This is a genomic window from Actinophytocola glycyrrhizae (assembly GCF_042653545.1).
GTDB lineage: Bacteria > Actinomycetota > Actinomycetes > Mycobacteriales > Pseudonocardiaceae > Actinophytocola > Actinophytocola glycyrrhizae.
In genome coordinates this window covers 1-54892 of record NZ_JBHSIS010000028.1, presented here as the reverse complement: position 1 = coordinate 54892, position 54892 = coordinate 1, and the positions used below count along the sequence as shown (strand labels likewise).

Genomic DNA, 54892 nt, shown 5'->3' with positions numbered 1-54892 from the left:
CCCTGGCCATCGAGTCCACGAGGAACACCAGGATCCCGCAGCCGACGGCGGGCACCGCGAGCACCAGGAACGCCACCATCTCCCACGTCACTGTCACTGTCACTGTCACTGCCCCTGTCCGCGGGCCACGACGACGACGCCCGCCACGAGAACCTGCAACAACACCAACGGAAGCAGCACGAGCCAGCCCCAGGTGACCAGTCGTTCCGGCCGCACCGCGGGCCACCGCCGCAGCCACACCAGCAACCCGATGACCGCGAGGGTCTTCACCAGCCACCACGCCCACGCGGGCAGGAACGGACCGTGACCACCGCCGAGGAACATCGGCACCGCGAACGCGGCGCCCGCGGCCAGCATCAGGTAGCGGCCGGCACGCAGCAGCAGCTCGTCCACTCCGGATAGTTCGGCGAAGACACCACCCGCGAGGTCGGCACCGGCCGGAGTGGACAGTGGGCCCCAGAACGTCACGCCGGCGATGCCAACGACGTAGGCCACGAACGCGACCGGAAGCCACACCACGAACCACAGCGGCTCCTGGGCCTGCTCGATCGCGCCGACCCGCAACGTCCCGGCGGCCAGCGGCGGCGCGGTGAGGGCGAACATCAGCGGGAGCTCGTAGGCCAGGGCCTGCGCCAGGTAGCGGTAGCCGCCGACGAGCGCGTACGCGGAGTTGCTCCCCCAGCCGACCAGCCACACCAACACCCATGCCAGCACCTCGACGGCGTTGAACCAGACCACTCCGACGGCGAGGTCGGCGACCACGTGCCCACCGACGGGGACGACCGTCGCGGCGAGCAGCGCAGCGACCGGCACGCCACAGATGCCCAGCCGCAGCAACACCGTGTCAGCGCGCGGAACGCGGTGGCGCTGCCGGAGCAGCAGGCGCACGGTGTCCCGCAGCGGTGCGGAGACGGCGGCGACCCCCGGCTCGGCACGCGTGACCACCGCGCTGAGGCTCGCGGCGAACAACGCCAGCCCGCCGAGCACGAGCGGCAGCAGCCACACACTCCACATCGGGGCCTGCTCAACCATCCCGGGCCGCCGTCGTCGGGACCGCCAGCTCCGCGAGGTCGAGGTCCATGCTCGCCACTGCCAGACGGGCCACCGCGATCTCGGTGCCGGTCACCAGGCCGGGAAGCCGCTCGACCGCCTCCTCGGCGCCGGGACCGGGTGGGGTGGGACCGGCCGGGTTGGCGGCCTGGGCCAGCCACCGCCGGAGCCGGCCCGCGGCGTCCACTCCGGCCACCTCCCCGACGCCTCGCAAACCCGCACGAAGAAGCCTGCTCCGCTCGATCCGCGCCCCGGCACGGGCGATGTCGTGCGCCAACGCGAAGCCCCACTGCCCGGTGAGCACCCGGTCCCGCAACAACCGGCACCGCGCCGCCATCGCATGCCAGCCGGCGACGTCGATGAGGTGCGCGGCCGCGTCGAGCCTGCGGGCCGCCACGCGTTCGCCCGGGAGCCAGAACGACGTGACGCCCTGGGCCAGCCCCAGCACGTCGGCCCCGGCCCGCTGGATCACGTCCCCCTGGAGGGTGACGTCGAGCCGCAGTCCGGCGGGCCAGTGCGGCAGCGCCGGTCCCAGCGGAACCCGCAGCACGTCCAGTTTCAGACCGTCGCGGTCCTCGGCACGGTCGGCCATGGGCAGTTCGAGTTCGCGGCCAGAGTGGTCGCGGTCGCCGTGGTCGCGGTCGCCGTGGTCGGCTTCGAGGAGCCCGGGCACCGCCGCCAGCCGTGCCGTCACCTCACCGTCGTCGGCCACCGCCACCCGGGTGGAGGGCGCGGGCAGTTGCCCGCCGAGCACGTCGGCGACGTGGGACAGGTCGGCGGTCCGCACCCCGATCTCGACGAGCACGTCCGCGGCGGCGGCCGAACCGGCGATCGTCCAGTGCCGGTCCCGTACGAAACGCTCGACGGCGATGCGTGCGGCGGTGGCGCCCGGCGCGGCCAGCGGGAGCAGGCGCGGGCGGGCGAACGCCGGCCCGCGCACGTGCCGGATCAGGTCCACCGCAGGCCGCCCTCCCGCCACACGTACAGCACACCGGTCAGCAGGAGCAGCAGGAACACGAACATCTCCACCACGGCGGCCGTGCCGATCTCGGCGACCACGACCGCCCACGGGTACATGAAGACCATTTCCATGTCGAAGAGGAGGAACAGCAGGGTGACCGGGTACCACCGGACGTGGAACCGGGAAACGGCGTGTTCGGCGGGACGTCCACCCGACAGGAACGACGCCGCCACGAGCGGCTCCCGGCGGGCCGCGAGCAGCACCCCGAGCCCGTGCACCGCGGCGACCAGCCCCACGGCCAACCCCAGGACGGCCAGCACGGGAACGAAGGAACCCATCAGCACTCCCCTCACATCGCCGGGCGACCACCGTTCACCGGCCGCGCCCGCTGGACGAGGTGGCCCGTCCCGTGCCACGACACTGCCTTCATCGGTCCTCCTCGGTTGCCGTCCTCCGGGACGTTCCCGACCCGGATACCGGCAAACGCACAGGTCGGATATCCGGGGAGGGACGTGACGCCGGGCTCGTGTACCGGGCCGGCGCCCGGGTACACGGGGGCATGCCACTCGACGACACCCCCGGCGGCTCGGGGTCCCTGTTCACAGCGCCTGTTCCGAACTTCCGCACCGAGGCAGGGTGACGACGATGCCGAGCGTCGAGGACATCCGGCGCGTCGCCGAGGAGAGATTCGGCTGGGCGCTCCTGCGCGAAGAACAGGTCGAGGCGATGGAGCACGTCCTGGCCGGACAGGACGTCCTGGCCGTGCTGCCGACCGGAGCGGGCAAGTCCGCGATCTACCAGGTGCCCGCGGTGCTCCTCGCCGGGCCGACGCTCGTGGTCTCCCCACTGATCGCCCTGCAGCACGACCAGATCGACGGCATCGAGGACAGCCGCGCGCCCGACGCGGTCGCGCTGAACTCGACGCAGAACGCCGCGGAGCGCCGCGAAGCCTGGGACACCGTGCGTGACGGCCGCGCCGAGTACGTCTTCCTGTCGCCCGAGCAGCTCGCCAACGACGACCTCGTGGCCGAACTGGCCGATCTGGGCGTGTCCCTGTTCGTCGTGGACGAGGCGCACTGCGTGTCCGCGTGGGGCCACGACTTCCGGCCCGACTACCTGCGGCTCGCCCCGGTGGTCGAACGGCTCGGGCACCCGCCCGTCGTCGCACTCACCGCCACCGCCTCCCTTCCGGTGCGCCGCGACATCGCCGGGCGCCTCGGTCTCCGCGACCACCGGGAGGTCGTCACGAGCTTCGACCGGCCCAACCTCCACCTCGGTGTCGAACGGTTCACCGACGACGCCGAGAAGCGCGCCGCAGTCGTTGCCCGCGTCACGGCGCTGACCGCCGAACCGGGAACCGGTTGCGGCCTCGTCTACACGGCCAGCCGTCGTGACGCGGAGCGATACGCCGAGAAGCTCACCGGGGCCGGGCCGCGGGTGGCGAGCTACCACGCTGGTCTCGCCGCGGGCGAACGCGAACGCGTGCACCAGGAGTTCCTCGCAGGCGACCTCGACGTGGTGGTGGCGACCTCGGCGTTCGGCATGGGCATCGACAAGCCGGACGTGCGGTTCGTCGTGCACGCGTCGGTGCAGGACTCGATCGACTCCTACTACCAGCAGATCGGCAGGGCGGGCCGGGACGGCGACCCAGCGGCGGCCACGCTGTTCTACCGGCCGGAAGACCTGGCCCTGCAGAACTTCCTCACCACGGGCAAACCACCCCGGGACACCGTGGAAGCCGTGGCGCGGGCCCTTCGGGAGCTCGGCGAGCCGACCCGGCCCGCCGAGCTCGCCGACCGGGTGGACGCCGCCCCGGCACGACGTACCAGGGCGATCAACCTCCTGGAACAGGCGGACGTCCTCACCGTCGACACCGAAGGCCGGCTCACCTACGCCGATCCCCGGCGGACACCGGAGCAGGCCGCCGACGCGGCCATGGAGTCGGCGGAGCAACACCAGCGGCTCGCCCGCTCGCGCCTGGACATGGTGCGCGGCTACGCCGAAACGACCGGCTGCCGCCGCCAGTACCTGCTCGGCTACTTCGGCGAGGAGCTCGACGGCCCCTGCGGCAACTGCGACACCTGCGCGGCCGGGACCGCAAGGCCCCAGCCGCCCGGCAGCGACGAGTTCCCCAGGGACAGCTCCGTGCACCACGCGGAATGGGGTCACGGCGTGGTGATCTCCGTCGAGCCCGACCGGTTGACCGTGCTCTTCGACGAGAACGGCTACCGGACGCTGTCCGTCGACGCGGTGCACAGGAACAACCTCCTCACCGCGGCGGACGAGAGCTGACCCCGGCCGCGGCCGAACGTGTCCGGCCGGGAACACGGCGATGCGCTCGGCTGGAGTGTCCCAGCCGAGCGCATCGCGTGCACGTTCGGTTCGACGGCGAGCCGGGTTACGGCAGCAGCGACCCTCGTCTACCTCGAGCGGTCGCGTCCGGTCAGCGCGTCCCGCATGCGGTCGATCAGCCCCACTCCCGGCCCGAGGACCTTGTTGGCCGGCGGCCGGTCGGGCGCGGACGGGTGCGGCCTGGTCGGCGCCATCTTCTTGGCGTTCTCGAACTTCTCCCCCAGCCTGCGCAGCTCATCCGCGTCACACGCGTTGCGCAGCTTGGGCAGGAGATCGTTCTCCTCGTCCTTCAGGTGGTGCCGGATGTCCTCGATCAGCTTGCCGACCAGCTCGTCGAACTTCGGGTCGGTCACGTCGGTGTTCTCGATCGCCTTCATGACCTTCTCGGCCTCGGCGTGCTCCTCGAGTTCGTGGTCGGCGAGCTCGTCGCCGTTCGGCAGCACCTTGCGCGCCGTGGGGTACAGGTACTGCTCCTCGGCGACCGAGTGCCGTACCAGCTCGACGATCACGTGCTCGACCAGCTCACGCCGGTTGCGCGGGTCACCGCTGCTCTCGATCTCGGCGAACACGGCCTCGGCCTCGCGATGATCGGTCACGATCGCGTCGATGAGGTCCTGTTGCTGTGTGGTGGTCACCAGTCCTCCTCGTTCGGGTGTGCCCAACGACTACCCGGCTCGGTGCCGGCTATGCATCGCCGCGTAGGTCGCGGTGGTGACGCAGCCGTAGGCCAGGTGGGGCACCAGGTCGGCGACCCAGTCCGACAGTGACCAGTCCCTCGGGTCGGACACCCCGAGCGCGGCCATCGGCGCTGCCGACACGGCGGTGGCGCCGATGGTGGCGACCGCGCTCGCCGTCAGGCCGGCCGGCCGCCAACCCGCCCCACGGGCCGCGCCGTAGGCGGCACCGACCACCAGACCGGACACGATCCCGAGCAACGCGCCGGCACCGGAGACGCGGTTCTCCCTGCCCTCGGCGGGAATGTGCACGTCGGTCAGGTCGGCCAGCCGGTTCACGCTCTGCTCGGGGGTCTGGCTCGCCGGCCTGCCCCGGAGCACCATGTCCACATAGGTGGCGACGTTCAACGCCGTGGTGCCCGCCGCACCCGCCGCCACGCCGCGAAGGATCGATCGCATCATGTCGGCGGGGTGCCCGCGGCCGAACCGGCGAAACCGGGAACTCGCGGTACCACCACCCCGGGTGACCGGAGCCCGTCAGGGATCAGCTGTTGCCTTTCTCCACGCTGATGTCGGCCAGCGCGGACCGGGAGTCGCGCTGGATGGCGGCGTCGCCGATGGACAGCACTCCGACGGGCGTGTCGCCGTCGACCACGGGGATGCGGCGCACGGCGCCCTCGCGCATGCGGACGATCACCGACTCGACCTCGTCGTCGGGGGAAGCGGTGAGCAGCTGGTCGCTGCACACGTCGCCGAGCGAGCAGGTGGACAGGTCGTCGAAGCCGGCGACCCCCCGGACCACGATGTCGCGATCGGTGACGATGCCGCGCAGCCTGCCGTCGTCGACGACGAGCACGTCGCCGATGTCCTGCTCGCGCATCGCCGTCGCGGCGTTGCGCACGGGAGTGTCGGCCGGCAGCGCGACCGGGTTCCTGGTCATGAGGTCTCGCACCAGTTCAGCCATCGGTATTCTCCTTCGGGTCGTGATCTGTTCGGTCGTCGGTTCCACGGACCCGCACTCAGCCGCGGCGGCCACTGCCCACGTCGCCGTCCTCGACGGGGACGGCAAGCTGTTCCGCGCCCACCGTGCTCGGAGCGGGTCTGTTGGAAGTCATGTCCCAGGACTACCCCGGTGCGGCATGACAACACCGCCATTCGGGTGCGGAACTTTCCCGCCTGCTCCGCGCCCAGCGCGACAACCTGGGCGCCAGCGCCGAGTAGAACTCCGGCTGCAGCAGCATTCCCGTGTGGCCGCTGCGGACCTCCACGCATTCGGCGGACCGGTCCTGGCACAGCTGCCACGGCACGACCCGGTCCAGCCGCGAGTAGACCGCCAGCGCCGGCATCCCGTCGGGAAGCGGTCCCCGCAGCGCGGACATGTTGTCGCGGAAGCATTCCCCGGTGAAGCAGTCGTCGTCGAGGAGTCCCGGCAGCCCGAACGCGGACAGCCTCGTCAGGAACCGGGCGTTCCGCATGACCTTCGGGTTCACCCCGAGGGGGTCCAGTACCGGGCTCCCCGCCGTCACCAGCGCCCGCACGAGATCCGGCCTGCGCACCGCGACCAGGCGGCTCAACCAGCCACCTCGGCTCTGGCCCACCAGGACCACCGGGTCCCCGGTCGCCTCCGCGTGTTCCTCCGCCCGCCGCTCGATGCGCGCCACCAACTCGGTGGTGCACCCGACGTTCAGCCCGATCCGGGCCGCAGCGGGGCGGTGGCCGCGATGCCGCAACCAGGCCGCCGCGGGCAGCAGGGACCAGTCGCCACAACCGAACCCCGGCACGAGCAGCACACCGAGGCCGGTGTCGCGAGGCGCGGACTGCTTGCGCGTCCCCGAAACAAGACCGGCCACGAACAACGCGCCGCCGACCGTCCGGCTGACGGACGCGAAGGCGGACGGACCACCGGCAGGCGGCTTCACCTCACACCTTTCATCAGGCACGAATGTCTCATACCCGCTGCGAGGCGGTTCAATCCCGAGTCCTGTTCGGACAGTGCCGCCGCGGCGGGGAGGAAGATCGACGGAACAATGCGCGCGACATGGAATGCGACCGGTTGGTCGTTTGCCACAACCGCTGGTTGAAATAAACCGCCGGACGGCATACTTTTGGCGGGAACGGGTATCCGACGGCGCACCGGACCGCATAGTGGCCATAACAAGGACATGACAGCGCGTTCGCTGCGCAAAGCCTGATGCCGCACCTGATCCGTACCTGACCGATGTCCTGTCGTTCTAGGCTATCCGAGTGACATGATCGCCGTTGTCGTCGCGGCGGTAGTAGGTTACGCATGATTACCCCAGACCCCGGTGATGAACTTCGTGAAGATCGCGAACAGACGAGAAACCGAGGTATTTCGTGGATGTACCGGACGCAGACCGCCAGGCAGCCCCGTCCCGACGGGACGGGCAGAGATGACCGTCGGCACCTTCCCGGCGAACCTGGTTCCGCGCCCGCCAGGAGACCTGCCCCGCGGGTCGATCACGGTCCTGCTCGCCACGGACCTCGGTCTGTTGCGCGGCGCCCTGGTCAGCATGCTGTCCAGGCACGGGGACATCGAGGTGGTCGCCGCCCTGGAGTGTGGTGACGAGGTGGTGCCGACGGCACTGCGGAAGCGACCGGACGTGGTCGTCATCGAGGTCGGCGTCTCCTCGAGCGGCAGCCTGGCCGCGATCGGGGAACTGCGCGAACGACTGCCGACGTGTCAGGTCGTGGCACTGGCCGCGGCAAAACCCGCTGGTCTGGTGCGGCGCCTGCTCGCCACCGACGTGCTGGGCGCGATCGACAAGAACGCCCCGAGCGCGCGGCTTCTCGACGCGATCCGCGGCGCAGCCGCGGGACAGCTGGTGGTCGACTCCAGCCTCGCCGTCGCCGCGCTCACCGCGGAAGCCAACCCGCTGACCCCGCGAGAGGTGGACGTGGTGCGCCTCGCGGCCGAGGGCCGCTCCGGGCCCGAGATCGCCAAGCGCCTGTACCTGTCGCCGGGTACCGTCCGCAACTACCTGTCCAACGTGATCGGCAAGACCCGCGGCCGGACCAGAACCGACGCGATCCGCATCGCCCGCGAATCCGGCTGGGCCTGACCACCCGGTGTCGGGCCGACCCGGCGCGGTCAGACCGAGCCGGGTCGGCGGTGGCGCGGGGTCGCCACGAGGAAGACCGGGACCGTGTCGTCACCGCGGTCGCCATCCGGGCGGGCCGTGACCTGGCGGATCACCCGATCCGCACCGCTGTGCGGCACACGTCGACTCCCGGTTGCCGCAGGCGCTCGGTCATCGCGGTACCAGGCGTTCCTGGCGCGGTGGGCCGCCCTGGCGCCACCTGGCCGGGCTCATGCCGTGCACCTTGCCGAAGGTGCGGGCGAAGTAGCCGGCGTCCGGAAAACCCACCTGCCTGCCCACCTCGCCCACCGGCAGCCCGGTCGCCGCGAGCAGGCGCCTGGCCTGCACCATGCGCCGTTCGGTGATCCACTCCTGCACGGTGCGGCCGGTCCGCCTGCGCACCGTCGAGGTCAGGTGCCCCGGCGACAGGCGCACGGCGGCGGCCACGTCGCGCAGCGACAGCGGCTGCGGGTAGCGGCGTTCGATGACCTCGAAGACCTCGGCGAGCAACGGTTCCTGGTTCTCCCGCAGGTCGCCGACCACGTCCGCGGCCAGCCGGGACACCCCGACCAGCAGCAGCACGAGGTGCGCCAGGGCGGCCTCCCGGAAACCGTCGTGCCGCCGGGCCAGTTCGTCGTCGAGGGCCTGGATCCTCGTCACCCACTCCGCCCGGTCCGGTTCCGGCACCCGCAGCCGCAGTGCGTCGATGGCGCCGCCACGCATGAACGGGAACAGCAGCGGGTGGGTGCGCCAGGCCAGGTGGGCGCCGGGTACGTCGGGGCCGAGCGCGTCGGCGGTGAAGAACACGCCCCACCCGTCGACGTCGGCGAAGTCGCCGTGCTGGACGTGCCCCATCACGTCGCCCGGGGCGATCACGAACAGGTCCCCCGCCTGGATGTGCCACGCCCGCCTGCCGGTGCGCAGGACGCCGCCTGCCGCCGGGAAGTACGCCAGGCCGGGGAAGTCGTGGGCGTGTTCCTCGAAGGACAGGCAGTTCCCGCCGGTGTGGCGCAACCGCCAGGTCGCCAGCGGCAGCTCGCCCGGTGCCGGCAGCATCGAGTAGGTCGCCAGCCGGTCGCGGCCCGGCGCCGTTCGCACGGTCTTCACCGTCGAATCGTCCCACTGATGCCGTGGATCAGCACAGGACCGCAGCTCCGGATGGGGGCAGAATGTCGGTATGGCCGACAAAAAGTCACAGCCGGATGCCGAACGGGAGTACCTCCCGAGCATGGGCAAGCACTTCCTGCTTCCGCTCTACGACCTGATGCACCGCCTGTCCGGGCTGCGGCGGATCCACCGCGAGATGGGCACGCTGGCCGGGCTGCTGGCCGGGCACGAGGTGCTGGACGTCGGGTGTGGCACCGGGAACCTGCTGCGGACGGTCGGCAGGCAGTACCCGGGAGCCGAGCTCACGGGGCTGGACCCGGACCGCAAGGCGCTGGCCCGCGCCAGGCGCAAGGCCCGGCGCGCCGGGATCGACGTGCGACTGGACCGCGGGTTCGCCCAGGAGCTGCCCTACCCCGACGGCTCGTTCGACCGGGTCTTCTCCAGCCTGATGCTCCACCACCTGGACACCGCGTCGAAGGACGAGCTGCTCGCCGAGGTGCGCAGGGTGCTGCGACCCGACGGGCTGCTCGTACTGGCCGACGTCGTGGTCGACGAGCACGGGCACGGGCACGGGCACCGGCCCGGCGGCCACGGCCGGATGAGCGAGCACGTGCGCGACAACGTCGGCGACGCCGTGGCGCGGCGGATCGCGGCCGCCGGTTTCACGGTGGAGCCGACTCGCACCATGGCCTTGCGGGTCGGTGGCCGGATCGCGATCGAGGTGGCTCGGCCCGGCTCCGGCGCAGTGCCCTGAGAGACGCTTTCGGGGCGTCAACTGTCCCGAAAGCGTCTCCCACGGCGCACCACACGCGTCAGCTCCCGGTCGCGCAGGGGTTGTCGTTCACGGTGAAGGCGGCCGGGGGCGCGTTGGCCCCGCTCCACGAGCCGTTGAACCCGATCCGCACCGACCCGCCCGGCTCGATCCTGGCGTTGTACGCGAGGTTGGCCGCGGTGACGTCCGCGCCGTCCTGGGACCACGTCGCGCCCCACCCGCTGGTGACGCGCTGCCCCGCCGGGAAGGTGAACGCCAGCCGCCAGCGCTCGAGTGGCGCGGTGCTCGTGTTGGCGATCGATACCGCCGCGGTGAACCCGCCCGGCCACTGGTCGACGCTGTAGGTGACCTCGCAGGTGCCGACGGGTTCCGGATCGGGGTCGGGGTCGGTCGTGCCCACCGGGTCGGCGTAGACGATGCCGCGGCCGTTGGTGCCGAGGTAGACGCGGCCGTAGATCCTCGGGTCGCCGGTGATGGCCTCGCCCGCGTTGCCGTACTGGTGCCGGTCGTCGTTGATGCGGACCCACGTGACACCGTTGTCGTCGGAGCGGTGGACACCGGTGACGCCGCCGATCGTCGCCATCGTGTACAGCGCCGGGTTGGTGCGGCCGGGCGCGGCCCTGCCGAAACCGATGTTCACCGCATCGGCCACAGTGGACAGCCTGGTGAAGCTCGCACCCGAGTCCGTCGAGTGGAACAGGCCGGTGTCACCCGCGAGCCAGATGTCGCCTTCCTTGCCAGGCAACGCCTTGAACTTCGCCGTGGTGGGCAGGCCGGTCGCCGCGGTCTGGGTGAACGTGGCGCCGCCGTTCGTGCTGACGTGGAAGCGGCCACCGGAGAACCCGTAGAACTTGCTCGCGTCGACCCGGTCGGACTCCACGACGGCGTCGACCGGCAGGCCCTGCGACTGGGTCCACGTGTTGCCGAAGCCGACCGAGTGGTGCACCGGCAGGCCCTTCGGCGCCCACACGAACCGGCTGCCGTCCGCGGCCGCCGCGACCGTGCCGCCCTCGTCGACGCCGCCCGGTTCGGTGCCCTGGAACCAGTTCGCGCCGCCGTCGGTGGAGAACGCGACATGGCTGTCGTTCGGGCGGTCCGCGTCGGCGAAGTTGCCGGCCCGCACCATCACGCTCGGGTTGTTCTCCGCGTAGTCGAGGCTCGTGGTGGAGGTGAACACCGGCTGGGTGAACATCCTCGACGGCACCGTGGTGAGGCGCTCGTGCCGGAAGCCGCCGATGTCACCGAGTCCCGAGATCAACGGCGCACCGGACGGCGGGCTGATCAGGTCGAGTACCGCGGTCTCCTCGAGGCCCGCCGCCATCGGCCTGATCGTGAACCGGGTGCCGTTGTCCCAGCCGGTCAGGTTCGTGGTGCCGTAGATCGTCGCGCCGGTGCCGTACATCATCCGGTCGGAGTCGAACGGGTCGATCTCCAGCGACTCGGTCATCCAGCCCAGTTTCGGCGCCGTCTCCGGTGGTTGCGGGTTCGCGCCGAAGTCCAGCCACGGCGACGACGAGATGTCCATCGTGTACCGGAAGCCGCGCTCCGGGTACGACGTCCAGTCCCAGATCCGGGTCCACGTCGCGCCTCCGTCGGTGCTGCGGAAGAAGATGACGTCCGGCCACCACGAGATCTGGGTGGCGACCATGATCGTGCCCGGGTTCTGCCGGTCGATCGTGAGGCCCGAGTAGCCGAAGTAGTCGTCGCCGCTGCTGGACGGGACCGGGCTGATCCGCGTCCACGCACCGGAGACCGTGTCGTACTTCCACACGTCGCCCTTCGCGCCGTCGTACGGGCCGCCGGTGTCGCTCGTCGCGATGTACAGCTTGTCGTTCACCGGGTCCAGCACGCCCTTGTGCGCGAGGTACCCGGTCGGCTGCCCCGCGATCCGCTCCCAGCTCGCGCCGCCGTCCACGGACCGGTAGACGGTGTTGTCCTTGTCCGCCACGCCGACGTAGATGCCCTGCGTGGTGCTGCCCGCCGTGCCGGTCGACTTGTCGAACGTCACCCACACGACACCCGGCCGGTGGGACAGGTAACCGTTGGGGTCGCCGGGATCCTGCGCGTAGTTGCCCACGTTCGGGAAGTTCGCGACCTTCGCCCACGTCGCGCCGTGGTCGGTGCTGCGCCACAGCCCGTTGCCCTCCGGGGCTCCGAAGTAGACGATGCTGTTGCGGTTCGGGTCGACCGCGAGCCGCTCCCCCATGCCGCGGCCCGGCATGTTCCCGCCGAGCTTGAACGGCAGCGCCGTCGCCTGCCAGGTGGCGCCCCGGTCGGCCGACCGCAGGATCGCGCCGTTGTTCGGATCCCAGCTGTTGGTGTACATCCCGGCCGCCACGTACACGCGGTCGGTCTGGACGGGGTCGGTGGCGAGGCTGTGCACGCCGTTCCAGCCCCACTTGTCCCAGCCGACCCAGTCCAGCAGCGGGACCCACCGCCCCGTGGACTGGTTCCACCGGTACGCGCCACCGATGTCGGTGCGCGCGTAGATCAGGTTGCGTTCGGTCTGGTTGAAGATGATCGAGGGCACGAACCCGCCGCCCGCGATCTCCACGTTGCGCCAGTTGTGGGCCTCGGCCGGTGCGGCCTCGGCGGTGTGCGACGCGGCGGCACCGATGACCGCCCCTGTCGTCGCCCCTGTGACCGACACGGAGGCGGCCACCAGTACGCCGGTCAGGAGATGGACAAGTTTCACCCGCATTGTCTTCGTCCTTACGCGATCGTGCACGCCGCGCCGTTGACCGTGAAGGCTGACGGCGCGGCGTTGCTGCCGCTGTAGGTCGCGTTGAACCCGATCCCGGTGACCGACTGCCCTGCCGCGATCACCCGGTTGTGGTCGGAGTTCGTCGCCGTGACCGTCGCGCTGCCCGTGGCCTGGGACCAGGTCGCGCTCCAGCCGTTGGTGATGCGCTGGTTGCCGGGGAACGTGAACGACAGGGACCAGCCGCTGATGGCCGTACTGCCGGTGTTCGCGACCGACACCGAAGCGGTGAACCCGGTGCCCCAGTCGTTCACGCCGTACGTGACCCGGCAGGACGTGCCCGGTTCCGGGTTTGGGTTGCCCGTGCCGCCGTCCGGCGCGATGAGGTACGGGTCCAGGTAGGCCTGTTTGGTGGTGTTGACCGTGGTCCAGTCGTCGTTGAGGATCCCGCCGGTGTCCCCGGAGTTCGGGTTCCACGACCAGAAGGTGAAACTGGGCGCGTCGGTGCCGGTGCCGAGGTAGGCCATCAGCGTCCGCAGCCACGCCTGGTCACGCGGATCGGCGAGGGTGGTGCCGAACTCGCCGAGCAGCACCGGCGCCACGTCGTTCCTGAACAGGTAACCCCAGTTCTTGTCCCAGATCGCCGCCATGTTGTCCGGGAAGGCGGGGTCGGCGAACCAGTCCTGCGCGAACACCGAGGTCGCGTAGTCGTGTGCGGAGTAGACGAGCCGGTTCGCGACGTTCAGCCGCACCGGTGCGGTCGCCGCGCCCTGCAGGTTGCCGCCCCACCAGTAGCCGTCGCCGTCGTACTCGCTTACGCCCTCGACGACGATCAGCCAGTTCGGGTTCACCGCGAGGATCGCGTTGCCGGCCCGCTCGGCCGCGAGCCGCCAATCGGTGGCCGTGTCACCGCTCCCCCAGTCCGCGCCGCCACCGCCCTGGATCGCGTGCGGCTCGTTGTGCAGGTCGGCGCCGATCACCGTGGTGTTGCCGAGGTAGCGTTGCGCGAGCATGCGCCAGTCGCTGATCCAGCGGCTCTCCGGGTAGGCGCTCGTGTACCAGAGCGCGGACTGCCCGCCTGAGTCCGGCCGGTGCCGGTCCAGCAGCACCTTCATGCCGATCTGCCCGGCGTAGCCGATGATCCGGTCCATGATCTGGATGCCGGACAGGCCGGCCAGATCGGGGTTCAGGTCGTAGCGGACGCTGTTCGGGGTGGAGCCGGTGTCGAAGAGCTGGCTGGAGAACGGGAGCCGCAGCGTGTTGTACTTCAGGCTCTTCATCTGGTCCAGCATGTCCTTGTAGCCGCGGGACCACAGCCCGTGCGGTGCGTAGTTCGCCGTCTCCAGGCCGAACCAGTTGATCCCGGTCATGCGCACGGGCTGGTTGTTCGCGTCGAGGAGCTGCCTGCCGTCGGTGTGCCAGTAGCCGGCGCCCGCCGCCGAGGCTGGTGCGGTGTGGACGAACGGCACGAGCAAAGCCAGTAACAGTGCGGGAACGAGGGCGAACGCGACGTTGCGTCGTTTCATCACAGGGTGTCCTGTTCGTGCGGGGACCGGGTGCCGCCTTCGCGTGCTGGGGACGCGAGGGCGGCACCCGGAGCGGGTCAACCCGTCACAGCGGCGGGTAGGCGTTCCGCATCAGTTCCTGGAACTGCGCGGAGAACCAGTGCCCGGAGATCGGCGCGTTGCCCAGTGCACCGGACATGTTGTCGTTGTTGCGGGGGTTGCCGGTGTACGTCGGGTCGCACATCCGGTCGAAGCCCTTGCCCTCGTCGTTGTCGATCGCCGAGCTGGAACCGTCGGACTCACCCGGCGGCTTGATCCAGACGTAGGCGTCGATGCCCGGCTCCGGCGCCGCCTTCGGCCGCTCGCCCAGCCCGGCACCGGACTGGTTGCACCAGTTGCCGAGGTGGATGCGACGGTCGATGCGCGACTCTTCCATGAAGGTCGCCGGGTCGGTCGACGTGCTCGCCGCGGTGGGCCGGTCCGGGCCGCCCCAGCCGTTGCGCGAGGTGTCGATCAGCATGCCGATGTTCGAGTCGAAGCACTGCGAGTCGGCCTGCTGCCGGAACGCCTGCGCGAAGCCCAACTCGTCGACGTACCGGTTCCAGTCGACCCAGCCGCCTGCGACCTCACGCAGTGGTTTGCCGCCCACCACCGTGTCGGCGGTGAAGAACGCCTCCTTGAGCGCCGAGTAGTTGGCGGTGTTGGCGATGAAACCCTGCACGTTGCCCGGGGCCGCACCGGACGCGTTCGCGGCCTGGCACATCAGCTGCACCGAGGCGTTGAAGTTGTCGTCCCACCCGATCCAGCCGTGGTGGCCGGCGTCGACGTAGTTGTAGACGTTGGGCACCGCGCCGAGCTTGGCCAGCGCGTAGCCGACCCCGTTGACGTAGTTGCCGTTGGCCTTCATCGTGTCGCACTGCGGCGTCGCCGTCTCCCGCGGCGACACGTTGGTGACCAGGTTCGGCAGCGAGTCGATCTCGATGACCGTGACGATCCGCAGGTTCGCGTACGCGGGCCGGGCGAGAATGCTCGCGATCGGGTCGATGTACTCGGTCTTGTAGCGGTTCAGCTCGGTCGGCCCCAGCTCACCGTTGGACGCGAGCGCCGCGCAGTCGCGGCCAGGCAGGTTGTAGATGACCACCTGGAACACCAGGGGCTGTCCCGCGGCCTGCCGGACGGCCTCGTCGAGGTGCGCGGCCAGTCCACGTGCGCCGGTCGTGCCGGTGATGGCCGCGATGCGGTCCATCCACACACCGGTCGGCTGGTTCGCGATCCGGCTGCCGCCGGTTTCCGCGCGGGCCTTGGCCGACCAGTCCGGGTTCACGTACACACCGGCGCCGACGTACGGGTTGTCGACGCGGTTGCCCGGGTCGGGGTCCGGATCCGGGTCTGGATCGGGGTCCGTCGTGCCGGTGCACGTGGTGTTGTTGAGCGAGAAGCTCGCCGGGGCGGCGTTGCTGCCCGAGTACGTGCCGTTGAAGCCGATTTCGGTCGAGCCGCCGGTGGCGAGGGTGCCGTTCCAGCCGAGGTTGGTCGCGGTGACCTGCTGCCCCGACTGCGTCCAGTTCGCATTCCAGCCAGGCGTGTTGACCTGCTGGTTGCCCGCGAACGAGAACCGCAGCGACCAGCCGGTCACCGGGTCGCCCAGGTTGTTGATCCGGACTGTCGCGGTGAAGCCCCCGCCCCAGTCGTTCACGGTGTAGTCGATCCGACAGCCGACCGCCGCACCGGCGGGCTGGGCACTCAGTGTTATGAGGGACGTCAGTAGCGCCGACACGACCGCCAAGTAGGCGGCCGCACGCCTCCGCGTCCTGATCAAGGGTCTTGGTCTCATTCGGATCCTCCGCTCAACGCCGAGCGATTTCTGGGAGCGCTCCCAGTTTTGTGGAGTCTAGCTGCGTTAACTGCGCGTGTACAGACTCTCACTCTTGATGAACAGTTAAGTTCGGTGTTCAGTGGCTGACCACGGGATCCCTTGCGAGACTTGTCATCCGCGATCCGGCGGAAGTTGCGGGGCGCCGGACCTCATCGAACTCGGACCCGCGTCTCGAACCCGCCGACTGGGAGCGCTCCCAAGATCGTTGCCGACAGGACTTGCGGTGTGATCGGGCTTCGCCAGGTCGACGGGATGGCAGGGAGCCCCTATGGCGTGGCAATGCCCTGAAAGGCGCGTTCAGGGCACCCAGCGCCCTGAACGGCCCATTCACGGCGCTCGGCCGTCCCAGCTTGCCGGGGCCGTGCGCTGGATCCGGGGCGGCGGCCGCCCATCCGCGGGGGGCGCGGTTCCGAAGTACCGTCGTGATGGTGACTCGGGAAGTTCTCGGCCGGTGGCTCGACACCGGGCTCGACCGGTCGGTCATCGGTGGGTACCCGCGGTTCGGGCTCGCCGCGCGGCGGCGGTTGCCCGGCTGGCCCCCGGACGCACCGCCGGGGGCGCTCACCGGGCGCACGGCGATCGTGACCGGTGCCAGTTCCGGACTGGGAGCGGCCACCGCGGCCGCGTTCGCGCGGCTGGGCGCGGCCGTGCGCCTCGTGGTCCGGGACACCGCGAAGGGCGAGCGGATCGCGGCCTCGATCGACGGCGACGTGCTGGTGTCGCGGTGCGACGTGTCCGATCTGGCCGACGTGCGGCGGTTCGCAGGCACGGTCGGCGCCGCGGATGTGCTGGTGCACAACGCGGGCGTGCTGCCTGCCGAGCGGACCACCACACCACAGGGGCACGAAACGGCCCTCGCCACCCACGTGCTCGGCCCCCTGCTCATGACCGAGTTGCTCGGACCCGTGCTCGCGGGCGGGCGCGTGGTCTTCGTGTCGTCCGGTGGGATGTACACCCAGAAGCTGCCGCTCGACGACCCCGAGTACACCCGGGGCGGGTACCGCGGCGCCGCCGCCTACGCACGTAGCAAACGGATCCAGGTCGCGCTCGTCCCGCTGCTGGCCCAGCGCTGGCCCGGGATCACCGTCGCGGCGACGCATCCCGGGTGGGCCGACACCCCCGGTGTCGCCGGTTCACTGCCCGGCTTCCACCGGCTCACCCGGCCGTTCCTGCGCGACAGCGACGAGGGCGCCGACACCACCGTGTGGCTCGGTGCGACCGAGCCCGCACCGCCGTCCGGGTTGTTCTGGCACGACCGCAGAGCACGGAACCCGCACCTCGTGCCGTGGACGCGGCACGGTGCCGCCGCGAGCAGAACCATGTTCGAGTGGTGCGCCGAAGCGGTCGGACTTATGCACTAGTGTCTGTGCGTCGCGGCGCTGCGGTAGTCGGTGTAGGTGTACGGGTTGTCCAGCACCTTGGTTTCCGGCACGTCCGGGTTCATGCCCCGCTGCCACGCGTCCTCGCCCATCGTGCCGCGCAGGTGCTCCACTGTGGACTCCACGGCCCGGCGGGCCGACTTCAGGTCGATGTCGACCAGTTTGTGGTTGTGCTTCACCACTCTGCCGTTGACCAGCACGGTGTGCACGTCGCCGCGCTGGGCCTGGAAAGCCACGTGGCCGTAGGGGTTCAGCAGTGGAAACGACACCGGGGAGTCGTCGTTCTTGATCAGGACCACGTCCGCCTTCCCGCCTGTCGCCAGGCTGCCGAGGTCGGGCCTGCCCAGTGCCGCCGCGCCACCCCGGGTCGCCCATTCGACGACCTGGTCGGCGCGGAGCGAGCAGTGGGTGACCGTCTCGTCCTGGGCGTGGGCCGACAGGTGTTCGCGCGAACGGTCCGCACCCAGGGTCGTGCGCATCGCCGAGAACAGGTCGCCGCTCCACCACACGCTGGTGTCCATCGACAGGGAGACCGGGATGCCGTGTGCGCGGATCGCCCACGTGGGCGGGTAGCCCTGGCCCGCGCTCTGCTCGCTTTCCGTCGACACCGAGATCGAGCCGCCCGTCGCGGCGATCCGGTGATAGGAGTCGGCGGTCAGGGACGCGGCGTGTACGTAGATCGTCTGCTCTGTCATGAAGCCGTGTTCGTGCATCAGGCGGATGCCGTCGTCGCTTGTCGCGCCCCACACGCCCGCGTGCGTGGTGACCGGGACACCCAGGTCGCGTGCCACTTCGAACGCCGGCTTCTCCGGGAACGCCGGGTCGCCGGTCACGTCGAACGCCAACTGGAAGCCCAGCAGGTCGTCACCGGTGATGCGGCGGTTCACGAAGTCGCGGAACTCCGGTGCGCCCGTCCACTGTGCCGGGGGCTGCTGGATGTTGCCGTACGCCAGGACGTGCCTGCCCGGGATCGCCTCGAGTGCGTCCACCGCGGCGTCCGCGTGGTCGACCGTCCGCAGGCCGTGCGACCAGTCGACGACCGTCGTCACGCCCGCGTCCAGCGCCTCGATCGCGGCCAGGGTGTTGCCCGCGTGGATGTCCTCGGGGCGGAACAGCGTGCCGTGGTCGAGGTAGTACCAGACGAAGTACTGCGTCAGCGTCCAGTCCGCGCCGTAGCCGCGCATCGCGGTCTGCCACATGTGCCGGTGGGTGTCGATCATGCCCGGCATCACGATGCCGTCGGTCGCGTCCACCACCAGTGCGCCTTCCGGGGCGGCCAGGCCGCTGCCGACCGCCGCCACCCGGTCGTCGATCACCAGCACGTCCGTGTCCGTCAGCACCGAGCGGGACCCGTCCATCGGGAGCACGGTACCGCCGCGCAGGAGCACGGCGCGGTAGTCGTTCATCGGTGAACTCCTTGCCGGACACTTGTCCGTATGGCGGCCGGTTGTGAGGGTTACTCTGATCCCGCACCGCAGGGAAGTCAATGCCCGTCACCGTGAGGAGCCGCCATGCCGCGCGAAGGCGCCGGACCGGACTTCATCGAGGCGCTCGCGCGCGGGCTCGAGGTCATCGCCGCGTTCGAGCCGGGCAGGCCCGCGATGACGCTGGCGGAGGTGGCCGCGGCGACCGGCCTCGCGCGGCCGACGGCGCGGCGGATCCTGCTGACACTCGGTGAGCTGGGGTACGTGCGTGCCGAGGGGCCCGGGTTCGCGCTGACGCCGAGGGTGCTCGACCTCGGGGTCGCCTACGTGCGGTCACAGGGGCTGTGGGACATCGCGCGGCCGCACATGGCGGCCCTGTCGGCCGCCACGGGGGAGTCGTGTTCGGTCGCGCAGCTCGACGGTTCGGACATCGTGTACGTCGCGCGGGTGGCGGTGCCGAAGATCGTGGCGCTCGCCGTGCAGATCGGGACGCGGTTTCCCGCCCTGCAGACGTCGCTGGGCAAGGTGCTGCTCGCCGCGCTGGACCCCGCCGAGGTCGACGCCGTACTCGCCGAACCGACGCGGTCGGGCCTGACACCGCGCTGGCAGCCGGAACGGACCGAGCGGGACACGGTCCTGCGGGAGGTGCGGGCGCGGGGGTGGGCGCTGACCGACCAGCAGCTCGCGCTCGGCATCCGGTCGGTCGCGGCACCACTGCGGGACGGCGGCGGGCGGGTGGTCGGTGCCCTCAACGTGAACACGCACGCGGCGGAGACCTCACTCGACGAGCTGCTCGGAGACCACCTCCCGCTGCTGCTGAGGGCAGCGGGTGAGATCAGCGCCGACTTCGCACGACTGGCGACGGTCCCGCACGTGACCCGCACGGCCGCGTCGTAACCACCCGCCGCGCCCGCCCCGCCCGTGCGGGTGGCGGGGGTTGACAGGGAGAGCTGCCCGGACAAGGCTGCGGACAAGTGTCCGCATCACGGACGGAGACATATGGACGGCCCGCTCGACGGTGTACTGGTGGCCGACTTCTCGCGGATCCTCGCCGGGCCGTACGCCACGATGCTGATGGCGGACATGGGCGCCGAGGTGATCAAGGTCGAGGGGCCCGGCGGCGACGACACGCGCACGTGGATGCCGCCGGTGCGCGACGGTGTGTCGACCTACTACCTCGGCATCAACCGGGGCAAGCGGTCGATCGCGCTCGATCTGCGGGACGACGGGGACGCCGGGGCGGCGCGGGAGCTGGCGCGGCGGGCCGACGTGCTGATCGAGAACTTCAAGCCCGGCGGCATGGACCGGTTCGGGCTCGGCTACGACGACGTGCGGGCCGCCAACCCCGGCATCGTGTACGCGTCGATCACCGGGTTCGGGGCGGGCCCCGGTGCGCACGTGCCCGGCTACGACCTCATGGTCCAGGCGATCTCCGGACTCATGAGCCTCACCGGCGACCCGGACGGGCCGCCCTACCGCGCGGGCATCTCCGTGTTCGACGTGATGGCGGGCAACCACGCGGTGATCGGGATCCTCGCGGCGCTGCGGCACCGGGACGCCACCGGCGCGGGGCAGCGGGTCGAGGTGAACCTGCTGTCCTCCGCGCTCACCGGGCTGGTCAACCACAGCTCGGCGTACGTCGCCGGGGACGTCGTGCCCTACCGCATGGGCAACGCGCACCCGAGCGTGTTCCCGTACGAGCCGTTGCCCACCAAGGACAACGACCTGATCGTGTCCGCCGCCAACGACGGGCAGTTCCGGAAGCTCTGCGAGGTGCTCGGCATCCCCGGCGTCGCCGACGACCCCCGGTTCGCCCGCAACGCCGACCGCACCGCGAACCGCGAGCAGCTGCGGCCGGTCCTGGTCGAGCGGCTCGCCGCCAGGGGTGCCATCGAGTGGTTCGACCTGCTCGTCGCGGCCGGGGTGCCGTGCGGGCCGATCAACACCATCGACGGTGGGTTCGCGATGGCGCAGCGGTTCGGGCTGGCACCGGTCGTCGAGGTCGGCGAGGGTGACCGGGCGGTGCCGACCACCCGGCACCCGATCAGGTTCTCCGCCACGCCCGCCGGCTACGCGCTGCCACCGCCCGAGCTGGACGAGCACGGCGCCGAGATCCGGAAGTGGTTGGGAGACAAGGATGCCTGAGTACCCCACGGCGCTCGGCTCGGCCACCCGCGACACCATCACGCTGCTCGGCCACGACCTCGCACGGGACGTGATGGGTGAGGTCGGGTTCGGCGAGCTGGCCTTCTGGCTCGCGACCCAGCGGCGGCCGTCGAAGGGTGAGACCAGGGTGTTCGAGGCCGTGCTGGCCGCGCTCGCCGACCACGGGTTCACGCCGACGGCGATCACCGCACGGCTGACGTACCTGTCCGCGCCGGACTCCGTGCAGGGGGCGCTCGCGGCCGGGCTGCTGGGTGGCGGCTCGCGGTTCCTCGGCGTCACCGAGGACTGCGGCCGGTTCCTGCACGAACAGCTCGCCGGGCGGCGCCTGCCCACCGACGACGACGGCTGGGACGCGCTCGCGCTCGAGGTCGTCGCCGCGCGACGGGAGGCGAAGCGGTTCGTCCCCGGGCTCGGGCACCACGTGCACAAGGACGTGGACCCGCGCACGCCCCGGCTCTTCCAGATCGCCCGCGAGGAAGGGCTGGAAGGTCCGCACCTGAGGCTGTTCGCGGCGATCGGGCGGGTACACCCCAGGGTGCTGGGCAGGACGTTGCCGCTCAACGGGGCCGGGGTGTGCGGGGCCGCGCTCGCGGACCTCGACCTGCCGCTGGCGCTGCTGCGGGGCTTCGCCCTGCTCGCGCGGACCGCCGGGCTGATCGGTCAGCTCGCGGAGGAGCTGCGCAACCCGGTCGCCAACGAGATCTTCCTTTCGGTCGACCTGAACAACGTCCCGGTTCCTCCCAGCCCCCATGGAGGTGGCAATGGCTGAGCTGGTCGCGGTCATCGCGTCCACGCACCACCCGTTCTACTACCGCGCCAGCACCGCCACCGGCGAGGACCGGCCGCCGTTCGCGGACGAGTGGGTGCGCAAGGTCGAGGCGTTCCGGGAGACGCTCACCAAGGCCCGGCCGGACGTGCTGGTGATGGTCGGCTCGGACCACTTCCACCAGCTGTGGCTGGACAACATGCCGCAGTTCCTGGTCGGCAAGGCGCCGTTCTACGACGCCAACTGGTACAACGAGGAACGCGAGTTCGGCCTGCCGCGCATGGTGATGAAAGGCCAGGAGGACCTGTCGTCGTACGTGCTGCGCGAGGGGCTCGACGCGGGCTTCGACCTCGCGTTCTCCAACGAGCTGCGGATCGACCACTCGATCACGTGCCCGATCATCACGCTGCGCCCGCAGAACGACCTGCCCATCGTGCCCATCTACACCAACATCTTCGCACCCCCGCTGCCGCAGCCGAAGCGGTTCGTCCAGCTGGGACAGACGATCCGGCAGCTGGTCGAGTCGTGGCCCTCGGACCAGCGGGTCGCGGTGATCGGCACCGGGCACCTGTCGCTGGAGCTCGGCGGGCCCCGGCAGTTCGGGCCGCACGGGCCGGACCCCGAGTTCGACCGCAGGGCCGTGGAGTGGATCTCGACCGGCGACATCGAGGGCTGCTGCGCGGACGTGACGCTCGACTCGCTGCACCTGCCCGGCAACGCCACGCACGGGTTCATGGACTTCATGCTGATGATGGGGGTCGCAGGCGAGGGCCGGAAGGCGGACTACGTCGACACCTACGACCTGTTCCACACGATGGAGGCCTACTTCACCTGGTACCCGGGGGCGGCATGAGCAAGTACCTCCTCAACAAGTTCCTGTTCACCGTGGACCGCGACCCCGAGCTGGTCGAGCGGTACCGGGACGATCCACAGGGGACCGTCGAGTGGTGGGAGGCCGGCGAGGCCAACCGGATCCTGGCCTGCCACACCGGCGAGTCGTCGACGTGGCTCGCGTTCACCGACGACGAGCGCGCCGCGCTGACCGAGCACGACCACGTCCGGCTGTTCGAGCTCGGCGCGCACCCCTTCCTGACGCTGACGCTGTTCATCGCGATGTTCGAACGCGACAACACCGAGCCGCTGGCGTTCCAGAAGGAGTACGGCCGCAAGCTCGCCCACCTGTCGCCGCCCTACCCGGACATCGCGACATGAGCCGGGCAGCGGCTGGTTGGGCACTGTCGCTGCGCTCCCCCGGCGCACCGCCCGACCTCGTCGAGTGGCCCGCGCCACCGGCGGGCCCCGGGGAGGTGCTGGTCGAGGTGATCGCCGCGCCGATCACGCCGCTGGACCTGCTGTGCGCCTCGGGCACGTCGTACTTCGGGGTGCCCGCGACACCGTACGTGCCCGGTGTGCAGGGTGTCGGCACGGCAGGCGGGCGTGCGGTGTGGTTCCCCACGAGCGCGGGCATGCGGCCAGGTGACGGGTCGATGGCGTCGGTGGTCGCCGTGCCCGAGGCCGAGCTGGTGGTGCTGCCCGACGAGGCCGACCCGGTGCTGGTGGCTGCGCTCGGGCTCTCGGCGGTCGCCGCGCACCTGGCGCTGACGTGGCGGGGCGGACTGGCCGAGGGCGAGCAGGTGATCGTGCTCGGCGCGGGCGGCGTGGTCGGTCAGGCCGCGGTGCGGCTGGCGAAGGCAGCGGGCGCGCGGCGGGTCGTGGCCGCGGCGCGGTCGGCGGCGGGCAGGCGACGGGCCGGGGCAGCGGGCGCGGACGCGGTGGTCGACCTCGGCTCATCGGACGTGGACGAGCTCGCCGCCCGGTTCGCCGAAGCCGTCGACGGGCCTGCCGACCTGGTGCTGGACCCGGTGTTCGGGGTCCCGGCCGCCGCCGCGGCGCGGGCGCTGCGGCCGGGTGGGCGGCTGGTGAACCTGGGCAGCGTGGCGGGCGAGACGAGCCCGATCACGTCGTCGCTGCTGCGGAGCAACTCCCTGCGGATCCTGGGCTACACCAACAACGAGCTGACCCGCGACCAGCGCGCGGAGGCGGTCGCCATGGTCGCGGCCCGCGTCGCGGACGGCACGCTGACCGTCCCCCACGAAACGGTGACGCCCGCGGCGGCACCGGCCGCGTGGGCCAGGTGCGCCGCGGGCGCCACCGATCTCAGGACTGTCGTCGCGCCGTAGGCGTCAGCGCACTGCCTTGCGCCGCGAACCAGCGATGGCTTCCGCGGAACCGATCAGCACCACTGCGGCGATCACGGAGAGGATGAAGCCGAGGACGTTCAGCTCCCAGATGTCGCCGGTGCCGAGCAACCAGGCGATCGTGCCGCCGATGATGGAGCCCACGAGGCCGAGCAGCAGCGTGGCGATGATGCCGAGGTTCTGCTTGCCGGGCTTGATCAGGCGCGCGAGCGCGCCGATGATGAGGCCGGCGACGATGAAGCCGATCATGTCTAACCTCCGGTGTTCGTCAAGATGGCGCGCACGTCGGCCGCCACCAGAGCAGTACCCGGTTCCACGGTCGCACAAACGACGGCGCGGGGAGGCCCCCATGCGGGTGGTTACGCGGAACGTGCGACATGAGGCGGGTGATCCGAGGCGAACCGCCCTGCTCAACCGCGAACTGCGGGGACTGGCACCGGACCTCGTCGCGTTGCAGGAGGTGCGGCACCCGGAGCAGCTCACTCGGCTGCTCGCGCGCACCCGGCTGCGCCACGTGACGCACCAGGCCGACGTGCTGCGCGTGCAGCCACCCGAGGCCGAGCACTTCGGCGGCACCGCGATCGCCACCAGGGAGCCGCACCGGGTGGTGGACGTCGTCGAGCGGCGCGTCGGCGAGTTCCACTACTGGACGCTCGCGGTCCGGGTCGGTGGGCTCCTGTTCGTCGTGCCGACCACGCCGTGGCAGCCCGCGGCGGCGGAGGTGCGACACCTGCAGGCGCAGGAGGTGCTGCTGCGGTACGGCGGGATGCTGCCGCTGATCGTCGCCGGTGACCTCAACGCGCCGCCGGACGAGGCGGGCATCCGGCACCTGGGCGCGCACCTGCAGGACGCGTGGACGGTCGCCGGCGCGGGCCCCGGCCTCACCTGGTCGGCGGACAACCCGCTCGCGGCCGCCGAGATCGCCCGGCTGGACGGCACACCGGGCCGCATCGACTACGTGTTCGCCGGGCCGGACTTCCTCGTCACCGCCGCGCGGCTGGTCGGTGAGCGGCCCGTCGACGGTGTGTGGCTCTCCGACCACGCCGGTGTGGTCGCCGACCTGACCGCACCGGGTTAGGCTCGCCGGGGGAAGGAGTCCACTGTGGATGGTGTGCCCGGTCCGGTCGCGCCGATGCTGGCGGTCGAGGGTCCGCTGCCGGTCGGCGGCGGGTGGGCGTACGAGACCAAGTGGGACGGGTTCCGCTGCTGCATGCGTGTCGGCCCGGACGGCGTGACGAAGCTGACGAGCAGGCTCGGCAACGAGATCACCGGCGTCTACCCCGACCTGCACGGCGTGCTGGCCGACGCCACCGGCGGCCGGTCCGCGGTGTTCGACGGCGAGCTGGTGGTGCTCGCGCCGGACGGCAGACCCGACTTCCAGCTCATGCAGTCCCGCCACCAGCGCGGCCCGACCGCGGAACTGCTGCGCACGGCGCCGGTGACGTTCATCGTGTTCGACCTGCTGCGGCTCGGCACGGAAGTGCTGCTGACCGCGCCCTACACCCGCAGGCGCGACCTGCTGGCCGACCTGCCGGTCGCGAACAGCCACGTCGCGGTCCCCCGGCACTTCACCGCCGACGACATCGACCCGAACGAGCTGCTCACGATCGTCGAGGAGCAGGGGCTGGAAGGACTGGTGGCGAAGCGGCTCGCCTCGCGGTACGTCCCGGGGCAGCGCAGCCGCGACTGGATCAAGCGGCCGTTGATCAAGACGCAGGAGGTGGTGGTCGGCGGGTGGCGGCCGGGTAGGGGCAACCGGGATGGCCGGGTGGGCGCGCTGCTGCTCGGCGGGCACGCCCCGGACGGCCGCCTGCACTACATCGGCGACGTGGGGACCGGGTTCAGCGAACGGGCACTGGACGAGCTGCTGGACCTGCTGATCCCGCTGTCGCGCCGGGAATGCCCCTTCCACAACGAGGTCCCCGCCGACCGCGCCCGCGACGCCCGCTGGGTCGAGCCGACCCTCGTCGGCCAGGTCGTGTACCGCCAGTTCACCTCCGACGGGCGCCTTCGCCACACCGCGTGGCGTGGCCTGCGCGACGACGTGCTCCCCGAGCAGGTCACCGCTCCCGGGTGACGCGCCCCAGGACCGTCGCGGACGCCGCCAGACCTTCGTGGTCGTCGGCTACGTCGTGAGCGGCCCGGCCGCCCCCGGTGAGCCGGTCGACGTGCCGTGACGGCGGGTGCGGTGGTTGCCGTGTTTGCGGACCGCGAAGTCGTACGCCTCTGCCAGTAGTCGTTTCGTGGTCGCCAGCGTCGTCTCGGGGTTGATCACCGAAGCCCAGTGCTGGTTGGCGTAGATCGGGTGGGGCATCAGCGTGTCGCGGGCCGTGTAGTCGGCGTCGCTGATCAGGACGCCCTTGGCGTCGCGTTCGATCGGTGCGGTGCCAAGGTGCGTCGTGTAGGCCTGCTTCGTCAGGCCCATGTTCAGACGGTAGGCACCAGGGCGGCTCAGGTCGGAGACCGTGTCGTAGCTGTCGCCGGTCACGATCGTCGCGAACGGGAGCCAGCGGTCGGCCGGGAGGTCGCCGTCGGGGTCGTAGGTGACGAACGTGTCACCGTTCGCCTCCTGCGCCCGGATTCCGGCGAAGGTCTCCCGCAGGTACCGCTTCATCTCTTCCGCATCCATACCTTCAAGCGTCTCATTGAACTTCCCAGTGAAGGTTTGTCGAAGTTTCGCCTGGACAAGGTCGGCAAACCCTCAAAGCGTGGTAGACGGTGCGGTTAGTCCAGGCCGAGCAACGACGCGAGGGAGACCTCCGCCGCACTGGTCAGTACGCGTTCCGCTGCGGTGAACGCGGCCGGGTCGGCGTGCGGGTGCGGGATGGCGACGCACCGCAGGCCCGCGGCCCTCGCGGCGACGACCCCGTGGACGGTGTCCTCGAACGCCAGTGCCCGCTCTGCCCGTACGCCGAGCCGGTCCAGTGCCAGCAGGTACACGGCCGGGTCGGGTTTCACCGTGCCGACCTCGTCGCCGCACGCCAGCAGCTCGAAGCGGTCCAGGTAGCCGACGCGGGCGAGGTGCCCGACCACCCAGTCGCGGTGCGAACTGCTCGCCACCGCGAGCCGCAGCCCCAGGTCCCGGGCCTCGTCGAGCCACCCGGCGATGCCCGCCGCCAGTTCCAGCGTGGCGTGCACCTCGTCGCGGTAGGCGAGGCGGCTGGCGTGGCTCGCCTCCTGGTCGAAGGAGGGGCCGACGGCGGCGGCCAGGCCGGCGTACCGCTGCGCGATCACGTCCCCGCCGTGCGGCGCGAAGAACGTCGAGACGTCCAGCTCCAGCCCGTGCCCGCGCCACAGGTGCTGCCACACCCGCAGGGACGCGGTCTCGGTGTCCACCAGCAGACCGTCGAAGTCGAACACGAGCGCGTCGATCCCCATTTCGGCAGTATGCCGGGCACGCCGCCGGGAAACTGGGAGAATGGCTCCTGTGCCGCCGCCCCTCGACCTGGTACTCACCGCCGACTGGGTGTCCCCGTCTGTCGCACGGGACAAGGTGCGCACGTGGCTGAAAGCCAACGGCTGGGCGGGCCCGCGGCTCGACGACCTCGTGCTGGCGATCAACGAGGCGGTGAGCAACAGCATCGAACACGGCTACGGCATCGGCGCGGACGACCCCACGGGCTCCGGCCTGGTGGAGCTGCGCGGCGAGATCAGCGGCAGGCACGTCACGTTCACGGTGCGCGACCACGGCGTGTGGCGGCCACCGGCCGACGACCCGAAGAGCACCCGGGGCCAGGGGATCCGGCTCATGCGTGCCTGTGCGGACCAGGTGACGGTCGACGTCACCGACGAGGGCACCACGGTCGTGCTGCGCTCCGGTCAGGCCCCGGCGAGCGCGGAGGGCACGTCCGGGTAGATCGAAAGCAGGTTGTCCAGGCCGGTCACGCGGATCGGCCGGAGGGTGTCGCGGCTGCCGCCGACGACCCGCACCTTCGTCTGCTCCCCGCCCGCCTCGTGGGCCGCGACGATGGCCGACATCCCCACGGAAGCGAGGAACGTCACACCGGTCAGGTCGATCACCAGCACGGGCGGCGCGGACCGCAACGCCTTCGTGCACGCCTCGGACAGGACCGGCGTGGTGACCAGGTCTAGCTCGCCTGCGACGCGCAACACGACGGCGATGCCGTGCTGCTCGACGTCGACGGTGGCGCCGAACCGGTCACCCGGCGGCAGCGAAGCGTTGGACATGCACGTATTTTGCCCGCACGCCCGGAACCGCGACAGTGGCGGGGCTACCCGGCCTGTTTCTTGGCCGCCTCGGACGCACCGCCGGCGACCATCAGGACCACCCCGACGGGGATGAACACCCACCACTGCCCGAGGAAGATCGTCAACAGGATGGCGGCCGGGAGGCCGACGAGGAACGCCATCCCCGCGACCACCTCGAGTGCCCTGCTGGCAGGTGTCTCCACGAGGTCCTTGCCACGCCTGCGGGGCGGTCCGACGAGTTGGCCCGTCTTCTGCACGAGCTGGACGGGCGTGGCCGAGCTGAGGTCCGGGTGTGGTGCGGGCAGGTCGGTGAACAACACCTCCAGATCACCACACGTGCGTGCGGTGGTGGCACGGCCGCAGCGCTCCTCGTACTCGTCGATGTCGAGGCGCCCGTTCGACAGGTGCACGCCCAGAGCGGCGACGGCTTCGTCCCGTTCCGCGGCGCTGGTCCGGATCTCGGCCTGTGCCATGACCGGATTGTATGGCGCGCCGGGGTTCGCGCGAACCGTTCAGATCCGGACTCGTGCGTACCGCGCCTGCGCGTCCCGCAGCACTCCGGCCGCGCCGTCCTCGTCGCCCGCCCCCAGCAGTGACAAGGCCTTCGACAGCGCCTCGTGCAACGCCATCCGCTCCACCGCCTGCACGGTCAGCTCGGCGCTCTTGAGCCACAGCTCGATGAACACGGCCACCTTGGAGCGCAGCACCCACGGGTCGAACGGCTTGGTGATGAAGTCGACGGCGCCGATCTGGTAGCCGCGGAACGCGAGGCGTGCGTCGTAGTTCAGCGCGGTCAGGAAGATGATCGGGATGTGCCGCGTGCGTTCCCGCTGCTTGATGTGGGTGGCGGTCTCGAAGCCGTCCATGCCGGGCATCGACGCGTCCAGCAGGATCACCGCGAAGTCGTCGACCAGCAGGCGTTTCAGCGCCTCCTCGCCACTGGTGACGGCGACCGTCTCCACCGCGAGCCCCTGCAGGATCGCTTCCAGGGCAACAAGGTTCTCCCGCCGGTCGTCGACCAGCAGTGCCTTGGCGGAGACGGTCACTCCGCCACCGCCCACGACGACACGACGTCGAGCAACTGGTCCAGGTCCACCGGTTTGGTGACGTAGTCGTCCGCGCCGGCCTGCAGGCTCGCCTCCCGGTCCTCCGGCATCGCCTTGGCGGTCAGGAACACCACCGGTGTCTGCGCGCCCGCGGGCAGTTGGCGGATGCGTCTCGTGGTCTCGTTCCCGTCCATGTTCGGCATCATCGCGTCCATCAGGACGATGTCGACCTCCGGGTGCTCGCCGAGCAGCCGCACCCCGTCGGTGCCGTTGTCCGCGTACAGCACGGTCATCCCGTGCAGTTCCAGCGCACTGGTCAGCGCGAACGCGTTCCGCACGTCGTCGTCGACGAGCAGCACGGTCACCCCGGTCAGCTCGCGTGCGACCGCGGGCACGCCGACCGCGGACCGCAGGATCGGCGTGCCGATCGCGGGCAGCCCGTCCTCGGTGGTGACGAGCGAGGTGAGCCGCTTCGGTGTGGCGCCCGGCAGCACCAACGGCACGAACAGCGTGAAGGTCGATCCGGCGCCCAGTGTCGACTCCACGGCGATCGAACCGCCGAGCAGCCTCGCCAGCTCCTTGGAGATCGACAGGCCTAGCCCGGTGCCGCCGTAGCGCCTGCTGGTGGTGCCGTCGGCCTGCTGGAAAGCCTCGAAGATCATCTCGAACTTCTCGTCGGAGATGCCGATCCCGGTGTCCCGCACGGAGAACGCGACCGCGTCGCTGCCCTTCGGCAGCACGGTCAGCGTGACCGTGCCGCGCTCGGTGAACTTCACCGCGTTCGACAACAGGTTGCGCAGGATCTGCCCGAGCCGCTGCGCGTCGGTGACCACCGAGGCGGGCGTGCCGTCGGCGACCAGCACCTCGAAGGTGAGGCCCTTCTCCTCCGCCTGCGCCCCGAACGCCCGCCGCGCGTCGGCGACGACCTCGGCGATGTCGACCGGGCCCGGCTCGATGGTCACCCGGCCCGCCTCGATCTTCGACAGGTCGAGGATGTCGTCGATCAGCGCGAGCAGGTCGGTGCCCGCGTTGTGGATCGTGGTGGCGAACTCGATCTGCTTCGGCGACAGGTTCTCGTCCGGGTTGTCCGCGAGCAGGCGGGCGAGCAGCAGCAACGAGTTCAGCGGCGTGCGCAGCTCGTGGCTCATGTTCGCGAAGAACTCGGACTTGTACTGGCTGGCGAGCGCGAGCTGCTGCGCGTTCTCCTCCACGCGCCGCCGCGCCGCCTCGATCTCCAGGTTCTTGATCTCGATGTTGCGGTTCTGCTCGGAGAGCAGCGACGCCTTGTCCTCCAGTTCCGCGTTGGTGCGCTGGAGTTCGGCCGACTGGTTCTGCAGCTCGACCGCGAGCCGCTGCGACTGGCCGAGCAGCTCCTCGGTGCGCAGGTTCGCGCGGATCGTGTTGATGGCCACGCCGACGGTCTGCACGAGCCGTTCGAGGAACGCCAGGTGCAGCTCGGAGTAGTCGCCGACGGACGCGATCTCCAGCACGCCGACCGGCTCGCCCTCCACCAGCACCGGCACCTCGGCCAGCACGGACGGTGTGAACGCGCCCATGCCGGAGCGGATCGGGGTGAAGCCCGCGCGGGAGTCGCGCACGACGATCGGCTGCTTGGTCACCCCGGCCTGCCCGACGAGGCCCTCACCGTGGCCGAAGCTGACCTGGACGTCGTCGGTGCCAAGGCCGTAGGACGCGGCGAGCCGCCACGTCGGGACACCGCCGTCGGCACCGAGGTAGAACGCGCCTGCCTGGGCGTTCACCAGCGGCACGACCTCGTTCATGATCATCTGACAGACGGCGGTGAGGTCGCGCTGCCCCTGCAGCAGCCCACCGATGCGGGCCAGGTTGGAGTCGAGCCAGTTCTGGTTCGCGTTCTCCGCGGTGGTCTCGCGGAGCGTCACGATCATCTGGTTGATGTTGTCCTTCAGCTCGGCGACCTCGCCGCTGGCCTGCACGCCGATCTGCTGGGTCAGGTCGCCCCGGGTCACGGCCGTCGAAACGCCCGCGATCGCGCGGAGCTGGATGGTGAGCGTGGTCGCGAGCTGGTTCACGTTCTCGGTCAGGTCGCGCCAGGTGCCCGCCACGCCCTTCACCTGCGCCTGACCACCCAGCTTGCCTTCCGTGCCCACCTCACGGGCCACGCGGGTCACCTCGTCGGCGAACGACGAGAGCTGGTCCACCATCGTGTTCACGGTCTTCTTGAGCGCCAGGATCTCGCCCTGCGCGTCGACGGTGATCTTCTGCTTCAGGTCACCCTCGGCCACCGCGGTCGCGACCTGCGCGATGTTGCGGACCTGGCTCGTCAGGTTGGACGCCATGTAGTTGACGTTGTCGGTGAGGTCGCGCCAGGTGCCGGCCACGCCCTTCACCTGCGCCTGACCACCCAGCTTGCCTTCCGTGCCCACCTCACGGGCCACCCGCGTGACCTCGTCGGCGAACGACGAGAGCTGGTCCACCATCGTGTTCACCGTCGACTTCAGCTCGAGGATCTCGCCCTGCGCGTCGACGGTGATCTTCTGCGACAGGTCGCCCTTCGCCACGGCGGTGGTCACCTGCGCGATGTTGCGGACCTGACCGGTCAGGTTCGACGCCATGTAGTTGACCGTGTCGGTGAGGCCGCGCCACGTCCCGGCCACGCCCTTCACCTGCGCCTGACCACCCAGCTTGCCCTCCGTGCCCACCTCACGCGCAACCCGCGTCACCTCGTCGGCGAACGACGAGAGCTGGTCCACCATCGTGTTCACCGTCGACTTCAGCGCCAGGATCTCACCCTGCGCGTCCACGGTGATCTTCTGCGACAGGTCACCCTCGGCCACCGCCGTCGCGACCGACGCGATGTTGCGAACCTGACCGGTCAGGTTCGAGGCCATGTTGTTCACGTTGTCGGTCAGGTCGCGCCACGTCCCGGCCACGCCCTTCACCTGCGCCTGACCACCCAGCTTGCCCTGCGTGCCCACCTCACGGGCCACCCGGGTCACCTCGTCGGCGAACGACGAGAGCTGGTCCACCATCGTGTTCACCGTCGACTTCAGCGCCAGGACCTCGCCCTGCGCGTCCACCGTGATCTTCTGCGACAGGTCACCCTTCGCCACCGCCGTCGTCACCTGCGCGATGTTGCGCACCTGGTCGGTCAGGTTCCCCGCCAGCTGGTTCACGCTCTCGGTCAGGTTCCGCCACGTGCCGGACACGCCCTCGACCTGAGCCTGCCCGCCGAGCTGCCCCTCGGTGCCCACCTCACGGGCCACCCTGGTGACCTCGTCGGCGAACGACGAGAGCTGGTCCACCATCGTGTTCACGGTGTCCTTGAGCGCCACGATCTCACCGCGCGCGTCCACCGTGATCTTCTGCGACAGGTCGCCCTTCGCCACCGCGGTCGTCACCTGCGCGATGTTGCGCACCTGGTCGGTCAGGTTCGCGGCGAGCTGGTTCACCGCGTCGGTCAGGTCCTTCCACGTCCCGGCCACGTTCGGCACGGTCGCCTGGCCACCGAGGCGGCCCTCGGTGCCCACCTCGCGGGCCACCCGCGTGACCTCGTGCGCGAACACCCGCAGCGTGTCGGTCAGCGAGTTGATCGTCTCGGCCAGCTCCGCGATCTCGCCGCGCGCGCTGACGGTGATCTTGCGGGACAGGTCGCCCCTGGCGATGGCCGTGGCCGCCGTGGAGATCGACCGCACCTGGTTGGTCAGGTTGGACGCCATCGTGTTCACCGAGTCGGTGAGCGCTCGCCAGGTGCCGGACACGCCGTGCACGTCGGCCTGACCACCGAGGATGCCCTCGGTGCCCACCTCACGCGCCACCCTGGTGACCTCGTCGGCGAACGACGACAGCTGGTCCACCATCGTGTTCACGGTCCGCCCGATGCGGTCGAACTCACCCCGCAGCGGCCTGCCCTCGATCTCCAGGGCCATGTGCTGGGACAGGTCACCCTCGGCGACGGCCGCGATCACCCTGGCGATCTCCGACGTCGGCCGTGCGAGGTCGTCGATCAGCGAGTTCACGGCGACCGCGCCGGACGCCCACGAACCGTCGAGCTGGTCGGAGTCCATCCGCTCCGTCATCCGGCCCTCGCGGCCGACGACTCTGCTGATCCGCAACAGGTCGCGGTTGCGGCGTTCCTGCAGCTCCATCACCGCGTTGAAACCGTCCACGACCTGGCCGGCAAGGCCCGCGCGACGTGCGATGCGCACGTCGAACTGGCCCTTGCGGACAGCGGTCGTCGCCGCCACGAGTTCCTCCAGCAGACCGTCGAGGTCCTGCTCGGGGGCCGTGACGTCTGGTGCGGACATGAGTCGCCTCCAGTAGTTCGCGCTTGCACAGAGTCTACGAGCGTGCGAATTCCGGCCCGGGAACGAGCGGGAAGCGACCCCGTCACCACCGTCTGCCGCCACCCGGCAGACTGCTGAGACACAACCGACACAATCGACTCCGGGGAGGCGGATCCGTGCGGCCTCCGTTCGTACGACGTGCCAGGTTCCCTGGTGACGCCGGCGCGCCGAGCGCGGCGCGCCGGTTCCTGCGGTCCGCGCTCGCCGAGGCGGAGCTCGACGAGCTGGCCGACGACGCGGTGCTGCTCACCAGCGAGCTGTGCGAGAACGCGGTGCTGCACGCGGGCACCGGCTTCACCGTCGACCTCACCGCGAACGGCATCGAGCTGACCGTCGCGATCACCGACCAGGGCTCGACGCCGATGGAGCTGCGCAGGGTTGTGCCACCGGCGGCGGGCTCGCGCCGCGCCACCCACGGCCGGGGGCTGCTGCTGGTCGACACGGTCGCCGCCGCGTGGGGCAGCAGGCACGACAGCGACGGCCACCGCGTGTGGTTCACGCTGCGGGCCACCACCCCGCCATCGGAACCCGCCGCACCCGCCGCACCCGCCGCCTCGGCGTGGCCCGACCCGGAGACCGCGCGCTGGCTGCTGCACCTGCCGTCGCCACCCGCACAGCTGCCGGTGCTGGTGACCGAGCTGCTGCGCCGCCTGTGCGACGTGCTCGGCGCGGCGGGCGGCACGGTCGTGCTGGCCGACGACACCGGCGAGGAGCTGCTCGCCACGTACGGCGAGAAGGCGGGCGACGAGGTGGTGACCGCGCTGCCGCTCGAACCGCCGAGGTCGGGACGGCTGACCGTCTACACCGATGCGCCGGGTGCCACCGAGCTGGCGGTGCTGACCGCGCAGCGCGTCACCCTGGCCGTCGAGGCGGACAAACAGCACAGTGCGGACCGCGAGCAGTGGCTGTGGATGTCCTACCTGGCCGAGGCGACCGAGATGTTCGGCAACTCCCTCGACGTGCGGCTGACCGCGGCGATCGTGCCGCAGGTGCTGGTGCCGCGGCTGGGCCGGTGGTGTGCGCTGCACCTGCTCGACGAACGGGGCAGGTTGCGGCTCGAGGCGCTCACCCACGTGCGCGAGGACGAGATGGCCGAGCTGCGGTCCTGGCTCGCGCCGCTCAGCGAGGACGGCGGCGCGCTGACCACCCTGCTGGCCGACGGCACCCAGGCCGCCGGGCTCGGTGCGCCGCTCGACGGGGTCGCGGTGCCGCTGCGGGTCGGCGGCCGCACCATCGGCACGGTCAGCGTCGGCAGGCCAGTCGAACGCGTGCACCGGCCGGAGGAGCTGCTGATCCTCACCGAGCTCGCGCGCCGGGCGGCGCAGTCACTGGACAACGCGCAACGCGACAGCGCCCACGCGGCGACCTCCCAGGCACTCCAGCAGGCGCTGCTCCCCCGCGCGCTGCCGGTCGCCGACGGCGTCCGGTTCGCGGCCGCGTACCTGCCGGTGAGCGCGGGCGCGGACGTCGGCGGCGACTTCTACGACGTGCTGGCGCTCGGCGAGGACCGCTGGCTGGCGGTCGTCGGCGACGTGTGCGGCAAGGGCCCGCGCGCCGCTGCCCGCACCGGCCTCGTCCGGGACGTGCTGCGTGTCCTGCTGCGTGACGGCCAGCCGCTGGACCGGACCTTCGAGCTGCTCAACGAGATGATGCTGGAGGCAGGCGACCCGTCGCAGTTCGCGACCGTCGCGCTCGCGCTCATCACGCGCCAGGACACCACGCCGACCTCGCTCGCGGTGGAGCTGGTGCTCGCCGGGCACGAGCAGCCCGCGCTGGTGCACGAGGACGGGACCGTGAGCTACCTCGGCACGCACGGCAGCGCGGTCGGGCTGGTGCGCCGGTTCGCGGTACACCCGACCCGGCACGTGCTGATGGCGGGCGACACGCTCGTGTTCTACACCGACGGCGTGACCGAGCACCGCCGCGGCGTGGACCAGTTCGGCCAGGACCGGCTCGCCGACGCACTGCGTCGCGCGACACCCAGCACCGCGGACGGCGTCATCGCCGCGGTGCGGCAGGCCGTCGACGACTTCTCCCCGGAGCCACACCGCGACGACATCGCGATCGTGGCCGTGCAGGTCCCCTCACAGGCGTAGAAAGGACTTCCCGTGTCAGAGAACGTGCGGTTGCGTATCGCGAGACCGGCGCCGGACTGTGTGGTCCTGACCGTGTTCGGAGAGATCGACCTGGTCACCGCACCAGAGCTCGCCAGCGCGCTCGAGGACCACCTGGACGGCACCCCCTGCGTGGTCGTCGACCTGACCGACGTGACGTTCTTCGGGTCGCTCGGCCTCGCGACCCTGGTCCGCCTCAGCACGCTCGCCGAGGCGAACGGCGTGCGGCTCGCGCTCGTGCCTGGCCCGCTGGTGCTGCGGACGATGGAGCTGACGAGGACCGAGGAGATGTTCTTCGTCTACGAGTCGGTCGCCGACGCGCGCCGGTACCACTGACGGGGGGTTTGAACCGCCGGGAGCGGGTAACCGGCCGACGTCAGGACAGCGCGGCGGGGCGAGGCCCGGCCACGAGCGTGGGAGTCGGCAATGCTCAGCCACGACGAAGACCGGCATCTGCAGGAGATCGAGCGCTGGTTCGAGGAGTCCGATCCGGCGTTCACGAGGATGCTGCGGGAGCACCAGCCACCGCCGTCGAACAAGATGCGGACCGCGGGCACGATCGCGGTGGACGTGACCGGTGCGCTGCTGTTCCTCACCGGTGCGGTCGCTGCGAGCGCCATCCTCATGGTGTTCGGCATCCTGACCGTCGGCGTCGGCGTGTGCCTGCACCTCTCGGCGCAGCCGTAGCGTTCGCGGCGTCGTTTCGCGGAGGCGCAGAATGGCGGTCATGGATCTCCGCATCATGACCGAACCGCAGCAGGGTGCCTCCTACGACACCCAGCTCACGATGGCGAAGGCGGCCGAGGAGCTCGGCTTCTCGGCCTGGTTCCGCTCCGACCACTACCTGCACATGTCCGGCGACGGCATGCCAGGACCCACCGACGCGTGGGTGACGCTGGCCGGCCTCGCCCGGGAGACCTCGGCCATCCGGCTCGGCACGATGGTCACCGCCGGGACGTTCCGCCTGCCCGGTGTGCTCGCGATCCAGGTGGCGCAGGTCGACCAGATGTCCGGCGGCCGGGTCGAGATGGGGCTCGGCACCGGCTGGTTCGAGGCGGAGCACCGCGCGTACGGCATCCCGTTCCCGTCGGCGCGCCACGCCCGGCTCGCCGAGCAGCTCGAGATCGTGACCGGCCTGTGGTCGACGCCCGTCGGCGAGAAGTACACCTTCGACGGGAAGTACTACCAGCTCACGGATTCCCCCGCGCTGCCGAAGCCGGTCCAGTCCCCGGTCCCGGTGGTCGTCGGCGGGCTCGGCCCCACCCGCACCCCCGCGCTCGCCGCGAAGTACGCGCACGAGTTCAACGTGCCGTTCGCCTCCCCCGCGGACACCGCGGCGCAGTTCGGCCGCGTCCGCGAGGCCGCGGCGGGCCGTGAGCTGGTGTACTCCGCCGCGGTCGCGACATGCGTCGGCAGGAACGACGCCGAGGTGGCCCGCCGCGCCGCCGCCATCGGCCGCGAGGTCGACGAACTGAAGGCCAACGGCGCCGCGGGCAGCCCGCGGGAGGCGGCCGCGAAGCTGCGCCAGTACGCCGACGCCGGCGCGACCCGGGTGTACCTGCAGATCCTCGACATGACCGACCTGGAGCACCTGGACCTGATCGCGTCCGAAGTCCGGCCGCTGCTGGGATGAGCCCGCGCGGGGCGGCAGCACTCGGGGACGGGTGGCACGTGGGGGTCGTCGCCGAGGTGGCCGGGGACACCGGGGTCGTACTGGACGTGCTCGGGGTGGCACGCGGGCGGCGGTTCCACACCGGGCGCATGGCGATGCCCTCCGGTGTGGCCTATCTCGTGGTCGCGCCTTCTGGCGCCGCGTCGGCCGGGGTGCTGCTCGACCGCTACGACCCGGCGGTCGTCGTGCTCGTCGGCGGCGGCGGGGCCGTGGTCGTCACGCACGCGGGCGCCGGTCCGGTGCGCGACGCGGTGAGCGCGTTCTTCTCCGCTGCCGGGGAACCCGCCGCGCTGCCCGGTTTCGGTGGTGCGCCGTCGTTCCACGTCACGCGCGGGCCCGAGGCCGCGCCGCCGTTCGAGCCGGGTGCCACCGCGCGCGGGCGGCCGAGGGCATGGGCGGTCGTGCGCGGTGACACCGCGCACGCCGCCCAGGCACTGCGTTACCTCATCCCTTACCTGCCGCTAGCGCGACTGTGAGCACCGCGCGGATCTGGTCGACGATGTCACGCTGGTTCTGTTCGAACACCGGGTCGGTCAGCTCGGTCGTGTTGCCGGGACCGAACTGCAACACCGGTGTGTGCAGGTGCCCGCCGGGGGTGGTCAGGCCGAGCGCGTCCCGCAGCAGCGTCGCCCGGTACGCGATCTCGTTCGACAGGTAGTCACCGCCGCCCCCGGCGCGGGCCACCGAACCCGGCGTCGGGCCGGTCGGCGACACCACCGGCACGGTCTGGCCGGCGGGGATCTCGGTCACCGACGTGTTGTCGTAGACCGGGAAACGGCCGGTCGGGGCGGCGACGATCGCCGCGTACGGCAGTGTCGTCGGCACGAACTCCGGCGCCGGGAGCACCGTCGGCACCCCGGCCGGGATCGGGATCACCCCGGTGCGCGACACGTTGTCGTTGTCCGGGTAACCGCCGCGCCAGCGGCCGTTGTACCGCTCGACGTCGAAGCGGCCGACGCGGCCCTGGCTGACCGTGGTGAACAGGTCGACCCTGCCGAGCCACGGCTGGACCGTCCGCTCCACCACGCCCGCCGCGAACGGGTCCCACAGCACCGGGAACATCGCGGTCTCGACCCGGGCCGGGCCCGCCGCGGTCTGGAGCACGGTGCCGTCGAGTGCGAGCGCGTTGACACCGGAGGGGTTGCTGCGCCGGATGTCCTGGTCCAGCTGGAACGGGTCGAAGCCGGTCACCAGCACCTTGCGCGTGTTCCTCGGGTAGGCGATCGAGTCCTGGCCCCTGGACGCCCTGTCCAGCGCGTCGACGAGCGCCGCCCGGTCCGCGGGCGTCAGCGCGAACGACGGTGTCCACTGCCGCAACGCCTTCGTCAGCTGCAGCCGCGCCCAGTACAGGGGACGGTCGTCGGTCACGGGCAGCGTGCCAGGCGGCAGCTTGCCCTGTGCCCGCGCCACCGCGGCGGACCACAGCGCGCGGCCCTGCACGCTGATCGCCGCGGCGGCGGCCCTGCGGTTGGGCAGCAGGCACAGCGACGGCGTGAACACGCGCTCGAAGCGGTCGAAACCACTGCGCCGCAGGATCTCCGCCGTCGCGGGCAACGCGAGCCGCCGCTCCTCGACGGTGAGCGGTGCGGCCGGGTCCGCGCAGATCGGGGCCGCGGCCGCGGTCGTGGTGGGGACGAGTGTTCCGGCCAGCCCGAGGAAGGCGGCCGCAAGCAGGGTGCGAACTCTCATGCCGGTCATCCTCGCGCACCCCGCAAGACTTTCGGCGTGCCATGGACGTGCCCGGTCCGCCGCCCCCATAATTGATCATCGACGACGAATGATGGGGGCGCCGCCGATGATGGGCCGAACGCACGCGCTGACCGGTTGGTGCGCGGGGCTTGCCGTCGCGGAGTTCGTCGGCGCGGCCTCGATCGAGCAGGCGGTGCTGTTCGCCGTCACCACGGCCGGGTTCGCGCTACTGCCCGACCTCGACCACCCGCACGCACGCGCGTCCAAGCTGCTCGGCCCGATCTCCCGTGCGGTGTCGTGGTTGTTGCGGCACGCGTCGGCCGCGCTCTACTCGGTCACGAAGGGCCCGCGCGACGAACGCAAACGCGGCACGCACCGGCACCTGTCGCACACCGTGCTGTTCGCGGTGGGTCTCGGCATGGCCGCGAGCGCGGGCACGGAGGCGGGTGGCCCGTACGCGGTCGCCGCGGTGGCCGTGCTGGGGTTGTTGCTGGCCCAGGACGCGCTCGGCGACTGGATGATCGTCGTGTCCGCGGCCGCGGTGGTGTGGTGGCTCGACCAGGCCGGGCCCGACCCGCTCGCGGACCTCGGCGAGCTGTCCGGCCTGATGGGCTTCGCGGTCGCGGTCGGCTGCATCACGCACTGCCTCGGCGACGCGATCACCGAGTCCGGCTGCCCGTTCCTGTTCCCGATCCCGATCGCGGGCGAGACGTGGTACGAACTGCGGCCGCCGAAGGTACTGCGGCTGCGCACCGGCAAGCGCGTGGAGCGCCTGCTGGTGTTCCCCGTGTTCACGGTCCTCGGGCTGCTGCTGATCCCCGGCGCGTGGGAGTTCGGCGCCGAGTTCGTGGAGCGCATGTTCACCCCGCCGGTGGAAGCCGCCCAGTGAGTCCGCGCGCGGATACTGTGTGGGCATGGCTGTGAAACGAGCGCTCGTGGTGCGTGGTGGCTGGGACGGCCACGACCCGGTCACGACGACCGACCGGTACGCGGGGTTCCTGACCGAACAGGGCTACACGGTCACCGAATCGTCCACTTTGGACTCCTATCTCGACGACCTGACCGGGACCGACCTGATCGTCCAGTGCTGGACGATGGGCACGATCACGTCGGCCCAGCTCACGGGGCTCCTCGCGGCGGTGAGCGCGGGTACGGGGTTCGCAGGCTGGCACGGCGGGATCGTGGACGCGTTCCGCGACCAGCCCGGCTACCACCTGCTGACCGGCGGCCAGTTCGTCCACCACCACAGGGACTTCGTGTCCTACGTGGTGCACCCGGTCGGCAACCACGAGGTCGTCGCGGACATGGGGCCGTTCGAGGTGCACAGCGAGCAGTACTACGTGCACACCGACCCCGGCAACGAGGTGCTGGCGACCACGGAGTACCTGCCCGACCCGGACCGGCCGGAGATCGGCACGCCGACGATGCCGGTGATGTGGGTGCGGCGGCACGGCGCCGGCCGGGTGTTCGTGACGACGATCGGTCACCGGATGGCCGACCTGGCGGTGCCGCCCGTGCACGAGACGATCACGAAGGGCCTGCTGTGGGCGACACGCTGAGGGTCGGGCTGGTCGGCATCGGCAACATCAGCCGCCAGTACCTCGACACGCTCCCCCGGCTGCCGGGGGTGTCGCTGGTGGCGGCCGCCGACCTGGACCCGGCACGCACGGTGCCGGACGTGCGGATGATGCGGCCCGCCGAGCTCTACGCGGCCGACGACGTGGACCTGGTGCTGAACCTGACGATCCCGAGGGCGCACGCGGCGGTCGCGCTGTCGGCGATCGCGGCCGGGAAGCACGTGTACAGCGAGAAGCCGCTCGCACTGTCCACCGAGGAGGGGCGGGAGGTGCTGGCCGCGGCTTCCTCGGCCGGGGTGCGGGTCGGCTGCGCGCCGGACACCGTGCTGGGCACCGGCACGCAGACCGCGCGCCGCTGCCTGGACGACGGCGCGATCGGCACACCGGTGGCGGCGACGGCGTTCATGGTGACGCCGGGGCACGAACGCTGGCACCCGGACCCGGAGTTCTACTACCGGCCGGGCGGCGGGCCGCTGTTCGACATGGGGCCGTACTACTTGACCGCGCTGGTGACGCTGCTCGGTCCGGTGCGCAGGGTGACGGGCCTGGCGTCGACACCGCGCGCGTCGCGGGTGATCGGGAGCGGTCCCCGGGCGGGCACGGAGTTCCCGGTGGACGTGCGCACCCACGTGGCCGGTGTGCTGGAGCACGAGAACGGCGCGGTCACCACGCTGATGATGAGCTTCGACGTGTGGGCCGCGAACCTGCCGCACATCGAGGTGTACGGCACGAACGGCGCGCTGTCGGTCCCGGACCCGAACGGCTTCGCCGGCGAGGTGAAGCTGTACGAGCCAGGCAGGGAGTGGCGCACGGTCCCGGTGAGCGCGGGCCACCGGAACGCGGGCCGCGGCACCGGAGTGGCGGACCTGGCCACCGCACTGAGGACGAACACAGAACACCGCGCGAACGGCACCCTGGCCTACCACGTACTGGACACCATGGAGTCCCTGCTGCAAGCAGCAGAACAAGCCCAAACCCAAACCGTCACCAGCACCTCCCCCCGCCCAACCCCAGTCCCCTGAAACCCCGCGAGTCCCCCGTTCAAAACCCGCGAGTCCCCCGTTCAAAACCCGCGAGTCCCCCGTTCAAAACCCGCGAGTCCCGCGTTCAGGACCGGCGAGTTCCCCGTTCAGGACCGGTGAGTCGACGGTTCGGACCAGCGAAGGGCCGCACGAACCGCCAACTCACCGGTCGCGAACGGGAGACTCGCGGGTTCCGAACGGGAGACTCACCGGTCGCGAACGGGAGACTCGCGGGTTCCCAACGGGAGACTCGCGGGTTCCGAACGGGGGACTCGCGGGTTTGCATGGGGGTCGAGTCGGTGGGTCAGGCGAGCTTGGCGAGTGCGTCCTCGATCGCGCGGTGGAACGTCGGGTACGCGTAGATCATCTGGCGCAGCAGCTTGACCGGCACCTCCGCGTGCACGGCGACGACGAGTGCGCCGAGCACCTCGCCACCGTTGGGGCCCGCTGCCGTCGCACCGACGAGCACCCCGCGGTCGGCGTCCTCGACGACCTTGACGAACCCGTTGTTGCCGACCTTGTGCACGAACCCGCGCGAGGAGCTCGGCAGCTCGGACAGCCCGACCCGCACGGTGAGGCCCTTGTCGCGGGCTGCGGCCTCGGAAAGGCCGACCGAGCCGATCTCCGGGTCGGTGAACGTGACCCGGGGGGTGGCGCGGTAGTCGGCGACCTCCGCGCCGTCACCGTCGGTGCCGAGGATGTCGGCGGCGGCGATCCTGGCCTGGTACATCGACATGTGCGTGAACGCGCCGTGCCCGGTGATGTCGCCGATCGCCCACAGGCCCTCGGCGGCCCGCATCCGCTCGTCGACGGTGACGCCGCGGGCACTGTCGTCGAGACCGGCGGCGGCGACGCCGAGCGCCTTCATGTCGGTCTTGCGGCCCGCGGCGACGAGCATGCGGTCGGCGTTGACGGTCTCGCCGTTGTCGAGCTTCACCTGGAACTGCCCGGACTCGAAGCTGACCCGCGCGGCGGACAGCCCGGTGCGGACGGTGATGCCCTCCTCCGCAAACGCTTTCGCGAGCAGCTCACCCGCCTCCGGCTCGTCGGCCGGGACCAGGCGGTCGGCGTGCTGGACGATGGTGACCTTGGCGCCGAAGCGGGCGAACACCTGCGCGAGCTCGCACCCGACGGGCCCGCCACCGAGCACGATGAGCGATCCCGGCACCTCCTCGACGGCGACGGCGTCGCGGTTGGTCCAGTAGGGAGTCTCGGCGAGCCCGTCGACCGCGGGCACGGCCGGGTCGGTGCCGGTGTTGAGGACGACCCCCCGGCGGGCGGTGAGCACCCGCTCGTTCCCGTCGGGAGTGGTGACGGTGACCTCGCGGGGCCCGGTGAGGCGGCCCCAGCCGCGCACGAACGTGCCGCCCGCGTTCTCGAACCGCTCGACGGCGGCGCCGTCGTCCCAGTTGTCGGTGGCCTCCTCGCGGATGCGGCGGGCCACGGGCGCCCAGTCCAGGGTGACGTCGGCGGCGCCGGCCAGCAGCGGCACCCGCCGGGCCTCGCCGAGCGCGTCGGTGGCACGGATCATCATCTTCGTCGGGATGCACGCGTAGTACGGGCACTCGCCGCCGACCAGGCGCCCGTCCACCCCGACCACGTCGAGCCCGGCCCGCGCGAGCCGCGCGCCGACGTCCTCACCGCCGGGCCCCATCCCGACCACGACCACATCGACCTCGGCACCCGGCATGAACCATCACTCCCACAGCTCGGTTTGGCCCTCGCGCGGCGTTGACGATGCCGCATCCGGGGATGGTCCGGCCAGTCGGGTCCCGACTTGACATGGGAGTGCGGTCCAAGGTTTACCGTCGGGTCCATGCGAGTCGCTGAACTGGCCGCGGCGGCGGGCGTCGCGCCCGACACGGTGCGGTACTACGAGCGGACCGGACTGCTGGCCCCACCGCCCCGCACCCCCGGCGGCTACCGCGCGTTCCCCGAGTCCGCGCTGGACCGGCTGCGGTTCATCCAGGGCTGCCAGCGCCTTGGCCTCCGACTGAGGGAGATCGGGGAACTGCTGTCCCTGCGCGACACGGGCGAGTGCCCGTGCGAGCCGGCGGAGACCCTGCTGCGCCGCCGGATCACGGAGATCGACGAGGAGACCGCCCGGCTCGCGGCACTGCGGTCCGACCTCGTCCGCATGGTCGACTCGCTCCCCGACGGCCCGTGCATCGACCCGGAGCCGGGCAACTGGTGCGCACCCGAGAGGAGGTGACCCGATGACCGACGACTGCTGCGACACGGACTGCTGCTCGACAGGCTGCTGCTGAGTGTCACCACACCGGCGAGGCGCCCGCCGGTGTGGCCGCGCACAGGGCAGGATCGGGCCATGGCACACCTTGGGCTCGTCGCGTTGCTGGTGCGCGACTACGACGAGGCGATCGACTTCTTCACCGGCGCGCTCGGGTTCACACTCCGCGAGGACCTGCCGCAGGGCGACAAGCGCTGGGTGGTCGTCGACCCGCCAGGCGGGCAGACCGGGCTGCTGCTCGCCCGCGCGGTCGGCGCCGAGCAGGAGGCCAGGGTCGGCGACCAGCACGGCGGGCGGGTCGGGTTCTTCCTCAACGTCGACGACTTCGCCGCCGCGCACTCCCGCATGATCGCCGCCGGGGTGCGTTTCGAGGAGGAACCGCGCACCGAGGTGTACGGCACGGTCGCGGTGTTCCGCGACCTCTACGGCAACCGCTGGGACCTGCTGCGGCTCACATGACCCTGGCGATGATCGCCTTCGTGTCCACCCCGGAGGGCAGCGTGCCGAACGCGACCCCCCAGTCACCGTCAAGACGGGACGCGCAGAACGCGTCGGCGACCGCGGGGTGGCCGTACCGGACCAGCAGGGAACCCTGCAGCGTCAACGCCATCCGCTCCACCAGGCGGCGTGCCGTTGCCTGGTCGGGACCGGCGGCCAGCCGCTTGCGGAGGTCGGCGACCGCCGAGTCGAGCCGGGCGTCGGCGCCCGCCGCGGTGTCCACCTCCGCCAGGAACGCCTCAACGGTACCCATGGCACGCAACACGTCCAGCGCCGCCACGTTGCCGGAGCCCTCCCAGATGGAGTTCAGCGGCGCGTCCCGGTAGAGCCGTGGCATGCCGGACTCCTCGACGTAACCGTTGCCGCCGAAGCACTCCAGCGCCTCGGACGCGTGCGCGGCCGCCCGCTTGGTCACCCAGTACTTGCTGACCGCGAGGCCCAGCCTGCGGAACGCCGCCTCGGACTGGTCACCGGCCAGCGCACGGTCGGTCGCGCCGGCGAGCCGCATCGCCAGCGTCGTCGCGGCCTCGGACTCGACCGCGAGGTCGGCCAGCACGTTGGCCATCAGCGGCTGGTCGACCAGGTGCGCGCCGAACGCCTGCCGGTGTGTCGCGTGGTGGACCGCCTGCACGACACCGAGCCGCATGCCCGCCGCGCCGCCGATCACGCAGTCGAGCCGGGTCATGTTGACCATCTGGATGATCGTGCGGACGCCATCGCCCTCGTCGCCGACCAGCCACGCGACCGCGTCGTCGTACTCCACCTCGGACGACGCGTTGGACTTGTTGCCCAGCTTGTCCTTGAGGCGCTGCAGGTGCATGCGGTTGCGGGTGCCGTCGGGCAGGACGCGCGGCAGCAGGAAGCACGACAGCCCGCCCGGCGCCTGCGCGAGCACGAGGAACAGGTCGCACATCGGCGCGGAGGTGAACCACTTGTGGCCGGTCAGCAGGTAGCTGCCGTCGGGCCGCGGCACCGCGCGCGTGGTGTTGGCGCGGACGTCGGAACCGCCCTGCTTCTCGGTCATCGACATGCCCGCGGTGAGCCCGCGCTTGGTGTCCGGCACGCGCAGACCGGGGTCGTAGGTGGTCGCGGCGAGCAGCGGCTCGTACCGGTCGGCCAGCTCCTTGTCGTGCCGCAGGGCGGGGACCACCGCGTAGGTCATGGAGATCGGGCAGCCGTGCCCCGCCTCGACCTGCCCCCACGTGTAGAAACGGGCCGCGCGAGCGGTGTGCGCGCCCGGCCGGTCGTCGCGCCACGGCGCCGCGTGCAGGCCGCGCTCGACCGCGACGGTAATCAGTTCGTGGTAGGCCGGGTGGTACTCGACCTCGTCGATCCGGTTGCCGTAGCGGTCGTGCGTGCGCAGGACCGGCGGGTGCTCGTTGGCGAGCCTGCCCCACTCCTGGGCCTGCTCGCCGCCCGCGAGACGGCCCAGCTCGCGCACCTCGTCCTCGGCCCAGGCCGCACCGTGCCTGCGCAGGCCCTCGATGAGCGCCTCGTCGGCGGCGACGTCGTGCCCGGTGAGCGGCGGGACCTGGTTCGTGACCACGTGTGTCGACGGCATGGTGGTGATGTTACATTTCTTCGACATGCGACACCAGAGCGTAACGCGCCCGTTGACCGCCAGGTCCGCGGTGCTGAGCACGCTGCTGGGCGCCCACCCCCCGCGCCTGCCCGCCCGCAGCCTCGTGCGGGTCGGCGAGCTGTTCGGCATCGCGGAGGGCACCATCCGGGTGGCGCTGTCCCGGATGGTCGCGGCAGGCGACCTGACCCAGGTCGACGGCGACTATCAGCTGACCAGCAGGCTGCGCGACCGCCAGGCGCGGCAGGACCAGAGCCGTTCCCCTTCGACGATCCCGTGGAACGGCGACTGGGAGATCGCGGTGGTCACCGCCGCCCGCCGCTCCCCGGCCGAACGCACCGCGTTCCGCACCGCGATGACCGGACTGCGCCTCGCCGAACTGCGCGAGGGCACGTGGCTGCGCCCGGCCAACCTCGTCCGGGAGCGGCCGGGAGCGGTGGTGGAGCAGTGCACGTTCCTGTCCGGCCGCCCGGAGACCGACGTGACGGGCACACTGTGGGACCTGCCGGGATGGGCGGCACGCGCACGCGAACTGGAGTCGGCGCTCGACGAGGCCACCGACCTCGCGTCGACGTTCATCCTGGCGGCGGCGGTTCTGCGCCACTTCCTCGCCGACCCGCTGCTCCCCCCGGAACTGCTCCCCCGCGACTGGCCCGGCACCCGCCTGCGCACCCGCTACGAGGAGTTCGACGAACGCTTCGTGGCCACACTGCGAAAGCACATCGGCGTGGACTGATGGCAGAGTGGCGGTGTGCGACTGCGACCCGCGCGGCCGGGCGAAGCGGCCTTGCTCAGCGCGCTCGCCCTGCGGTCCAAAGGACACTGGGGTTACGACGACGCGTTCCTCGCCGCCTGCCGGGACGAGCTGACCATCGCCGAGGGTGAGGTGGCGGCGCGGCGCACCACGGTGGCCGAGCTGGACGGCACCGTCGTCGGCATGTACACCCTCGACGGCGGGCCGCCCGCCGCCGAGCTGGGGCAGATGTTCGTCGACCCGGGGCACATCGGGCGCGGGGTCGGGCGGGCGCTGTGGACACACGCGGTCGAGTGCGCCCGTGCGGCGGGCATCCACACCCTCACCATCGACGCCGACCCGTTCGCCGAGGCGTTCTACCTCGCCATGGGCGCGACCCGGACCGGGAGCGTGCCGTCGGGGTCCGTCCCGGAGCGGGAGCTGCCGCGACTCACCTTCTCGACGTCGGGCGGCTGATCGCGGCGGCAGGTAGCGTGCACATCGTGATCGGCTTGCCAGACCACATCACCGCATGCCTGTTCGACCTCGACGGTGTCCTCACCGGCACCGCCGCGCTGCATCGCGCGGCGTGGAAGGAGACCTTCGACCCGCTACTGGTGGCACGGGGGCTGCCGGAGTTCACCGAGGCCGACTACAACAACCACGTCGACGGCCGCCCGCGCTTCGACGGCGTGCGCACCTTCCTGCTCTCCCGGGGCATCGACCTGCCGGAGGGGCCGCCGGACGCGGAGCCGTCGGACGACTCGGTCCAGGGCGTCGGCAACCGCAAGAACGTGCTCGTGCAGCAGATCATCGCCGAGCGGGGCGTCAACCCCTTCCCCGGTTCCGTGCGGTACCTCGACGCGGCGAAGAAGGCCGGGCTGCGGATCGCGGTCGTGACCTCGTCGGCCAACGGCGAGGCGGTGCTCAACGCCGCCGACCTGTCCGGGTACGTCGAGGCGCGGGTCGACGGCCTGGTGATCGCCGAGCGGAAGCTCCACGGCAAGCCCGCGCCGGACTCGTTCGTCGCGGGTGCCGAGGCGCTGGGCACCGCACCTGCCAACGCGGCCGTCTTCGAGGACGCGCTGTCCGGTGTGCAGGCCGGGAAGGCGGGCCATTTCGGGTTCGTCGTCGGTGTCGACCGGGTCGGCCAGGCCGACGAGCTGCGCGCGCACGGCGCGGACATCGTCGTCACCGACCTCGCCGAGCTGTTGGGAGACTTGTGAGCGGAGCTTGCGGAGCGAACCATCGGACACAGGGCGGCCGCGAGCGGCGCCCCGGAGCCTGCGAGGGGTCGTCGTGAGTCACGGGTTTCAGGTCGATCCCTGGGAGCTGCGCTGGAACTCGCTCGATCTCGGTGCGCTCGAACGCACCGAGTCGGTCTTCGCGTTGTCCAACGGGCACATCGGCATACGCGGTTCCCTCGAGGAGGGCGAACCGAGGGTTCTGCCCGGCACCTACCTGAACGGCTTCTACGAGCAGCACGCCCTCCCCTACGCGGAGGCGGGCTACGGCTACCCGGAGGACGGCCAGACCGTCGTCAACGTCACCGACGGCAAGATCATCCGGTTGCTGGTGCAGGACGAGCCGCTCGACATGCGGTACGGCCGCGCGGTCGAGCACCACCGCGTCCTGGACTTCCGGTCCGGCACGCTGCGCCGGGACACCGTGTGGGAGTCGCCGACCGGCAGGCGTGTGCGGGTGCGCACCGAGCGGCTGGTGTCGTTCACCCAGCGCGCCGTCGCCGCGATCCACTACGAGGTCGAGCCGCTCGACGGCGACCTGCAGCTGGTCGTCCAGTCCGATCTGCTGGCGAACGAGCCGATCGAGACCGCGTCGAAGGACCCGCGTGTGGCCGCGACCCTCAACTCGCCGCTCGTCGCGGAGGACGCGTTCGCGCAGGACCGGCACGCCGTGCTCGTGCACCAGACCCCCAAGTCCGGGCTGCGGGTCGCCGCCGGGATGAACCACGAGCTGGACACCGACGACGGGCTGCGGTGCGACATCCACGCCGAGGCGGACCTCGCGCGCCTGACCGCGGCGGTCGACGTGCCGTCGGGTTCGCGGCTGCGGGTCACCAAGTACGTCGCGTACGGCTGGTCGGCCCGCCGGTCCGCGCCCGCGCTGCGCGCGCAGGTGGACGCCGCGTTGTCGGGTGCCATGCAGACCGGCTGGGCGGGGCTGCTCGCCGAGCAGCGCGCGTACCTCGACGACTTCTGGGCCTCGTCCGACGTCGAGATCGATGGCGACGCGGAACTGCAGCAGGCGGTGCGGTTCGCGTTGTTCCACGTCCTGCAGGCGGGTGCCCGCGGCGAGCTGCGCGCGATCCCGGCCAAGGGCCTCACCGGGCCCGGCTACGACGGTCACACCTTCTGGGACAGCGAGACCTTCGTGCTGCCGGTGCTCACCTACACCGTGCCGGAGGCCGCCCGCGACGCCCTCCGCTGGCGCCACTCGACGCTCGACAAGGCCCGCGAACGCGCGGACGCGCTTGGCCTGCGCGGCGCCACGTTCCCGTGGCGGACGATCAACGGTGCCGAGTGCTCGGCGTACTGGCCCGCGGGCACCGCGGCGTTCCACGTGTCGGCCGACGTCGCCGACGCGGTCGTCCGGTACCTCGCCGCCACCGACGACGTCGAGTTCGAACGCGACCACGGCGCGGAGATCCTGGTGGAGACGGCACGGCTGTGGTGCTCGCTCGGGCACCACGACCTGCACGGCGGGTTCCGCATCGACGGTGTCACCGGACCGGACGAGTACTCCGCGGTGGTCGACAACAACGTGTACACCAACTTGATGGCGCAACGGAATCTGCGCGAGGCGCTGGCGGTGTGCGAGCGGCAGCCCGCGGTCGCGGAGCGGCTCGGGGTCACCGACGACGAGTCGAAGGCGTGGCGTACGGCCGCCGAGAAGATGGTCGTCCCCTATGACGAGATGCTCGGGGTGCACCCGCAGTCCGAGCGGTTCACCGAGCACGCGCGGTGGGACTTCGAGAACACGCCGGAGGAGCACTACCCGCTGCTGCTGCACTACCCGTACTTCGACCTCTACCGCAAGCAGGTCGTGAAACAGGCCGACCTCGTCATGGCCATGTACACGCGCGGCGACCACTTCACGCCGGAACAGAAGATCCGCAACGTGGACTACTACGAGCCGCTCACCGTGCGCGACTCGTCGTTGTCGGCGTGCGTGCAGGCGGTGATGGCCGCCGAGGTCGGCTACCTCGACCTCGCGTACGACTACTTCGCCGAGGCCGCGCTGACCGACCTGCACGACCTGCACGCCAACGTGCGCAACGGACTGCACATCGCGTCGCTCGCCGGTGCGTGGACGGTCGCGGTCGCCGGGTTCGGTGGCATGCGTGACCACGAACGGTCGCTCGCGTTCGCGCCGCGGCTGCCGGATCAGCTGACCCGGCTCGCGTTCCGCCTGACCTACCGGGAAAGCCGGTTCGCGGTGGAGATCGACCGGGACAGCGCGTCGTACACGCTGCTGGAAGGGCCGTCGCTGACGGTCCGGCACCACGGCGAGGGGGTACCGCTGGCACTCGGCGCCGTCGAGCGGCGGCCCATCCCGGCGCTACCCGCACGGAAAGCGCCGAGCCAGCCGCATGGGCGCGCACCCCACCGGCGCACACCCAAGATGTAGGTCCCTGGAGCAACACCACTTCTCGCGGGGCCGGACCGACGCCTTGGGCTGTCGCAGACCTGCCCGTCCGGCGAGGACAACCGCCACGAGCAGGACAACGGAACAGCGAAGAACCCCGCGCCACCAGCCGGGGTCACTCAGGGGCGAAACTGGTCCCCAGAGCCTGCCAGTCCAGGACCGGTGCGGCCAGGTCCCGGATCGTCGCCAGCAGTCCCAGCCGGGCGGCTCGGACACCGGGATCCTCCGCCATCACGAGGATGTCGTCGAAGAACGTGTTGATCGGGGCGGTGAGCGGGGTGGCGGCCAGCACGAAGTCGGCCAGCGCCGGAGCGGTCATGGCGTCCTTCGCCTTCACCAGTTCCTGGTGCAGCGCGGCCTCCGCGGGCTCGGTCAGGCCCGCCGGGTCGTACTCCGCGCGGGTGTCGGCCGGGACGATCCTGCGGACCCGCTGCAAAGCCGCCACCAGGGCAGCGAACTCCGCATCCCCGGCCCGCTGCTCGATCTCCCGCAACGTGGCTTCCGCGGCGGCGGGCGCGCCGGCCAGCGGAAGGACCGCCGCCACGTGGCGGTGGTCGTGCCCGGCGTCCAGCAGCTGCTGTTCGTACCGCCGGACGACGAACTCCTCCACCTCCGCCAGTGTCCCGTCCCGCACCTCGATGCCCTGTGCCCGCACCTGGGCCGCCGCCGAGGACAGGCCGCGAGCCAGGGTGATGGGCGACAGTTCCGGGTGTGCGCGCAGAATGGCGATGACTCCCGCCGCCGCCCTTCGCAGGCCGAACGGGTCCGAACTCCCGGTGGGGACGGCACCGACGGCGAACAGCCCGACCAGCATGTCGAACCGGTCCGCCAGTGCCAGTACCGCGCCGGGGAGCGTTGCCGGCGGGCGGTCCGCCGACGAGCGGGGGCGTTCCATGTCGAACAGTGCCTCGGCGACCGCCTTGGGTTCGCCGGAGCGGGCCGCGTACTCGCGGGCCATGACACCCGCGAGGCTGGTCAGTTCGATGACCATCTGTGAGGCCAGGTCGAACTTCGCCAGTGCCGCCGCGCGGTCCAGGGTGGAACGGTCCGTTGTGGACAGTTCGGTGCCCAGAGCGCCCGCCACCGCAGCGATGCGGGCGGCACGGTCGGCCATCGAGCCGAGCTTCTCCTCGAACGCCAGCCTTGCCAGGCCCGCCTTCATGGTCTCCGGGGCCACCTTCAGGTCCGCGCGCCAGAAGAAGCTCGCGTCCTCGTAGCGGGCCCGGAGCACGCCCTCGTTGCCCGCGCGCACCGCGTCCCGGTCACACGCGCCGTTGGCCACCGCGACGAAGTGGGGCAGCAGCTCCCCCGACGCCGTGCGCACCGGCAGGTAGCGCTGGTGCTTGCGCATGACCGTCGTCAGGATCTCCTGCGGCAGCTCGAGATACGTCTCCGAGAAACCACCCAGGATGGCGTTGGGCTCCTCGACCAGGTTGGTGATCTCGTCGATGAGGCCGGCCTCGGCGCCCTCGTCGATCGTGCCGCCCACCGTGGCCGCCAGGTCCCTTGCCGCCTTCAGGATCTGTTCGCGGCGGACCGGCCCCGACGCGACGATGCCGTGCTCCGCGAGGAAACCGAGGTAGCCGCCTGCCGTGGCGACCGGGACCACCGGCTCGGCGGCCGTGCGGTGCACGCGGGTGGTGCGGCCCGCCGTCAGCGACGACGCCGTCACCGGGATCTCCTGGTCACCGAGCAGTGCCACCAGCCAGCGGACCGGCCTCGTGAACGACAGCTTCCTGTCGTTCCACCGCATGTTCTTGTCGGCGCGCAGCTCCGCGACCACCTCGCCGAGCACACCGCTCAGCACCTCGAGCGCGCCGCGCCCGTGGTCGGTCTTCGTCACGCCGACGTACTCGACGCCGTCCTGCTCGACGCGTTCCAGCTCCGACGGATCGATCTTCTGGCCGCGTGCGAAACCCTGCGCCGCCTTCGTCGGCGCGCCGTCGGCGTCGAACGCCGCCTGGGCGCGCGGGCCGCGGACGAACCGCTCCGCGTCCGGCTCACGGGGGGCCACGTCGTCGGCCAGCACCACGATGCGGCGCGGGGTCGCGTGCGCCACCACCTCGCCGTGGTCCAGCCTGGTGGCCGCCAGCTTCGCCGCGACCGCGTCGCGGACCGCGGCCGCGCTGCGGGTCACCTCGTGCGGCGGCAGTTCCTCGGTGCCGATCTCGAACAGCAGCGGCGCGGGAGCCGTCACCTCCGCGAACGACGACGGCGCGGTCGCGGCGTCCGGGAGCGCCGACACGCCGAGCGGGTGCCCCAGCTCCTCGCGGCGCTCCGCCCACAGCGCCGACACCTCGCGGGCAAGGCCGCGCATCCTGGCGAACGCCCTCGCACGCTCGGTCGTGGAGACCGCGCCGCGGGAGTCCAGGACGTTGAACGTGTGCGAGCACTTGAGCACGTGCAGGTGGGCGGGCACGGGCAGCCGCGCGTCGAGCATGCGGCGCGCCTCGTTCGCGTAGTCGGCGAACAGGCGCTTCTGCGTCTCGACGTCGGCGTCGTCGAGGTAGAAGCGGCTCATCTCGTACTCGGACTGGCCGAACGCCTCGCCGTAGGTGATGCCCGGCGCGTACTGGATGTCCTTGAAGTGGCTGACGCCCTGCAGCGCCATGATGATCCGCTCGACGCCGTAGGTGATCTCGACCGACACCGGGTCGAGGCTCATGCCGCCCGCCTGCTGGAAGTACGTGAACTGGGTGATCTCCAGCCCGTCCAGCCACACCTCCCAGCCAAGGCCCCATGACCCCGTCGCCGGGTTGGCCCAGTTGTCCTCGACGAAGCGGATGTCGTGGGCGTCGATGTCGATGCCCAGTGCCGTCAGGCTCCGCAGGTACTGCTCCTGCGGGTCGCCCGGGTCGGGCTTGAGGATCACCTGGAACTGGGTGTGCGTCTGCAGCCGGTTGGGGTTCTCACCGTACCGGGCGTCGTCGGGCCGCACGCTGGGCTCGACGTAGGCCACCCGCCACGGCTCCGGACCGAGCACGCGCAGGATGGTCGCCGGGTTGAGCGTGCCGGCACCGACCTCGGTGTTGAACGGTTGCACGATCATGCAACCCCGGTCGGTCCAGTACTTGGTCAAGGCGAGCAACGCGTCCTGCATGGTCAGCACCCACAAAACCCTAATGAAAGGCACTTCGGGGACACTGGGCGGGTGCCTCGATGGGTGTGGGTCGGCGCGACCGTGGTGGTCGTCGCGGTGGTGGTCGTGCTCACGCTGGCGTACGCCTTCCAGCGGAAGCTGATCTACCTGCCCTCCGGCGGGCCGGTGCCGCCTGCCGCGCAGGTGCTGCCCGGTGCCCGCGACGTGCGGCTGACCACCGCCGACGGACTCACGCTCGGGGCATGGCACGTCCCGCCCACCGGCCCCGACCTGGGGTTCACTGTCCTCGTCGCGAACGGCAACGGAGGCGACCGGACCCACCGGACCGAGCTGGCCGCGGCGCTGCGGGCAGAAGGGCTCTCAGTGCTGCTGTTCGACTACCGCGGGTACGGCGGCAACCCCGGCGACCCCAGCGCGGACGGGCTCGCGCTCGATGTCCGGGCCGCCCGCGACCACCTGGTCGACGAGCTGCGCGTGCCGGGGAACCGGCTGGTCTACTTCGGGGAGAGCCTCGGCGGCGGGGTGGTGACCGAGCTGGCCGTCGAGCACCCGCCGGCCGCGCTGCTGCTGCGGTCCCCGTTCACCGAGCTGGCCGACACCGCCGCCGAGCACTACCCGTTCCTGCCGGTGCGCATGCTGTTGCGCGACCGCTTCCCCGTCGTCGAGCACGTGCGGCGGATCGACGTGCCGACGACCGTGGTCTACGGGTCGGCCGACTCGATCGTGCCGCCCGCGCAGAGCCGGGCGGTCGCCGACGCGGCGGCGGGCCCGGTTCGGGTCGTGGCGGTACCGGGCGCAGACCACAACGACCCGGTCCTGCTGGCCGGGTCGCGCGTGGTCGATGCGGTGGTCGAGCTGGTCAACCCGCCTCGCTGATCTGCAGTTTCTTGCGGTGGGCGTAGGCGGCGCGGCGCTCGGACTCGTCGAGCCCGCCCCAGATGCCGTAGGGCTCGTACACGGTCAGCGCGTGGTGGCGGCACTCCACGATGACCGGGCAGCCTCGGCAAACCTCCTTCGCCCGCGCGACCCGTTCTTCCCTCGCCTGACCGCGCTCGGCCCGGGGATGGAAGAACATGTCGCTGTTCTGGCCGCGGCAGGCAGCCAGTCGCTGCCAGTCCCATGTTTCCGAGATCGGACCGGGCAGCCGGGAGACGTCCACCATGGCTGGCTCCTTCACACCTTCGCGCTTGACCTGTTCGCCGGTGAGGTACCCGGGTGGTTCGGGACGCAAACTTCGCATGCCGAAAGTGGTGGGACGGGTGCGTCGTGGCTGGAAAGGGGCCATCATGACCATGACGCAACGGCCAGGTGGAGGGCAGTAGCAGTGGCGCGACCGATCTGGAGCGGAGCCATCAACTTCGGGTTGGTGACCATCCCCGTCGAGC

The 54892-nt window shown here is 71.3% G+C and carries 53 protein-coding genes (1 of these 53 cut by a window edge); 28 read left to right on the top strand and 25 right to left on the bottom strand.

The features are described from left to right. The 4 genes in view from ACFPCV_RS38195 to ACFPCV_RS38180 are tightly spaced (at most 10 nt apart) and all read right to left on the bottom strand, a layout consistent with a single transcriptional unit that may run on beyond the window. Positions 1-103: the start of an NADH-quinone oxidoreductase subunit J gene (locus tag ACFPCV_RS38195; protein ID WP_378062376.1), read on the bottom strand. The gene continues 455 nt to the left of window position 1, outside the view; only the first 103 of its 558 coding nucleotides appear in the window; the start codon lies at positions 101-103; the stop codon falls past the left edge of the window. Positions 104-105: 2 nt separating this feature from the next. After that, complete coding sequence (locus ACFPCV_RS38190) at positions 106-1014, bottom strand: complex I subunit 1 family protein (RefSeq protein WP_378062374.1); 909 nt, start codon at positions 1012-1014, stop codon at positions 106-108. 10 nt (positions 1015-1024) lie between these two features. Next, positions 1025-2008: a hypothetical protein gene (locus ACFPCV_RS38185; RefSeq protein WP_378062372.1), complete on the bottom strand. Its 984-nt coding sequence runs from the start codon at positions 2006-2008 to the stop codon at positions 1025-1027. Beyond that, the gene (locus ACFPCV_RS38180) at positions 1999-2349 is read right to left on the bottom strand and encodes an NADH-quinone oxidoreductase subunit A (RefSeq protein WP_378062370.1); all 351 of its coding nucleotides are present in this window, start codon (positions 2347-2349) and stop codon (positions 1999-2001) included. Before ACFPCV_RS38180 ends, ACFPCV_RS38185 begins: the two co-directional genes overlap by 10 nt. A gap of 307 nt (positions 2350-2656) precedes the next feature. Between ACFPCV_RS38180 and ACFPCV_RS38175 the strand changes: the two genes are divergently transcribed. Next, positions 2657-4303, top strand: a complete 1647-nt coding sequence (locus ACFPCV_RS38175; protein ID WP_378062369.1) for a RecQ family ATP-dependent DNA helicase — start codon at positions 2657-2659, stop codon at positions 4301-4303. Positions 4304-4431: 128 nt separating this feature from the next. On the opposite strand, the gene ACFPCV_RS38170 is transcribed toward ACFPCV_RS38175, so the two are convergent. From ACFPCV_RS38170 to ACFPCV_RS38155, 4 genes are all read right to left on the bottom strand, one after another. Further along, positions 4432-4998, bottom strand: a complete 567-nt coding sequence (locus ACFPCV_RS38170) for a hemerythrin domain-containing protein (RefSeq protein WP_378062366.1) — start codon at positions 4996-4998, stop codon at positions 4432-4434. 30 nt (positions 4999-5028) lie between these two features. Next, entirely contained in the window at positions 5029-5499 is a 471-nt protein-coding gene (locus ACFPCV_RS38165; RefSeq protein ID WP_378062365.1) for a hypothetical protein, read from the bottom strand. Positions 5500-5581: 82 nt separating this feature from the next. After that, positions 5582-6001 (bottom strand): CBS domain-containing protein, encoded by a 420-nt coding sequence (locus tag ACFPCV_RS38160; RefSeq protein ID WP_378062363.1) that lies wholly within the window; start codon positions 5999-6001, stop codon positions 5582-5584. 160 nt (positions 6002-6161) lie between these two features. Continuing rightward, the gene (locus ACFPCV_RS38155) at positions 6162-6956 is read right to left on the bottom strand and encodes an esterase/lipase family protein (RefSeq protein WP_378062362.1); all 795 of its coding nucleotides are present in this window, start codon (positions 6954-6956) and stop codon (positions 6162-6164) included. A gap of 492 nt (positions 6957-7448) precedes the next feature. On the opposite strand from ACFPCV_RS38155, the gene ACFPCV_RS38150 reads away from it, so the two are divergent. Beyond that, complete coding sequence (locus ACFPCV_RS38150; protein WP_378062361.1) at positions 7449-8117, top strand: LuxR C-terminal-related transcriptional regulator; 669 nt, start codon at positions 7449-7451, stop codon at positions 8115-8117. 189 nt (positions 8118-8306) lie between these two features. On the opposite strand, the gene ACFPCV_RS38145 is transcribed toward ACFPCV_RS38150, so the two are convergent. Further along, on the bottom strand, positions 8307-9242 hold the full coding sequence (locus ACFPCV_RS38145; RefSeq protein ID WP_378062359.1) for an AraC family transcriptional regulator: 936 nt from the start codon (positions 9240-9242) through the stop codon (positions 8307-8309). A 70-nt stretch (positions 9243-9312) separates the two neighbouring features. Between ACFPCV_RS38145 and ACFPCV_RS38140 the strand changes: the two genes are divergently transcribed. Further along, positions 9313-9996 (top strand): class I SAM-dependent methyltransferase, encoded by a 684-nt coding sequence (locus ACFPCV_RS38140; RefSeq protein ID WP_378062358.1) that lies wholly within the window; start codon positions 9313-9315, stop codon positions 9994-9996. A 58-nt stretch (positions 9997-10054) separates the two neighbouring features. On the opposite strand, the gene ACFPCV_RS38135 is transcribed toward ACFPCV_RS38140, so the two are convergent. The 3 genes from ACFPCV_RS38135 to ACFPCV_RS38125 all read right to left on the bottom strand — a co-directional run bounded on the left by ACFPCV_RS38135 (position 10055) and on the right by ACFPCV_RS38125 (position 15997). Further along, on the bottom strand, positions 10055-12715 hold the full coding sequence (locus ACFPCV_RS38135; protein WP_378062357.1) for a cellulose binding domain-containing protein: 2661 nt from the start codon (positions 12713-12715) through the stop codon (positions 10055-10057). An 11-nt stretch (positions 12716-12726) separates the two neighbouring features. After that, positions 12727-14241 (bottom strand): cellulase family glycosylhydrolase, encoded by a 1515-nt coding sequence (locus tag ACFPCV_RS38130; RefSeq protein ID WP_378062356.1) that lies wholly within the window; start codon positions 14239-14241, stop codon positions 12727-12729. Positions 14242-14326: 85 nt separating this feature from the next. Beyond that, on the bottom strand, positions 14327-15997 hold the full coding sequence (locus tag ACFPCV_RS38125) for a glycoside hydrolase family 6 protein (RefSeq protein WP_378062354.1): 1671 nt from the start codon (positions 15995-15997) through the stop codon (positions 14327-14329). Positions 15998-16524: 527 nt separating this feature from the next. Here ACFPCV_RS38125 and ACFPCV_RS38120 point away from each other — a divergent pair. After that, the gene (locus ACFPCV_RS38120; protein ID WP_378062352.1) at positions 16525-17457 is read left to right on the top strand and encodes an SDR family NAD(P)-dependent oxidoreductase; all 933 of its coding nucleotides are present in this window, start codon (positions 16525-16527) and stop codon (positions 17455-17457) included. Here the strand turns inward: ACFPCV_RS38120 and ACFPCV_RS38115 are convergent. Further along, positions 17454-18881 carry an amidohydrolase family protein gene (locus ACFPCV_RS38115; RefSeq protein ID WP_378062350.1) on the bottom strand — a complete coding sequence of 476 codons (1428 nt, stop codon included), beginning with the start codon at positions 18879-18881 and terminating at the stop codon, positions 17454-17456. The genes ACFPCV_RS38120 and ACFPCV_RS38115 overlap by 4 nt on opposite strands. Positions 18882-18986: 105 nt before the next feature. Between ACFPCV_RS38115 and ACFPCV_RS38110 the strand changes: the two genes are divergently transcribed. The 6 genes from ACFPCV_RS38110 (at position 18987) to ACFPCV_RS38085 (ending at position 24011) form a co-directional block, all read left to right on the top strand. Beyond that, the gene (locus ACFPCV_RS38110) at positions 18987-19796 is read left to right on the top strand and encodes an IclR family transcriptional regulator domain-containing protein (protein ID WP_378062349.1); all 810 of its coding nucleotides are present in this window, start codon (positions 18987-18989) and stop codon (positions 19794-19796) included. Between the two features lie 102 nt (positions 19797-19898). After that, the gene (locus tag ACFPCV_RS38105; protein WP_378062348.1) at positions 19899-21044 is read left to right on the top strand and encodes a CaiB/BaiF CoA transferase family protein; all 1146 of its coding nucleotides are present in this window, start codon (positions 19899-19901) and stop codon (positions 21042-21044) included. After that, a complete protein-coding gene (locus tag ACFPCV_RS38100; protein WP_378062346.1) occupies positions 21037-21834 on the top strand; it encodes a citryl-CoA lyase in 798 nt (265 codons plus the stop codon). Before ACFPCV_RS38105 ends, ACFPCV_RS38100 begins: the two co-directional genes overlap by 8 nt. Further along, positions 21827-22684: a DODA-type extradiol aromatic ring-opening family dioxygenase gene (locus ACFPCV_RS38095; protein WP_378062344.1), complete on the top strand. Its 858-nt coding sequence runs from the start codon at positions 21827-21829 to the stop codon at positions 22682-22684. Before ACFPCV_RS38100 ends, ACFPCV_RS38095 begins: the two co-directional genes overlap by 8 nt. Further along, positions 22681-23043, top strand: a complete 363-nt coding sequence (locus ACFPCV_RS38090; protein ID WP_378062343.1) for a hypothetical protein — start codon at positions 22681-22683, stop codon at positions 23041-23043. Before ACFPCV_RS38095 ends, ACFPCV_RS38090 begins: the two co-directional genes overlap by 4 nt. Further along, a complete protein-coding gene (locus tag ACFPCV_RS38085) occupies positions 23040-24011 on the top strand; it encodes a zinc-binding dehydrogenase (protein WP_378062342.1) in 972 nt (323 codons plus the stop codon). The genes ACFPCV_RS38090 and ACFPCV_RS38085 overlap by 4 nt, the downstream gene beginning before the upstream one ends. A 3-nt stretch (positions 24012-24014) precedes the next feature. Here the strand turns inward: ACFPCV_RS38085 and ACFPCV_RS38080 are convergent, their stop codons facing one another. Next, positions 24015-24278, bottom strand: coding sequence for a GlsB/YeaQ/YmgE family stress response membrane protein (locus ACFPCV_RS38080; RefSeq protein WP_378062340.1), 264 nt, complete (start codon positions 24276-24278; stop codon positions 24015-24017). Positions 24279-24378: 100 nt separating this feature from the next. Here ACFPCV_RS38080 and ACFPCV_RS38075 point away from each other — a divergent pair, with 100 nt between their 5' ends. After that, complete coding sequence (locus tag ACFPCV_RS38075; protein ID WP_378062339.1) at positions 24379-25107, top strand: endonuclease/exonuclease/phosphatase family protein; 729 nt, start codon at positions 24379-24381, stop codon at positions 25105-25107. Between the two features lie 24 nt (positions 25108-25131). After that, a complete protein-coding gene (gene ligD, locus ACFPCV_RS38070) occupies positions 25132-26106 on the top strand; it encodes a non-homologous end-joining DNA ligase (RefSeq protein WP_378062337.1) in 975 nt (324 codons plus the stop codon). Positions 26107-26154: 48 nt separating this feature from the next. Here ligD and ACFPCV_RS38065 read toward each other — a convergent pair whose 3' ends face one another. Together ACFPCV_RS38065 and ACFPCV_RS38060 are read right to left on the bottom strand one after the other, a co-directional pair. Next, positions 26155-26658 carry a DUF6194 family protein gene (locus ACFPCV_RS38065; RefSeq protein WP_378062335.1) on the bottom strand — a complete coding sequence of 168 codons (504 nt, stop codon included), beginning with the start codon at positions 26656-26658 and terminating at the stop codon, positions 26155-26157. A 95-nt stretch (positions 26659-26753) separates the two neighbouring features. Beyond that, on the bottom strand, positions 26754-27407 hold the full coding sequence (locus tag ACFPCV_RS38060; protein ID WP_378062334.1) for an HAD family hydrolase: 654 nt from the start codon (positions 27405-27407) through the stop codon (positions 26754-26756). Between the two features lie 40 nt (positions 27408-27447). On the opposite strand from ACFPCV_RS38060, the gene ACFPCV_RS38055 reads away from it, so the two are divergent. Beyond that, positions 27448-27885, top strand: coding sequence for an ATP-binding protein (locus ACFPCV_RS38055; protein WP_378062333.1), 438 nt, complete (start codon positions 27448-27450; stop codon positions 27883-27885). Here the strand turns inward: ACFPCV_RS38055 and ACFPCV_RS38050 are convergent. Genes ACFPCV_RS38050 through ACFPCV_RS38035 form a run of 4 tightly spaced genes read right to left on the bottom strand, consistent with a single transcriptional unit; the run spans position 27849 to position 33570 of the window. Continuing rightward, positions 27849-28217 (bottom strand): STAS domain-containing protein, encoded by a 369-nt coding sequence (locus tag ACFPCV_RS38050; RefSeq protein WP_378062332.1) that lies wholly within the window; start codon positions 28215-28217, stop codon positions 27849-27851. The genes ACFPCV_RS38055 and ACFPCV_RS38050 overlap by 37 nt on opposite strands. A 44-nt stretch (positions 28218-28261) precedes the next feature. Then, positions 28262-28711 (bottom strand): DUF1707 SHOCT-like domain-containing protein, encoded by a 450-nt coding sequence (locus ACFPCV_RS38045; protein WP_378062331.1) that lies wholly within the window; start codon positions 28709-28711, stop codon positions 28262-28264. Between the two features lie 39 nt (positions 28712-28750). Then, complete coding sequence (locus tag ACFPCV_RS38040) at positions 28751-29284, bottom strand: response regulator (RefSeq protein WP_378062329.1); 534 nt, start codon at positions 29282-29284, stop codon at positions 28751-28753. Then, positions 29281-33570, bottom strand: coding sequence for a HAMP domain-containing protein (locus ACFPCV_RS38035; RefSeq protein WP_378062328.1), 4290 nt, complete (start codon positions 33568-33570; stop codon positions 29281-29283). The genes ACFPCV_RS38040 and ACFPCV_RS38035 overlap by 4 nt, the downstream gene beginning before the upstream one ends. A gap of 155 nt (positions 33571-33725) precedes the next feature. On the opposite strand from ACFPCV_RS38035, the gene ACFPCV_RS38030 reads away from it, so the two are divergent. The 5 genes from ACFPCV_RS38030 to ACFPCV_RS38010 all read left to right on the top strand — a co-directional run bounded on the left by ACFPCV_RS38030 (position 33726) and on the right by ACFPCV_RS38010 (position 37871). Continuing rightward, positions 33726-35705 (top strand): SpoIIE family protein phosphatase, encoded by a 1980-nt coding sequence (locus tag ACFPCV_RS38030; protein WP_378062326.1) that lies wholly within the window; start codon positions 33726-33728, stop codon positions 35703-35705. Between the two features lie 12 nt (positions 35706-35717). Continuing rightward, the gene (locus tag ACFPCV_RS38025) at positions 35718-36059 is read left to right on the top strand and encodes an STAS domain-containing protein (protein ID WP_378062325.1); all 342 of its coding nucleotides are present in this window, start codon (positions 35718-35720) and stop codon (positions 36057-36059) included. A 90-nt stretch (positions 36060-36149) separates the two neighbouring features. Continuing rightward, positions 36150-36410, top strand: coding sequence for a DUF3040 domain-containing protein (locus tag ACFPCV_RS38020; protein WP_378062323.1), 261 nt, complete (start codon positions 36150-36152; stop codon positions 36408-36410). Positions 36411-36450: 40 nt separating this feature from the next. Then, positions 36451-37356: a TIGR03560 family F420-dependent LLM class oxidoreductase gene (locus tag ACFPCV_RS38015; RefSeq protein WP_378062322.1), complete on the top strand. Its 906-nt coding sequence runs from the start codon at positions 36451-36453 to the stop codon at positions 37354-37356. Then, entirely contained in the window at positions 37353-37871 is a 519-nt protein-coding gene (locus ACFPCV_RS38010) for a hypothetical protein (RefSeq protein ID WP_378062320.1), read from the top strand. Before ACFPCV_RS38015 ends, ACFPCV_RS38010 begins: the two co-directional genes overlap by 4 nt. On the opposite strand, the gene ACFPCV_RS38005 is transcribed toward ACFPCV_RS38010, so the two are convergent. After that, on the bottom strand, positions 37840-39084 hold the full coding sequence (locus tag ACFPCV_RS38005; protein WP_378062318.1) for a pyroglutamyl-peptidase I: 1245 nt from the start codon (positions 39082-39084) through the stop codon (positions 37840-37842). The genes ACFPCV_RS38010 and ACFPCV_RS38005 overlap by 32 nt on opposite strands. 106 nt (positions 39085-39190) lie before the next feature. Here ACFPCV_RS38005 and ACFPCV_RS38000 point away from each other — a divergent pair, with 106 nt between their 5' ends. From ACFPCV_RS38000 to ACFPCV_RS37990, 3 genes are read left to right on the top strand one after another with little or no spacing between them, the layout of a single operon-like run. Beyond that, positions 39191-39973 carry a metal-dependent hydrolase gene (locus ACFPCV_RS38000; RefSeq protein WP_378062317.1) on the top strand — a complete coding sequence of 261 codons (783 nt, stop codon included), beginning with the start codon at positions 39191-39193 and terminating at the stop codon, positions 39971-39973. Positions 39974-39998: 25 nt separating this feature from the next. Further along, positions 39999-40643, top strand: coding sequence for a ThuA domain-containing protein (locus ACFPCV_RS37995; RefSeq protein WP_378062315.1), 645 nt, complete (start codon positions 39999-40001; stop codon positions 40641-40643). Beyond that, positions 40628-41683, top strand: coding sequence for a Gfo/Idh/MocA family protein (locus tag ACFPCV_RS37990; RefSeq protein ID WP_378062314.1), 1056 nt, complete (start codon positions 40628-40630; stop codon positions 41681-41683). The genes ACFPCV_RS37995 and ACFPCV_RS37990 overlap by 16 nt, the downstream gene beginning before the upstream one ends. Before the next feature lie 304 nt (positions 41684-41987). Here ACFPCV_RS37990 and ACFPCV_RS37985 read toward each other — a convergent pair whose 3' ends face one another. Next, positions 41988-43373: a dihydrolipoyl dehydrogenase family protein gene (locus ACFPCV_RS37985; protein ID WP_378062313.1), complete on the bottom strand. Its 1386-nt coding sequence runs from the start codon at positions 43371-43373 to the stop codon at positions 41988-41990. Between the two features lie 126 nt (positions 43374-43499). Between ACFPCV_RS37985 and ACFPCV_RS37980 the strand changes: the two genes are divergently transcribed. Further along, a complete protein-coding gene (locus ACFPCV_RS37980; RefSeq protein ID WP_378062311.1) occupies positions 43500-43895 on the top strand; it encodes a MerR family transcriptional regulator in 396 nt (131 codons plus the stop codon). A 114-nt stretch (positions 43896-44009) separates the two neighbouring features. Continuing rightward, the gene (locus ACFPCV_RS37975) at positions 44010-44390 is read left to right on the top strand and encodes a VOC family protein (protein ID WP_378062309.1); all 381 of its coding nucleotides are present in this window, start codon (positions 44010-44012) and stop codon (positions 44388-44390) included. Here the strand turns inward: ACFPCV_RS37975 and ACFPCV_RS37970 are convergent. Next, positions 44383-45990, bottom strand: a complete 1608-nt coding sequence (locus tag ACFPCV_RS37970; protein WP_378062308.1) for an acyl-CoA dehydrogenase family protein — start codon at positions 45988-45990, stop codon at positions 44383-44385. The two genes, ACFPCV_RS37975 and ACFPCV_RS37970, sit on opposite strands and share 8 nt — an antisense overlap. Positions 45991-46015: 25 nt before the next feature. Between ACFPCV_RS37970 and ACFPCV_RS37965 the strand changes: the two genes are divergently transcribed. From ACFPCV_RS37965 to ACFPCV_RS37950, 4 genes are all read left to right on the top strand, one after another. After that, positions 46016-46744 (top strand): PaaX family transcriptional regulator C-terminal domain-containing protein, encoded by a 729-nt coding sequence (locus tag ACFPCV_RS37965; RefSeq protein ID WP_378062306.1) that lies wholly within the window; start codon positions 46016-46018, stop codon positions 46742-46744. Between the two features lie 15 nt (positions 46745-46759). Next, positions 46760-47218, top strand: a complete 459-nt coding sequence (locus ACFPCV_RS37960) for a GNAT family N-acetyltransferase (protein WP_378062305.1) — start codon at positions 46760-46762, stop codon at positions 47216-47218. A 26-nt stretch (positions 47219-47244) separates the two neighbouring features. Then, on the top strand, positions 47245-47967 hold the full coding sequence (locus ACFPCV_RS37955; protein ID WP_378062303.1) for an HAD family hydrolase: 723 nt from the start codon (positions 47245-47247) through the stop codon (positions 47965-47967). A 73-nt stretch (positions 47968-48040) separates the two neighbouring features. Beyond that, positions 48041-50389 carry a glycoside hydrolase family 65 protein gene (locus tag ACFPCV_RS37950; protein WP_378062301.1) on the top strand — a complete coding sequence of 783 codons (2349 nt, stop codon included), beginning with the start codon at positions 48041-48043 and terminating at the stop codon, positions 50387-50389. A 133-nt stretch (positions 50390-50522) separates the two neighbouring features. On the opposite strand, the gene ACFPCV_RS37945 is transcribed toward ACFPCV_RS37950, so the two are convergent. Next, positions 50523-53507 carry a glycine--tRNA ligase gene (locus ACFPCV_RS37945; RefSeq protein WP_378062396.1) on the bottom strand — a complete coding sequence of 995 codons (2985 nt, stop codon included), beginning with the start codon at positions 53505-53507 and terminating at the stop codon, positions 50523-50525. A 51-nt stretch (positions 53508-53558) separates the two neighbouring features. Here ACFPCV_RS37945 and ACFPCV_RS37940 point away from each other — a divergent pair, with 51 nt between their 5' ends. Beyond that, complete coding sequence (locus ACFPCV_RS37940) at positions 53559-54383, top strand: alpha/beta hydrolase (RefSeq protein WP_378062299.1); 825 nt, start codon at positions 53559-53561, stop codon at positions 54381-54383. Here the strand turns inward: ACFPCV_RS37940 and ACFPCV_RS37935 are convergent. Further along, positions 54367-54669 (bottom strand): WhiB family transcriptional regulator, encoded by a 303-nt coding sequence (locus ACFPCV_RS37935; protein ID WP_378062394.1) that lies wholly within the window; start codon positions 54667-54669, stop codon positions 54367-54369. The two genes, ACFPCV_RS37940 and ACFPCV_RS37935, sit on opposite strands and share 17 nt — an antisense overlap. Positions 54670-54892: the final 223 nt, after the last annotated feature.

What these genes read in the sequence shown, in the direction of transcription:
- ACFPCV_RS38190 (WP_378062374.1), bottom strand. Translation starts at nt 1,014, where the DNA reads ATGTGGAGTGTGTGGCTGCTGCCGCTCGTGCTCGGCGGGCTGGCGTTG.
- ACFPCV_RS38100 (WP_378062346.1), top strand. Translation starts at nt 21,037, where the DNA reads ATGCCTGAGTACCCCACGGCGCTCGGCTCGGCCACCCGCGACACCATC.
- ACFPCV_RS38065 (WP_378062335.1), bottom strand. Translation starts at nt 26,658, where the DNA reads ATGGATGCGGAAGAGATGAAGCGGTACCTGCGGGAGACCTTCGCCGGA.
- ACFPCV_RS37975 (WP_378062309.1), top strand. Translation starts at nt 44,010, where the DNA reads ATGGCACACCTTGGGCTCGTCGCGTTGCTGGTGCGCGACTACGACGAG.
- ACFPCV_RS38050 (WP_378062332.1), bottom strand. Translation starts at nt 28,217, where the DNA reads ATGTCCAACGCTTCGCTGCCGCCGGGTGACCGGTTCGGCGCCACCGTC.
- ACFPCV_RS37970 (WP_378062308.1), bottom strand. Translation starts at nt 45,990, where the DNA reads ATGCCGTCGACACACGTGGTCACGAACCAGGTCCCGCCGCTCACCGGG.
- ACFPCV_RS38130 (WP_378062356.1), bottom strand. Translation starts at nt 14,241, where the DNA reads ATGAAACGACGCAACGTCGCGTTCGCCCTCGTTCCCGCACTGTTACTG.
- ACFPCV_RS37935 (WP_378062394.1), bottom strand. Translation starts at nt 54,669, where the DNA reads ATGGTGGACGTCTCCCGGCTGCCCGGTCCGATCTCGGAAACATGGGAC.
- ACFPCV_RS38010 (WP_378062320.1), top strand. Translation starts at nt 37,353, where the DNA reads ATGAGCCCGCGCGGGGCGGCAGCACTCGGGGACGGGTGGCACGTGGGG.
- ACFPCV_RS38085 (WP_378062342.1), top strand. Translation starts at nt 23,040, where the DNA reads ATGAGCCGGGCAGCGGCTGGTTGGGCACTGTCGCTGCGCTCCCCCGGC.
- ACFPCV_RS38060 (WP_378062334.1), bottom strand. Translation starts at nt 27,407, where the DNA reads ATGGGGATCGACGCGCTCGTGTTCGACTTCGACGGTCTGCTGGTGGAC.
- ACFPCV_RS38140 (WP_378062358.1), top strand. Translation starts at nt 9,313, where the DNA reads ATGGCCGACAAAAAGTCACAGCCGGATGCCGAACGGGAGTACCTCCCG.
- ACFPCV_RS38180 (WP_378062370.1), bottom strand. Translation starts at nt 2,349, where the DNA reads ATGGGTTCCTTCGTTCCCGTGCTGGCCGTCCTGGGGTTGGCCGTGGGG.
- ACFPCV_RS38005 (WP_378062318.1), bottom strand. Translation starts at nt 39,084, where the DNA reads ATGAGAGTTCGCACCCTGCTTGCGGCCGCCTTCCTCGGGCTGGCCGGA.
- ACFPCV_RS37985 (WP_378062313.1), bottom strand. Translation starts at nt 43,373, where the DNA reads ATGCCGGGTGCCGAGGTCGATGTGGTCGTGGTCGGGATGGGGCCCGGC.
- ACFPCV_RS38015 (WP_378062322.1), top strand. Translation starts at nt 36,451, where the DNA reads ATGGATCTCCGCATCATGACCGAACCGCAGCAGGGTGCCTCCTACGAC.
- ACFPCV_RS38000 (WP_378062317.1), top strand. Translation starts at nt 39,191, where the DNA reads ATGATGGGCCGAACGCACGCGCTGACCGGTTGGTGCGCGGGGCTTGCC.
- ACFPCV_RS38110 (WP_378062349.1), top strand. Translation starts at nt 18,987, where the DNA reads ATGCCGCGCGAAGGCGCCGGACCGGACTTCATCGAGGCGCTCGCGCGC.
- ACFPCV_RS38045 (WP_378062331.1), bottom strand. Translation starts at nt 28,711, where the DNA reads ATGGCACAGGCCGAGATCCGGACCAGCGCCGCGGAACGGGACGAAGCC.
- ACFPCV_RS38160 (WP_378062363.1), bottom strand. Translation starts at nt 6,001, where the DNA reads ATGGCTGAACTGGTGCGAGACCTCATGACCAGGAACCCGGTCGCGCTG.
- ACFPCV_RS38165 (WP_378062365.1), bottom strand. Translation starts at nt 5,499, where the DNA reads ATGATGCGATCGATCCTTCGCGGCGTGGCGGCGGGTGCGGCGGGCACC.
- ACFPCV_RS38075 (WP_378062339.1), top strand. Translation starts at nt 24,379, where the DNA reads ATGCGGGTGGTTACGCGGAACGTGCGACATGAGGCGGGTGATCCGAGG.
- ACFPCV_RS38135 (WP_378062357.1), bottom strand. Translation starts at nt 12,715, where the DNA reads ATGCGGGTGAAACTTGTCCATCTCCTGACCGGCGTACTGGTGGCCGCC.
- ACFPCV_RS38035 (WP_378062328.1), bottom strand. Translation starts at nt 33,570, where the DNA reads ATGTCCGCACCAGACGTCACGGCCCCCGAGCAGGACCTCGACGGTCTG.
- ACFPCV_RS38080 (WP_378062340.1), bottom strand. Translation starts at nt 24,278, where the DNA reads ATGATCGGCTTCATCGTCGCCGGCCTCATCATCGGCGCGCTCGCGCGC.
- ACFPCV_RS38115 (WP_378062350.1), bottom strand. Translation starts at nt 18,881, where the DNA reads ATGAACGACTACCGCGCCGTGCTCCTGCGCGGCGGTACCGTGCTCCCG.
- ACFPCV_RS37980 (WP_378062311.1), top strand. Translation starts at nt 43,500, where the DNA reads ATGCGAGTCGCTGAACTGGCCGCGGCGGCGGGCGTCGCGCCCGACACG.
- ACFPCV_RS37945 (WP_378062396.1), bottom strand. Translation starts at nt 53,507, where the DNA reads ATGCAGGACGCGTTGCTCGCCTTGACCAAGTACTGGACCGACCGGGGT.
- ACFPCV_RS38095 (WP_378062344.1), top strand. Translation starts at nt 21,827, where the DNA reads ATGGCTGAGCTGGTCGCGGTCATCGCGTCCACGCACCACCCGTTCTAC.
- ACFPCV_RS38150 (WP_378062361.1), top strand. Translation starts at nt 7,449, where the DNA reads ATGACCGTCGGCACCTTCCCGGCGAACCTGGTTCCGCGCCCGCCAGGA.
- ACFPCV_RS37995 (WP_378062315.1), top strand. Translation starts at nt 39,999, where the DNA reads ATGGCTGTGAAACGAGCGCTCGTGGTGCGTGGTGGCTGGGACGGCCAC.
- ACFPCV_RS38055 (WP_378062333.1), top strand. Translation starts at nt 27,448, where the DNA reads ATGGCTCCTGTGCCGCCGCCCCTCGACCTGGTACTCACCGCCGACTGG.
- ACFPCV_RS38020 (WP_378062323.1), top strand. Translation starts at nt 36,150, where the DNA reads ATGCTCAGCCACGACGAAGACCGGCATCTGCAGGAGATCGAGCGCTGG.
- ACFPCV_RS38090 (WP_378062343.1), top strand. Translation starts at nt 22,681, where the DNA reads ATGAGCAAGTACCTCCTCAACAAGTTCCTGTTCACCGTGGACCGCGAC.
- ACFPCV_RS38175 (WP_378062369.1), top strand. Translation starts at nt 2,657, where the DNA reads ATGCCGAGCGTCGAGGACATCCGGCGCGTCGCCGAGGAGAGATTCGGC.
- ACFPCV_RS38105 (WP_378062348.1), top strand. Translation starts at nt 19,899, where the DNA reads ATGGACGGCCCGCTCGACGGTGTACTGGTGGCCGACTTCTCGCGGATC.
- ACFPCV_RS37965 (WP_378062306.1), top strand. Translation starts at nt 46,016, where the DNA reads ATGCGACACCAGAGCGTAACGCGCCCGTTGACCGCCAGGTCCGCGGTG.